This window comes from Schaalia hyovaginalis (assembly GCF_014208035.1).
Classification (GTDB): domain Bacteria; phylum Actinomycetota; class Actinomycetes; order Actinomycetales; family Actinomycetaceae; genus Pauljensenia; species Pauljensenia hyovaginalis.
The window spans coordinates 230687-284317 of sequence record NZ_JACHMK010000001.1 but is presented as its reverse complement, the minus strand read 5'-3'; the positions used below and the strand labels follow the sequence as shown (position 1 = coordinate 284317).

66 protein-coding genes and 1 tRNA gene (1 of these 67 running past the window's edge) are annotated in these 53631 nt (G+C 67.2%); 46 read left to right on the top strand and 21 right to left on the bottom strand.

From position 1 onward, the window contains the following. Window positions 1-125: 125 nt before the first annotated feature. The 8 genes from nrdF (at window position 126) to pknB (ending at window position 10119) form a co-directional block, all read left to right on the top strand. Window positions 126-1088, top strand: coding sequence for a class 1b ribonucleoside-diphosphate reductase subunit beta (gene nrdF, locus HD592_RS01295; protein ID WP_184451385.1), 963 nt, complete (start codon window positions 126-128; stop codon window positions 1086-1088). Window positions 1089-1327: 239 nt separating this feature from the next. Next, window positions 1328-2032, top strand: coding sequence for an FHA domain-containing protein (locus HD592_RS01290; RefSeq protein WP_184451384.1), 705 nt, complete (start codon window positions 1328-1330; stop codon window positions 2030-2032). After that, complete coding sequence (locus HD592_RS01285; RefSeq protein ID WP_184451383.1) at window positions 2029-2514, top strand: FHA domain-containing protein FhaB/FipA; 486 nt, start codon at window positions 2029-2031, stop codon at window positions 2512-2514. Before HD592_RS01290 ends, HD592_RS01285 begins: the two co-directional genes overlap by 4 nt. 1 nt (window position 2515) lies before the next feature. Beyond that, window positions 2516-3805 (top strand): PP2C family protein-serine/threonine phosphatase, encoded by a 1290-nt coding sequence (locus tag HD592_RS01280; protein ID WP_184451382.1) that lies wholly within the window; start codon window positions 2516-2518, stop codon window positions 3803-3805. After that, complete coding sequence (locus tag HD592_RS01275; RefSeq protein ID WP_184451381.1) at window positions 3805-5199, top strand: FtsW/RodA/SpoVE family cell cycle protein; 1395 nt, start codon at window positions 3805-3807, stop codon at window positions 5197-5199. The genes HD592_RS01280 and HD592_RS01275 overlap by 1 nt, the downstream gene beginning before the upstream one ends. Next, a complete protein-coding gene (locus HD592_RS01270; protein WP_184451380.1) occupies window positions 5196-6650 on the top strand; it encodes a peptidoglycan D,D-transpeptidase FtsI family protein in 1455 nt (484 codons plus the stop codon). Before HD592_RS01275 ends, HD592_RS01270 begins: the two co-directional genes overlap by 4 nt. Continuing rightward, window positions 6647-8143 (top strand): serine/threonine-protein kinase, encoded by a 1497-nt coding sequence (locus HD592_RS01265; protein WP_246429958.1) that lies wholly within the window; start codon window positions 6647-6649, stop codon window positions 8141-8143. Before HD592_RS01270 ends, HD592_RS01265 begins: the two co-directional genes overlap by 4 nt. After that, entirely contained in the window at window positions 8119-10119 is a 2001-nt protein-coding gene (pknB, locus tag HD592_RS01260; RefSeq protein WP_184451379.1) for a Stk1 family PASTA domain-containing Ser/Thr kinase, read from the top strand. The genes HD592_RS01265 and pknB overlap by 25 nt, the downstream gene beginning before the upstream one ends. Window positions 10120-10400: 281 nt before the next feature. Here the strand turns inward: pknB and HD592_RS01255 are convergent, their stop codons facing one another. Genes HD592_RS01255 through HD592_RS01245 form a run of 3 tightly spaced genes read right to left on the bottom strand, consistent with a single transcriptional unit; the run spans window position 10401 to window position 12078 of the window. Continuing rightward, entirely contained in the window at window positions 10401-10556 is a 156-nt protein-coding gene (locus HD592_RS01255; RefSeq protein WP_154475534.1) for a hypothetical protein, read from the bottom strand. A gap of 27 nt (window positions 10557-10583) precedes the next feature. After that, window positions 10584-11345 carry a class E sortase gene (locus HD592_RS01250; RefSeq protein ID WP_184451378.1) on the bottom strand — a complete coding sequence of 254 codons (762 nt, stop codon included), beginning with the start codon at window positions 11343-11345 and terminating at the stop codon, window positions 10584-10586. Window position 11346: 1 nt separating this feature from the next. Then, on the bottom strand, window positions 11347-12078 hold the full coding sequence (locus HD592_RS01245) for a DUF881 domain-containing protein (protein ID WP_184451377.1): 732 nt from the start codon (window positions 12076-12078) through the stop codon (window positions 11347-11349). A 115-nt stretch (window positions 12079-12193) separates the two neighbouring features. Here HD592_RS01245 and HD592_RS01240 point away from each other — a divergent pair, with 115 nt between their 5' ends. Then, entirely contained in the window at window positions 12194-12457 is a 264-nt protein-coding gene (locus HD592_RS01240) for a cell division protein CrgA (RefSeq protein WP_184451376.1), read from the top strand. A gap of 324 nt (window positions 12458-12781) precedes the next feature. Here HD592_RS01240 and HD592_RS01235 read toward each other — a convergent pair whose 3' ends face one another. Both HD592_RS01235 and HD592_RS01230 read right to left on the bottom strand, forming a co-directional pair. After that, window positions 12782-13633, bottom strand: coding sequence for a rhomboid family intramembrane serine protease (locus tag HD592_RS01235; RefSeq protein WP_184451375.1), 852 nt, complete (start codon window positions 13631-13633; stop codon window positions 12782-12784). A 73-nt stretch (window positions 13634-13706) separates the two neighbouring features. Beyond that, window positions 13707-14228, bottom strand: coding sequence for a peptidylprolyl isomerase (locus tag HD592_RS01230; RefSeq protein ID WP_154475542.1), 522 nt, complete (start codon window positions 14226-14228; stop codon window positions 13707-13709). A 147-nt stretch (window positions 14229-14375) separates the two neighbouring features. Here HD592_RS01230 and HD592_RS01225 point away from each other — a divergent pair, with 147 nt between their 5' ends. Further along, window positions 14376-14999 (top strand): hypothetical protein, encoded by a 624-nt coding sequence (locus tag HD592_RS01225; protein WP_184451374.1) that lies wholly within the window; start codon window positions 14376-14378, stop codon window positions 14997-14999. 124 nt (window positions 15000-15123) lie between these two features. On the opposite strand, the gene HD592_RS01220 is transcribed toward HD592_RS01225, so the two are convergent. The 4 genes from HD592_RS01220 to HD592_RS01205 form a co-directional block, all read right to left on the bottom strand. Further along, entirely contained in the window at window positions 15124-15990 is an 867-nt protein-coding gene (locus HD592_RS01220; protein WP_184451373.1) for an HAD hydrolase family protein, read from the bottom strand. Between the two features lie 295 nt (window positions 15991-16285). After that, window positions 16286-17629 (bottom strand): FtsX-like permease family protein, encoded by a 1344-nt coding sequence (locus HD592_RS01215; protein ID WP_184451372.1) that lies wholly within the window; start codon window positions 17627-17629, stop codon window positions 16286-16288. Next, on the bottom strand, window positions 17626-18378 hold the full coding sequence (locus tag HD592_RS01210) for an ABC transporter ATP-binding protein (RefSeq protein ID WP_184454314.1): 753 nt from the start codon (window positions 18376-18378) through the stop codon (window positions 17626-17628). The genes HD592_RS01215 and HD592_RS01210 overlap by 4 nt, the downstream gene beginning before the upstream one ends. Window positions 18379-18592: 214 nt before the next feature. Further along, complete coding sequence (locus HD592_RS01205; protein WP_184451371.1) at window positions 18593-19018, bottom strand: hypothetical protein; 426 nt, start codon at window positions 19016-19018, stop codon at window positions 18593-18595. A gap of 177 nt (window positions 19019-19195) precedes the next feature. Here HD592_RS01205 and HD592_RS01200 point away from each other — a divergent pair, with 177 nt between their 5' ends. Both HD592_RS01200 and HD592_RS01195 read left to right on the top strand, forming a co-directional pair. Next, window positions 19196-19948, top strand: a complete 753-nt coding sequence (locus tag HD592_RS01200) for a nitroreductase family protein (RefSeq protein ID WP_184454312.1) — start codon at window positions 19196-19198, stop codon at window positions 19946-19948. A 96-nt stretch (window positions 19949-20044) separates the two neighbouring features. After that, window positions 20045-20686 (top strand): hypothetical protein, encoded by a 642-nt coding sequence (locus HD592_RS01195; protein ID WP_184451370.1) that lies wholly within the window; start codon window positions 20045-20047, stop codon window positions 20684-20686. A gap of 40 nt (window positions 20687-20726) precedes the next feature. Here HD592_RS01195 and HD592_RS01190 read toward each other — a convergent pair whose 3' ends face one another. From HD592_RS01190 to HD592_RS01180, 3 genes are read right to left on the bottom strand one after another with little or no spacing between them, the layout of a single operon-like run. After that, on the bottom strand, window positions 20727-21197 hold the full coding sequence (locus tag HD592_RS01190) for a response regulator (protein ID WP_184451369.1): 471 nt from the start codon (window positions 21195-21197) through the stop codon (window positions 20727-20729). Next, window positions 21194-23257: a sensor histidine kinase gene (locus HD592_RS01185; RefSeq protein WP_184451368.1), complete on the bottom strand. Its 2064-nt coding sequence runs from the start codon at window positions 23255-23257 to the stop codon at window positions 21194-21196. Before HD592_RS01185 ends, HD592_RS01190 begins: the two co-directional genes overlap by 4 nt. A 1-nt stretch (window position 23258) precedes the next feature. Continuing rightward, entirely contained in the window at window positions 23259-24662 is a 1404-nt protein-coding gene (locus HD592_RS01180) for an SLC13 family permease (RefSeq protein ID WP_184454310.1), read from the bottom strand. A gap of 256 nt (window positions 24663-24918) precedes the next feature. Here HD592_RS01180 and HD592_RS01175 point away from each other — a divergent pair, with 256 nt between their 5' ends. The 4 genes from HD592_RS01175 to HD592_RS01160 all read left to right on the top strand — a co-directional run bounded on the left by HD592_RS01175 (window position 24919) and on the right by HD592_RS01160 (window position 29475). Further along, a complete protein-coding gene (locus tag HD592_RS01175) occupies window positions 24919-27075 on the top strand; it encodes an ABC transporter ATP-binding protein (protein WP_184451367.1) in 2157 nt (718 codons plus the stop codon). Further along, window positions 27072-27857: a CbiQ family ECF transporter T component gene (locus tag HD592_RS01170; protein ID WP_184451366.1), complete on the top strand. Its 786-nt coding sequence runs from the start codon at window positions 27072-27074 to the stop codon at window positions 27855-27857. The genes HD592_RS01175 and HD592_RS01170 overlap by 4 nt, the downstream gene beginning before the upstream one ends. Window positions 27858-28053: 196 nt before the next feature. Next, a tRNA-Leu gene (locus HD592_RS01165) sits at window positions 28054-28140 on the top strand. A 138-nt stretch (window positions 28141-28278) separates the two neighbouring features. Next, window positions 28279-29475, top strand: a complete 1197-nt coding sequence (locus HD592_RS01160) for a tyrosine-type recombinase/integrase (RefSeq protein WP_184451365.1) — start codon at window positions 28279-28281, stop codon at window positions 29473-29475. Between the two features lie 17 nt (window positions 29476-29492). On the opposite strand, the gene HD592_RS01155 is transcribed toward HD592_RS01160, so the two are convergent. The 5 genes from HD592_RS01155 to HD592_RS01135 all read right to left on the bottom strand — a co-directional run bounded on the left by HD592_RS01155 (window position 29493) and on the right by HD592_RS01135 (window position 33883). Then, entirely contained in the window at window positions 29493-29909 is a 417-nt protein-coding gene (locus HD592_RS01155; protein ID WP_184451364.1) for an ImmA/IrrE family metallo-endopeptidase, read from the bottom strand. Between the two features lie 48 nt (window positions 29910-29957). Further along, window positions 29958-31154 (bottom strand): XRE family transcriptional regulator, encoded by a 1197-nt coding sequence (locus HD592_RS01150; protein WP_184451363.1) that lies wholly within the window; start codon window positions 31152-31154, stop codon window positions 29958-29960. Next, entirely contained in the window at window positions 31144-31752 is a 609-nt protein-coding gene (locus tag HD592_RS01145; protein ID WP_184451362.1) for a hypothetical protein, read from the bottom strand. The genes HD592_RS01150 and HD592_RS01145 overlap by 11 nt, the downstream gene beginning before the upstream one ends. 94 nt (window positions 31753-31846) lie before the next feature. Continuing rightward, window positions 31847-33289, bottom strand: coding sequence for an HIRAN domain-containing protein (locus HD592_RS01140; protein WP_184451361.1), 1443 nt, complete (start codon window positions 33287-33289; stop codon window positions 31847-31849). A 24-nt stretch (window positions 33290-33313) separates the two neighbouring features. Continuing rightward, window positions 33314-33883 (bottom strand): hypothetical protein, encoded by a 570-nt coding sequence (locus tag HD592_RS01135; protein WP_184451360.1) that lies wholly within the window; start codon window positions 33881-33883, stop codon window positions 33314-33316. 180 nt (window positions 33884-34063) lie between these two features. Here HD592_RS01135 and HD592_RS01130 point away from each other — a divergent pair, with 180 nt between their 5' ends. From HD592_RS01130 to HD592_RS01120, 3 genes are read left to right on the top strand one after another with little or no spacing between them, the layout of a single operon-like run. Then, window positions 34064-34468 carry a helix-turn-helix domain-containing protein gene (locus HD592_RS01130; RefSeq protein WP_184451359.1) on the top strand — a complete coding sequence of 135 codons (405 nt, stop codon included), beginning with the start codon at window positions 34064-34066 and terminating at the stop codon, window positions 34466-34468. After that, on the top strand, window positions 34468-34605 hold the full coding sequence (locus HD592_RS01125) for a hypothetical protein (RefSeq protein ID WP_184451358.1): 138 nt from the start codon (window positions 34468-34470) through the stop codon (window positions 34603-34605). Before HD592_RS01130 ends, HD592_RS01125 begins: the two co-directional genes overlap by 1 nt. An 8-nt stretch (window positions 34606-34613) precedes the next feature. Beyond that, a complete protein-coding gene (locus HD592_RS01120) occupies window positions 34614-35078 on the top strand; it encodes a hypothetical protein (RefSeq protein ID WP_184451357.1) in 465 nt (154 codons plus the stop codon). A gap of 10 nt (window positions 35079-35088) precedes the next feature. Here the strand turns inward: HD592_RS01120 and HD592_RS01115 are convergent, their stop codons facing one another. Next, window positions 35089-35673, bottom strand: coding sequence for a hypothetical protein (locus HD592_RS01115; RefSeq protein WP_184451356.1), 585 nt, complete (start codon window positions 35671-35673; stop codon window positions 35089-35091). Window positions 35674-35700: 27 nt separating this feature from the next. Between HD592_RS01115 and HD592_RS12550 the strand changes: the two genes are divergently transcribed. The 8 genes from HD592_RS12550 (at window position 35701) to HD592_RS01075 (ending at window position 39101) form a co-directional block, all read left to right on the top strand. Then, the gene (locus HD592_RS12550) at window positions 35701-36051 is read left to right on the top strand and encodes a helix-turn-helix domain-containing protein (RefSeq protein ID WP_184451355.1); all 351 of its coding nucleotides are present in this window, start codon (window positions 35701-35703) and stop codon (window positions 36049-36051) included. Window positions 36052-36191: 140 nt separating this feature from the next. Continuing rightward, window positions 36192-36506 (top strand): hypothetical protein, encoded by a 315-nt coding sequence (locus HD592_RS01105; RefSeq protein ID WP_184451354.1) that lies wholly within the window; start codon window positions 36192-36194, stop codon window positions 36504-36506. A 100-nt stretch (window positions 36507-36606) separates the two neighbouring features. Continuing rightward, window positions 36607-37089: a WhiB family transcriptional regulator gene (locus tag HD592_RS12545; protein WP_184451353.1), complete on the top strand. Its 483-nt coding sequence runs from the start codon at window positions 36607-36609 to the stop codon at window positions 37087-37089. After that, entirely contained in the window at window positions 37090-37332 is a 243-nt protein-coding gene (locus HD592_RS01095) for a hypothetical protein (protein WP_184451352.1), read from the top strand. It begins immediately after the preceding gene. Further along, window positions 37329-37685 carry a hypothetical protein gene (locus tag HD592_RS01090; RefSeq protein WP_184451351.1) on the top strand — a complete coding sequence of 119 codons (357 nt, stop codon included), beginning with the start codon at window positions 37329-37331 and terminating at the stop codon, window positions 37683-37685. Before HD592_RS01095 ends, HD592_RS01090 begins: the two co-directional genes overlap by 4 nt. Next, window positions 37682-38098 carry a hypothetical protein gene (locus HD592_RS01085; RefSeq protein ID WP_184451350.1) on the top strand — a complete coding sequence of 139 codons (417 nt, stop codon included), beginning with the start codon at window positions 37682-37684 and terminating at the stop codon, window positions 38096-38098. The genes HD592_RS01090 and HD592_RS01085 overlap by 4 nt, the downstream gene beginning before the upstream one ends. A gap of 71 nt (window positions 38099-38169) precedes the next feature. Beyond that, on the top strand, window positions 38170-38742 hold the full coding sequence (locus HD592_RS01080) for a hypothetical protein (RefSeq protein WP_184451349.1): 573 nt from the start codon (window positions 38170-38172) through the stop codon (window positions 38740-38742). Continuing rightward, window positions 38739-39101, top strand: coding sequence for a hypothetical protein (locus HD592_RS01075; protein WP_184451348.1), 363 nt, complete (start codon window positions 38739-38741; stop codon window positions 39099-39101). Before HD592_RS01080 ends, HD592_RS01075 begins: the two co-directional genes overlap by 4 nt. A 60-nt stretch (window positions 39102-39161) precedes the next feature. Here HD592_RS01075 and HD592_RS01070 read toward each other — a convergent pair whose 3' ends face one another. From HD592_RS01070 to HD592_RS01060, 3 genes are read right to left on the bottom strand one after another with little or no spacing between them, the layout of a single operon-like run. Next, window positions 39162-39854 (bottom strand): hypothetical protein, encoded by a 693-nt coding sequence (locus HD592_RS01070; RefSeq protein WP_184451347.1) that lies wholly within the window; start codon window positions 39852-39854, stop codon window positions 39162-39164. Window positions 39855-39872: 18 nt separating this feature from the next. Then, complete coding sequence (locus tag HD592_RS01065) at window positions 39873-40262, bottom strand: hypothetical protein (protein ID WP_184451346.1); 390 nt, start codon at window positions 40260-40262, stop codon at window positions 39873-39875. Next, window positions 40259-40447, bottom strand: a complete 189-nt coding sequence (locus tag HD592_RS01060; protein ID WP_184451345.1) for a hypothetical protein — start codon at window positions 40445-40447, stop codon at window positions 40259-40261. The genes HD592_RS01065 and HD592_RS01060 overlap by 4 nt, the downstream gene beginning before the upstream one ends. A gap of 323 nt (window positions 40448-40770) precedes the next feature. Between HD592_RS01060 and HD592_RS01055 the strand changes: the two genes are divergently transcribed. The 19 genes from HD592_RS01055 to HD592_RS00965 form a co-directional block, all read left to right on the top strand. After that, window positions 40771-41823, top strand: a complete 1053-nt coding sequence (locus HD592_RS01055) for a BRO-N domain-containing protein (protein ID WP_221437790.1) — start codon at window positions 40771-40773, stop codon at window positions 41821-41823. After that, on the top strand, window positions 41820-42170 hold the full coding sequence (locus tag HD592_RS01050) for a hypothetical protein (protein ID WP_184451344.1): 351 nt from the start codon (window positions 41820-41822) through the stop codon (window positions 42168-42170). Before HD592_RS01055 ends, HD592_RS01050 begins: the two co-directional genes overlap by 4 nt. Before the next feature lie 53 nt (window positions 42171-42223). Beyond that, on the top strand, window positions 42224-42451 hold the full coding sequence (locus HD592_RS01045; RefSeq protein WP_221437789.1) for a helix-turn-helix domain-containing protein: 228 nt from the start codon (window positions 42224-42226) through the stop codon (window positions 42449-42451). A 396-nt stretch (window positions 42452-42847) separates the two neighbouring features. Further along, the gene (locus tag HD592_RS01040; protein ID WP_184451343.1) at window positions 42848-44029 is read left to right on the top strand and encodes an HNH endonuclease; all 1182 of its coding nucleotides are present in this window, start codon (window positions 42848-42850) and stop codon (window positions 44027-44029) included. Next, the gene (locus tag HD592_RS01035) at window positions 44026-44787 is read left to right on the top strand and encodes a MerR family transcriptional regulator (RefSeq protein ID WP_184451342.1); all 762 of its coding nucleotides are present in this window, start codon (window positions 44026-44028) and stop codon (window positions 44785-44787) included. The genes HD592_RS01040 and HD592_RS01035 overlap by 4 nt, the downstream gene beginning before the upstream one ends. Before the next feature lie 129 nt (window positions 44788-44916). Continuing rightward, on the top strand, window positions 44917-45243 hold the full coding sequence (locus tag HD592_RS12540) for an HNH endonuclease signature motif containing protein (RefSeq protein ID WP_184451341.1): 327 nt from the start codon (window positions 44917-44919) through the stop codon (window positions 45241-45243). A gap of 274 nt (window positions 45244-45517) precedes the next feature. After that, window positions 45518-45745 carry a hypothetical protein gene (locus HD592_RS01025; protein ID WP_184451340.1) on the top strand — a complete coding sequence of 76 codons (228 nt, stop codon included), beginning with the start codon at window positions 45518-45520 and terminating at the stop codon, window positions 45743-45745. Then, window positions 45699-47189, top strand: coding sequence for a terminase (locus HD592_RS01020; RefSeq protein WP_320658360.1), 1491 nt, complete (start codon window positions 45699-45701; stop codon window positions 47187-47189). The genes HD592_RS01025 and HD592_RS01020 overlap by 47 nt, the downstream gene beginning before the upstream one ends. Further along, entirely contained in the window at window positions 47186-48622 is a 1437-nt protein-coding gene (locus HD592_RS01015) for a phage portal protein (RefSeq protein ID WP_184451339.1), read from the top strand. Before HD592_RS01020 ends, HD592_RS01015 begins: the two co-directional genes overlap by 4 nt. A 157-nt stretch (window positions 48623-48779) precedes the next feature. Then, a complete protein-coding gene (locus tag HD592_RS01010) occupies window positions 48780-50042 on the top strand; it encodes a VG15 protein (protein ID WP_184451338.1) in 1263 nt (420 codons plus the stop codon). Beyond that, window positions 50039-50236, top strand: coding sequence for a hypothetical protein (locus HD592_RS01005; protein WP_184451337.1), 198 nt, complete (start codon window positions 50039-50041; stop codon window positions 50234-50236). The genes HD592_RS01010 and HD592_RS01005 overlap by 4 nt, the downstream gene beginning before the upstream one ends. Before the next feature lie 143 nt (window positions 50237-50379). Next, entirely contained in the window at window positions 50380-50859 is a 480-nt protein-coding gene (locus HD592_RS01000; RefSeq protein WP_184451336.1) for a hypothetical protein, read from the top strand. A 42-nt stretch (window positions 50860-50901) separates the two neighbouring features. Continuing rightward, on the top strand, window positions 50902-51807 hold the full coding sequence (locus tag HD592_RS00995; RefSeq protein WP_184451335.1) for a phage major capsid protein: 906 nt from the start codon (window positions 50902-50904) through the stop codon (window positions 51805-51807). Beyond that, the gene (locus HD592_RS00990; RefSeq protein ID WP_184451334.1) at window positions 51807-52067 is read left to right on the top strand and encodes a hypothetical protein; all 261 of its coding nucleotides are present in this window, start codon (window positions 51807-51809) and stop codon (window positions 52065-52067) included. The genes HD592_RS00995 and HD592_RS00990 overlap by 1 nt, the downstream gene beginning before the upstream one ends. 44 nt (window positions 52068-52111) lie before the next feature. Then, the gene (locus HD592_RS00985) at window positions 52112-52549 is read left to right on the top strand and encodes a Gp19/Gp15/Gp42 family protein (RefSeq protein ID WP_184451333.1); all 438 of its coding nucleotides are present in this window, start codon (window positions 52112-52114) and stop codon (window positions 52547-52549) included. Next, the gene (locus HD592_RS00980; RefSeq protein WP_184451332.1) at window positions 52546-52875 is read left to right on the top strand and encodes a hypothetical protein; all 330 of its coding nucleotides are present in this window, start codon (window positions 52546-52548) and stop codon (window positions 52873-52875) included. Before HD592_RS00985 ends, HD592_RS00980 begins: the two co-directional genes overlap by 4 nt. Beyond that, the gene (locus HD592_RS00975; protein WP_184451331.1) at window positions 52872-53111 is read left to right on the top strand and encodes a hypothetical protein; all 240 of its coding nucleotides are present in this window, start codon (window positions 52872-52874) and stop codon (window positions 53109-53111) included. Before HD592_RS00980 ends, HD592_RS00975 begins: the two co-directional genes overlap by 4 nt. A gap of 3 nt (window positions 53112-53114) precedes the next feature. Further along, a complete protein-coding gene (locus tag HD592_RS00970) occupies window positions 53115-53492 on the top strand; it encodes a hypothetical protein (protein ID WP_184451330.1) in 378 nt (125 codons plus the stop codon). Window positions 53493-53506: 14 nt separating this feature from the next. Next, window positions 53507-53631, top strand: the start of a protein-coding gene (locus tag HD592_RS00965) for a hypothetical protein (RefSeq protein WP_184451329.1). Its footprint extends 442 nt past the window's final position; 125 of the gene's 567 nt are visible here — the first part of the coding sequence; the start codon lies at window positions 53507-53509; the stop codon falls past the right edge of the window.

Genomic DNA, 53631 nt, shown 5'->3' with positions numbered 1-53631 from the left:
GTCGGAGCCGCGTGGGTCGAGCTTCACGCCCGGCGCCCTCGAAGCCCGGGCGAAGCGCCGCTAGGCTGGACGCATGGCCGCCGGGGCGGCGGCCGCAGGAGCGGGACCAGCCGCAAGGAGGACGCGTGAGCACAGAGCCGATCTTCGAAGCCATCAACTGGAATCGGATCGAGGACGAGAAGGACCTCGAGGTCTGGGATCGCCTCACCGGCAACTTTTGGCTGCCCGAGAAGATCCCGCTCTCCAACGACATCCAGTCGTGGACGACACTGCGCCCGCACGAGCAGCTCATGACGAACCGCGTGTTCACGGGCCTGACGCTGCTCGACACCCTTCAGGGCACGATCGGCGCGGTGTCGCTCATCCCCGACGCGCGCACCCCGCATGAGGAGGCGGTGCTCACGAACATCGCCTTCATGGAGTCGGTGCACGCGAAGTCGTACTCCTCGATCTTCTCGACGCTCCTGTCGACCGAGGAGATCAACGAGTCCTTCCGCTGGAGCGAGGAGAACGAGGCCCTTCAGCGCAAGGCGGAGATCGTGAAGTCCTATTACGAGGGCGATGATCCGGCCAAGCGGAAGGTCGCCTCGACGATGCTCGAGTCCTTCCTCTTCTACTCCGGCTTCTACGCGCCGATGTACTGGTCCTCGCACGCCAAGCTGACGAATACGGCCGACCTCATCCGCCTCATCATCCGCGACGAGGCCGTTCATGGCTACTACATCGGCTACAAGTACCAGCTGGCCGTCGCCGAGTCGACGCCGGAGCGCCGCCAGGAGCTCAAGGACTACACCTACGACCTGCTCTACGAGCTCTACGAGAACGAGGAGCAGTACACCGAGGACCTCTACGATCCGCTCGGGCTGACCGAGGACGTCAAGAAGTTCCTCCGTTACAACGCGAACAAGGCGCTGATGAACCTCGGCTACGAGGCCCTGTTCCCGCATGATGAGACGAACGTGAATCCTGCGATCCTCGCGGCCCTGTCCCCGAACGCGGACGAGAACCACGACTTCTTCTCGGGCTCGGGTTCGTCCTACGTCATCGGCGAGATCGTCGACACCGAGGACGAGGACTGGGACTTCTGATCCGGCCGATCGGCCGCGCTCGGGTCGCGAGGGCGGGGCTCTCGTCCTGAGCGGGGCGGTCCTGGGGGCGCGCCGCCCGGCGCCTCCCCCGCGATGACCAATGGACGCATTCACGCAGGAAACACGGGGAATGGGACATTCGGAAGGGCCTCAAGCTCGGCTTGACGGTTAGACTGACCCACGTCGAGTGCTGTGCGCTCGCAGCACCAAGGCTCCCACAAGGGACGAGGAGAACAGGTATGAGCATCTTCGACCGCTTCGAAAACGCAGTCGAGCGCGGCGTCAACGGCGCCTTCTCGCGCGTGTTCCGGTCGGGGATCAAGGCCGTCGACGTCAACACCGCGATCCGTCGCGCCATGGACGACTCGGCCCAGGCCCTCTCCTCGGAGCGCACCATCGCGGCGAACCATTTCACCGTTCACGCGGCCCGGACGGACCTCGATTCCCTCGAAGCCGATCTCGAGGTCCTGGCCGACGAATTCGCCCAGCAGGCGACCGAGCACGCCACCGCCAGCGGATTCGCCCTGCTCGGGCCGGTCACGGTCGAATTCGAAGAGGACTCCGCGGAGCAGACGGGGCGCCTGCGGGTGGAGGCGGCGAACCGCCGCGGCGCCGCCGCGCCCGCGACCGCGTCCTCCCCCTCGCCCGAGCACCCCATCATCGATGTCGACGGCGAGAAGTGGCTCCTCACCGAGCCCGTCACCGTCATCGGGCGCGGCTCCGAGTCCGACATCGTCGTCAACGACACCGGGGTCTCGCGGCGCCACCTCGAACTGAGGATCACCCCGACCGGCGTCATCGCCACGGACTTGGGCTCGACCAACGGGACCTTCGTCGAGGGGCACCGGATCGACGCCGCCACCCTCCTCGACGGCAACCGGATCGTCATCGGACGCACCAAGATCGACTTCTGGACCCACCCCGAAAGCGACGGCGACCAATGACCTCGGATCTCGCTTTCACAGTCCTGCGCCTCGGCTTCCTCGTCCTGCTCTGGCTGCTCGTCCTCGGCGCCGTCAACACCCTCAAGAGGGACGTCTTCGGCACGGTCGTCACGCCGCGCGGCAAGGGCCGCAAGGAGGCCGACCAGCGCAAGCGCGAATCCAAGCGCCGCAGGGACGACGCGCTCACCGACGCGCCGAAGTCGATCCTCCTCACCGGCGGGCCGCTCGTCGGCACGATCCTGCCGCTCGGCGCCGCCCCCATCATCATCGGGCGCTCGCCCGCCTCCACGCTCGTCCTCGAAGACGAGTACGCCTCGGGCCGTCACGCGCGCCTTCAGCCCTCGGAGCAGGGCTGGTGGCTCGAAGACCTCGGCTCGCGCAACGGGACCTTCGTCGATGACGAACGCCTGAACGAGCCGCGCCTCCTGCGCGTCGGGGACATCGTGCGCATCGGGCAGACGACACTCGAACTGGTGAGGTGAGATGGCGCTTCCCCTCGAGTTCCACTACGCCGCCCGCTCCGATGTCGGGCTCGTGAGAAGCAACAACCAGGACTCCGGCTACGCCGGGGCCAATCTCCTCGTGCTCGCGGACGGGATGGGCGGCCCGGCCGGGGGCGATATCGCCTCCTCCGTCGCCCTGGCCCACCTCGTCCCCCTGGACACGGACTCCCACACCGCCGACACGATGCTGCCGCTCCTGCGCGACGCCCTCATGGACGCCCATGAAGAGCTCTCCGATCGCTCGCACAGGGACAAGGACCTCGAGGGCCTGGGCACGACGTGCATCGCCCTCATGCGCTCGGGCAACAAGCTCGCAATGGTCCACATCGGCGATTCACGGGCCTACCTCCTGCGCGGCGAGGCCCTCACCCAGGTGACCACGGATCATTCCTTCGTCCAGTACCTCATCGAATCCGGGCAGATCACCCCCGAGGAGGCCGAGCACCACCCGAACCGGAACGTCGTCCTGCGCATCCTCGGCGACTCCCAGGCCGATGTCACCCCCGACGAGACGATCCGCGAGGCCGTGCTCGGGGACCGGTGGCTCCTGTGCTCGGACGGCCTCTCGGGCGTCGTCTCCCCCGAGACGATCGGCATGATCCTCACCACCGTCGAGGACCCGGGGGAATGCGCCGAGGAGCTCATCCGCCTCGCACTGCGGGCGGGCGGGCCCGACAACATCACCTGCGTCGTCGCCGACGTCGTCGCAGCGGGCGCCTTCCCCCCCGAAGCCCCCCAGATCGTCGGCGCCGCGGCGATCGACCGCCATGCCGCGTCGCGGGGCGGTTCGGGCGCTGCCGCCCGCGCCGCCGCCCTCCGCCGCCACCGCAGCCTCGACCTGGACGACGACGCCGACGAGGAGCCCGCCGCGCCGAAGCACCGCTTCGCCCCCCTCCTCGCGCTCCTCGCCACCGCCCTCGTCATCGGCGGGGCTTGGCTCGGCTGGGCGTGGACCCAGATGCAGTACTACGCGATCGGCCAGGAGGGGTACGTCGTCATCCACCAGGGCATCCCTCAGTCCCTCGGCCCCTGGGAATTCTCGCACGCGGTGGAGGTCACCGATATCGCCCTCGCCGACCTCAAGGACGTGGACCGCCAGCGCCTCGAGGATCCCGTCATCCGTTCCTCGCGCGCCGAGATCGACGCCTACATCGACCAGCTCCGCCTCTCGAAGTCCTGGGTCTCCTCGAATGACGAACCCGAATCGGGGGCGCAGTCCGCTTCACGACCGGGCACCGGCGCGCAGTCGGGCGAAACGAAGGCGCAGTGATGGCGACCGTCACGATCGCGCCCGCCCGCCCGAGGCGCGGCCTCGAAATCCTGCTCCTCCTCCTGGCCCTTTCGGTCGGGATCGGCGGATACGTCCTCGCCACGCTCAATCGCACCGGACAGCTCCCCTCGAACCTGCTCGCCCACGTCGGCATCCTCCTCGTGCTCGCGATCATCGCCGAGGTCGGCGTCCACCTCCTCGCCCCCTACGCGGACCCCGTGATCCTCCCGATCGCCGTGGCCCTCACGGGCCTGGGGCTCGCGATGATCTACCGCCTCGACATGTCCTACGCCGCCCTCGACGCCCCGACCGTCGGCATGCGCCAGCTCCTCTTCGCCGGAATCGCCATCGCCCTGGCGGCCGCCGTCCTCATCCTCTTGAAGGATCACCGGATCCTACGCCGCTACACCTACACCTTCGGGGTGTTCTCACTGATCCTCCTGCTCCTCCCCCTCGTCCCGGGGCTCGGCGTGGAGACCTACGGCGCGAAGGTGTGGATCAGGATCGCGGGCATGTCCTTCCAGCCGGGCGAACTCGTCAAGATCACGCTCGCGCTCTTCTTCGCGGGCTACCTGGTGACGAACCGCGACAATCTGGCGATCGGCGGACGCAAGCTCCTCGGAATGCGGCTCCCGAGGGCGCGCGATCTCGGCCCGATCCTCGTCGTCTGGCTCGTCGGCATCGCGATCCTCGTCCTCCAGCGGGACCTGGGCACCTCCCTCCTGTTCTTCACGCTCTTCGTCGCGATGCTCTACGTGGCGACCAACCGCGTCTCCTGGCTCGTCATCGGCTTCGCCATGTTCACCCCGGCCGTCTTCGTCGCCATTCGCGCCTTCCCGCACGTCGCGAACCGCTTCTCCGTGTGGCTCCACGCCCTCGACACCGAGGTGTACGCGAAGAACGGCGGCTCTTATCAGCTCGTCCAGTCCCTTTTCGGACAGGCATCGGGCGGCCTCATGGGAACCGGGTGGGGGCGCGGCTACCCTCAGCTCGTCCCCTTGGCGAACTCCGACTTCATCCTGTCGTCCCTCGCGGAAGAGCTCGGACTCACCGGGCTCCTCGCGATCCTCGTCCTCTACCTCGTCCTCATCGAACGGGGGCTGCGCGCGGCGATCAGCGTGCGCGACGGCTTCGGGAAGCTCCTCGCGACCGGTTTGAGCTTCTCCCTCGCGATCCAGCTCTTCGTCGTCCTCGGCGGCATCACGCGCCTCATCCCCCTGACGGGCCTGACGGCCCCCTTCCTCGCCGCAGGAGGGTCCTCCATGGTCTCCTCATGGATCACCGTCGCCCTGCTCATCCGCGTGTCGGACGCCGCCCGCCGCCCCAACGCCCAACCCGCCCCGTGGAATTCCGGCATCCACCCCCGTCTCGAGCAAGCGACGGTCACAGCATGAATCAGCAGATCCGCCGTCTCTTCATCGTCATCCTCGCGATGTTCGCCCTCCTCGGCGCGGCCGCCACCAACAATCAGGTGTTCCAGGCGCCCTCGCTCAACGCCGATGCGCGCAACGAGCGCACCATCTTGCACGCCGCCGAGACCGATCGCGGCCCCATCATCGTCGCCGGCACGGCGATCGCCTCGTCCACCAAGGTCGAAGGCTCCAAGCGCTTCCAGCGCACCTACTCCCAGGGGCCCCTCTACGCGCCGATCACAGGATTCTTCTCCTCCGCCTTCTCCCAGGCCTCGGGCCTGGAGGCCGCGAGCGAGCAGATCCTCGACGGCCAGGACCAGGCCCTCCTCGCCCAGCGGATCCACAACCTCTTCACGGGGGCGAACCGCCAGGGCGGCGGCGTCGCCCTCACCGTGGACCCGGCGCTCCAGCAGGTCGCCGCCGAGCAGCTCGGCGACCGGAAGGGCGCGGTCGTCGCCCTCGACGCCAAGACCGGGGCGATCCTCGCCCTGTACTCCTCCCCCACTTACGATCCGAACACCCTGGCCGCCTTCGATTCCGCGGCCGTCGACTCCACCTACAGGGCGCTCGTGGACGATCCGGGCGACCCGCTCTCGAACCGCGCGATCGCGGGCTCCCTGTACGCCCCCGGCTCGACCTTCAAGCTCCTGACGACGATCGCCCTCCTCGAGAACGGCATCGCGTCCCCGACGACGCACATGGAGTCCCCTGTCTCCGCCGTCCTCCCGGGCACCTCCACCTCGGTCCCCAACATCCTGTCCAGCGAATGCGGCGACGGCAACCCGACGCTCACCGAAGCCTTCGCGCGCTCGTGCAATACGACCTTCATCCTCGCGAGTCAGAAGCTCACCGAGTCGCAGCTCGCCGGCGTCGCGGACCGTTTCGGCTTCGGCAAGCCCCTGTCGATCCCGCTCACCGTCACCCCCTCCCGCTTCCCCAAAGGGATGGACGCGGCCCAGCTCGCCATGTCGTCGATCGGCCAGTTCGACGTGAAGGTCACCCCCCTCCAGATGGCCATGGTCGCGCAGGCCATCGCCAACGACGGAACGATGATGGAGCCGTACCTCATTTCGCAGATCGTCGACGCCGACCTCACGGTCCAGAGCGAAACCCGCCCCTCGGTCGCGGGCACCCCCATCAGCGCCGACGTCGCCGATCAGCTGACTGAGATGATGAAGAGCGCGGTCAACGAGCCCTACGGGACCGGCCAGTACATCCGCCCGAACGGCATTCAGGCCGCGGCGAAGACCGGCACCGCCGAAACGGGCGTCGACGGGCGCGCGAACGCCTGGGCCGTCGGATTCGCACCCGCGGACGATCCCCAGATCGCCTTCGCCGTCATCGTCGAGGGCGATGACGCGAACCCCACCCCCTTCGGCTCCATGGTCGCCGGGCCGATCGCGCAGGCCCTCCTCGAAGCGAGGATCCGATGAACTCACGATTGAACACGCGCACGGGCACTGTCCTCGGAGGCAGGTACAAGCTCCTCACGCCGATCGCGCAGGGGGGAATGGGGGAGGTCTGGAAGGCCAGGGACGCCGAAACCGGCCGTCTCGTCGCCGCGAAGGTCTTGAAGACCGAGCTCTTCGGCGAGGAGCTCCCGCTCTCGCGCCTTCGGATCGAGGCGAAGAATTCCATGAGCATCCAGCACCCCAATATCGCGAATGTTCAGGATTCCGGGGAGGAGGACGGTCGCGGCTGGATCGTCATGGAACTCGTCGAGGGCCGCCCCCTCACGCACTACCTCAAGGGCGGCACCCGCATCGCGAGCGAGGATCTCGTCCCGCTTCTCACGCAGGTCGCAATGGCCCTCGGGGCCGCGGCGGACGCGGGCATCGTCCACCGCGACATCAAACCCGCGAACATCCTCGTGCGCCCCGATGGGATCGTGAAGCTCACCGATTTCGGGATCTCCCGCTCCACCGGTCAGATCGACCTCACGGCCGCCGGCATGGTCATGGGCACCGCCCAGTACCTCCCGCCCGAGCAGGCGATGGGGGAGACCGCGACCGCCCTCGGCGATCTCTACGCCCTCGGCGTCATCGCCTACGAGGCGATCGCCGGGCGCCGCCCCTTCACCGGCTCGACGCAGGTGGACATCGCATTCGCCCATGTGAACGACCCGGTCCCGCCGCTCCCCGCGGACGTGCCCGCGCCGATGGCCGAGGTGATCCTGCACCTCCTCGAGAAGACGCCCTCGAAGCGGCCCGAATCCGGACTCGCCCTCGTCCGCGAGCTGGCGGCCGCGGCGAAGACGATGGGGGTGAGCGTCGAAGCGCATCCGCTCCCCGAGCCCCCGAACGCCGAGGGCGCGACTCCCCCCGAAGGGCCGTCGACGGCTCAGGCCCCGGTGCGCCACGTGCGCCGCAGGACCCTGCCCGATGCGATGCTCGCAACCCCCGAGGCGCTCACGCGCCCCGGAACCGTGCCCCCGCCCGCAACGCTCGCGCCCGAACCGGCACCCGTCGGCGTCGAGGGCACCGGAGCGGGCGCCCGGCCCGGAGCAACGGGGGATCCCGTCGTCTCACCGGCATCGGTCGATGACGAGCGCGCGCAGCGCCGCGCAGCCCTGTCCCGGCGTCTGAAGAAGCGCGCCGAAGAACGTGCCGAACAGGCCCTCGCGCCCTCGGCCAAGACGGGCAAGCCCCGGCGGGCGCCCTGGTTGAGCATCAGCCCGGCGAACGCGGCCATCGGGGCGGCGGCCGTGCCCGCCGCCACGAAGTACAACCGCTCGCGCGTCGCGCCGCCGCTCACCACGGCTCAGCGCGCGGCGCGGGCGATCGTCTTCCTTGTCATCCTCATCTCCATCATCGCGATCATCGCCTTCGCGATTCACAACATGCTCGGGTCCCTCACGTCGATCCTCGGCGAGGGACGCCCCGTCCTCGAGGAGGTTCACACATGGCCGAGTCCATGGGCCGTCTAGCCGGCCGCTACGAAGTCCGCTCGCTCATCGGCCGGGGCGGAATGGCCGAGGTCCACCTCGGCTTCGACACGCGACTGTCCCGGATCGTCGCGATCAAGATGCTGCGATCCGACCTCGCGCGGGACTCCGTCTTCCAGGCGCGCTTCCGCAGGGAGGCGCAGTCGGCGGCCTCCCTCAATCACCCGAACATCGTCGCCGTCTACGACACCGGCGAGGAGATGGTGCTCGGACCGGACGGACGCGGCATCTCCGTGCCGTACATCGTCATGGAGTACGTCGAGGGGCACACGGTCAAGGATCTTCTCTCCGACGGCACGCCGGTCCCCATCAACGAGGCCGTCTCGATCGTGTCCGGGGTGCTGTCCGCCCTGGAGTACTCCCATTCGCAGCACCTCGTCCACCGCGACATCAAGCCGGGCAACATCATGCTCACCGCCGACGGCAAGGTGAAGGTGATGGACTTCGGGATCGCCCGCGCTCTCAGTGATTCGCAGGCGACGATGACGCAGACGAACGCGGTGGTCGGCACGGCCCAGTACCTGTCCCCCGAGCAGGCCCGCGGCGAACAGGTCGACGCGCGCTCGGACCTGTATTCGACCGGCGTCGTCCTCTTCGAGCTCCTCACGGGCCGCCCGCCCTTCACGGGCGATTCCGCCGTGGCGGTCGCCTACCAGCATGTTCAGCAGCTCGCCCCCACGCCCTCGGCGATCACGCCGGACGTTCCCGAGCCCCTCGACCGCGTCGTCCTCAAGGCGCTCGCGAAGAACCGTGAGGATCGGTACTCCTCAGCGGGTTCGATGCTCGCCGATCTCATGCGCGCCACCCGGGGCGGCCGCGTCAACGCCCCGGAAACGGCCGTATGGGCCGACACCCGGGCGATGCCCGCACCCGCCGAACAGACTGCGACGCTCCCGGCCGCACCCGCCTTCGCGCCCGTCCAGAGCCCGACTTCGGCGGTCCCGTCTCTGAAGGCCGATGAAGTCGAGGAGCCCGTGAAGGGCCGGAAGAAGATGTGGATCGTCCTCGGGCTGATCCTCGCGGCGCTGCTCATCGTCGGCGGCGTCTGGTACGCCCTCGCCCGCTCGCAGCCGACCGCTGAGATGGTCGCCGTTCCCGACAACCTGGTCGGCATGAGCGAGGCCGACGCCAAGGCGGCGGTCGAGTCGGTGGGCCTCGTCTTCGCGGTCTCCGACAAGACGGTCGCCTCCGAGGAGCTCGCCGAGGGCGTGGTCGCCGAGGTCGATCCGCCTTCCGGTGAGCGCGTCGAGGTCGGCACGACCGTCACCGCCAAGCTCTCCAGCGGATCGGATTCCGTTGTCATCCCCGAGGTCACCAACATGACCCCCGAGGCCGCCCAGGATGCCGTGGAGGCGCTCGGGCTCGTCTGGGAGCTCGATGCGAACAAGGTCGATTCGGATTCCGTTGAAGAGGGCAAGATCGCGAAGGTCAATCCCTCGGTCGGCAAGAAGGTGAAGAAGGGATCGACCGTCAAGGGCACGGTGTCCTCGGGCAAGAAGACCGTCACGGTCCCCGACCTCACGGGAATGACCCAGGATCAGGCGCGCGAGTACCTCACGCAGGTCGGATTGCAGGTAGGCAACGTCCAGACCTCCGACGACCCCTCGCAGTCCGCGGGCAAGATCCTGAGTTCGAGCCCGGCGGCTGGCGAGACCCTGAACAAGGGCGAGTCCGTGTCGATCACCGTCGCCTCGGGCAAGGTCGCCCTCCCCGACACGATCGTCGGCTACGAGCAGGCCTCCGTGGTAGCGGCCCTTCAGGCGCTCACTCTGGACGTGTCGATCGTCGAGGAGTACTCCGATACTCTCGCCGCCGGCGGCGTCCTCTCCTCGAGCCCCTCGTCGGGATCGATCGTCCCTCAAGGCTCGACCGTCCATCTCACGGTCTCCAAGGGGCCGAAGCCCACGGGCCCGTCGAGCAACTCGGGCAATTCCGGAAGCGGGAACGGGAACGGCTGAGCCGGATCGTCGCCGCGGGCTCCCAGGGCCTGCACGGCGCCCCTGCCCTCCCTTCTTGAGCGCGCCTGCCCTCCCCGGGCGCCTCTTGCCCCCTCCTGAGCGCGCCTCGCGCCCTCCCGGGGGAACTCCGCTGAAGAGACGGAAGAGACGGAAGCGGCCCCTCGCCGGAAGGCGAGGGGCCGCACGCCCGTCGTGGAGGCCTTCGCGGCACCCCCTCTCGAAGAGGGCGCACTCGTCGCCTCATCAAGCCTGAGAGGCCGCGCTCAAAGCCCTGGCGGGGCTCACACCGCGGCGGCGCCCCCCAGGCCGAAGAACTCCTGAGCCCAGGGATAGCCCCAGGTGAACAGGGCGTAGACGACGGCTCCGATGAGGATGAGCGACTCGATGGCCTTCAACCACGTCGGGCCGGGAAGATGCCTGAAGATCCACGCGTACACGCGACCAGTCCTTTCCTTCTTCGAGTCTCACTCAGTCGGTTCGCCGACGAGTTCCGGCGGAACGCCCGTGCTCTTCGGCGTCCACGACGCGAACTTCAGATGAACCGCGTACCGCTGCCAATCGCCGTACTCGGGATGGCAGGTCGTCATCGTCATCCAGCGCTCAGTCGGCGCTTGCGTCCAGGTCACATCCCCGATCACCGGGGCGATCACCCGGATGTTCGTCGGATCGTCGGCCTCCACGATCTCGGAGGAATCCACGGTGTACACGAGATAGCGATCATCGAGTTCAACCACCACCGGATCACCGGGCTGCAGACGATCGATCCAGCGGAAGCTGTTCCCGTAGGAGCGCCTGTGGGCGGCGATCGAGAAATTCCCGATCCCTCCCGCTTGCGCGGTCGACTCGTAGTGGCCGATCCATCCCGAATCGAGAACCGGGACCGTCGTCGTCTCGGCGAGCGGCATCCTCATCCAGTCCCACGAGGGGACGTGGAGGAGCCCGTAGACCTCGCCCGGGGCGAGTTCCTTCGTGAATTCCGGCGGATCGTCCGTCCGGACCTCGCCCGTGCCGTCGCTCTCGGGGGCGTGCTCTGTCGCGAAGGAGGCGACCACCTGCGCCCTCGGTCCCTCGACCTGGTACGAGGTCCAATACAGCTGCCAGAAAGCGAAGCCGGCGAGGAGCAGAGCGGCCGTGATGAGCAGCTCGCCGATGACGCCGAGAATCCTCGACAGCATCGACGGCCTCCGCCTGTCGATGTGAGCGGCCCTCCTGCGGGGCTCGGCCATGTCAATCCACCACCTGTGCGTAGGAGTTCACGGTATTCGTACTCGCCTCGGGGAGCAGGATCTCATTCTCGACGCTCATGTCCCAACCGAGGCCGTAGAGCGCGACGTACGCCTTGTAGTTCACGATGCGGCGGTCCTGGTCGACCTTCGTGCGCAGCTCATCCGGATCGCCGATCGCGGAAATCCTATAGGGGGGCGAGAAGGACTGCCCGTCGACGAGGATCACATTGCCGATGCATCGGATCACGGTCCGCCCCGTCACGCGGACGCCCTGGACGCTCATCGCCTCCGCCCCGCTCGCCCACAGGGCGTTCATCACGTCTTCGATATCCTGCTGGTGGATCACGAGATCGTTCACGGACACGCCCTCGGGGATGACCTGCGTCGGAGCGTCCGTCAGGGTGATCGTCACGCCCGGTCCCCGCACGGCCCGGCCCGACAGCGCCGGGGAGGCCGTTCGCTCCGGGGCCTGCGCGGCGGCGTCGGGCTTCGCGTAGGAATCGACTTCGCTCTTGAGGGAGGCGACCTGGGCGCCGAGGGCGTCCACGTCCTTCTGGGCATCGCGCACCAGGCTGACGAGCCCCGGTTCCGCAGCCGGGGTGGACGAGTCCCTGTTCGCCAGTGAGGAGATCGTGAAGAGCGCGCCCGATGCGCAGGTCACGACCAGAACCGAGACCGCAGCCCGAGCGGAGGAGGGGAGGATGCGGGCCGGCCCTCCGACAGGCGTCCTCATCTTCCTCATCCTCGCCTCCCCGTGTCGCGGTTTCGCGTGCCGTTAGCGGCAGACTACGCTACGAGCAGGGTGTCGTCCTTTCGACACCTGGTCGACTGATTGACGAAGGAGAGCCGTGGCCGAGTCGAAGAAACGCAAGAAGGGCGGCAAGGAGGCATCGGACGATACCGAGATCCACTCGTGGACCGAGGGTATTCCGGTGAGCCCGCGCTGGTGGGCGCCTGCGTTCGTGACGCTGCTGCTCCTGGGCCTCGTGTGGCTCATGGTCTACTACATCTCCGGGGGGCTCTACCCGATCCCGAGCATCTCCTGGTGGAACATGGTGATCGGCCTCGCCATCATGATGGTGGGCTTCCTCATGACTCTGAGGTGGCGATAGTCGCACGCGCGCACGGCCGATCCGGTCCTCGAGCGAGGGCGCGGATCCTTGGGTGAACGCTGGTCCCGGGCCCCGAAGGCATCGCCTTCGGGGCCCGGCCCTGTATCGCGCTCGTGGATCCCGGGGCCGGGGGATGCCGGCCCCGGTTCGAGGCGATGCGGTATGCGCGACGGGCGGGTCCCTCCGGGGCTCCGAGGTCCCGAAACGGGGCGCACAGGTGGATATCCACAGGAGAATCCACACCTGGGGATGAATGACACGAGTGTGATTCCCCGCCTCGCTCATGAGGCGCAAAGGCGGGGGTTTCCTAATATTCCGCGGGAATCAGCCGTAAACCTCGAAGAGCACCCGGTACGAGAGTGCAATCGCGGCCGCTTCGGCGAGGAACAATCCACACGTTATCCACAGAGCCTTGAGCTCTTGTGAACGCGCCGTCACGCCGGGCTTCGGCCTGGCCTGGCGCACGAGGATCCAGGCGACGCAGACACCCGCCGCCAGCCCTCCGAGGTGCGCCTGCCAGGAGATCCCCGGAGCGATGAAGCCGTACACGAGGTTGATCGCCAGAAGGGCCACGACCGAGCGCGTATCGAGCCCCGCCTCCTTCTGAAGGACGAAGACCGCGCCGAAGAGGCCGAAGACCGCGCCGGAAGCGCCGACCGTCGCGACGTGCAGAGTCATCGGCTGAACGAGCACCCATGCGAGAACCGCGAGGGAGCCGCCGATCGCGGAGAGCAGGTAGACCGACGCGAACCTCCACCGGCCCAGCAGCGGTTCGAGGGCGGAACCCACCCAGAAGAGGGCGAGCATGTTGAAGGCGATGTGGAAGAGGCCCGAATGGAGGAAGGCGGTCGTCAGGAATCGCCACGGCTGGACGTAGCCGACCGCAGGGGTGAAGGCCAGCGCCTGCTGAAGTGCGGGGGACGCGAAGCTCGCCAGGTAGGCGAGCACGCAGGCCCCGATGAAGGCGTAGGTGACCACGGGGGCCCCGGAGGCGGCCCGCGGACGTCGGCCCGCGCAATCGACGCAGATCGAACGCACTTCAGTGCGGATCAGGCAGTCGATGCACATCGGCCGATTGCACCGCTTGCAGTAGTCGACCGACCGCGCCCCCGGATGCCGCGGGCATTCGGGGGCGGCGCTCGCGTCCGAACGCATGCCGTACTCGGGAATCGGCATCAACAGCTCCTCGGGCTTGGACGGCTTCGGGGCGGGGCCTCGCCCCGCCCCGAAGTTCTGACGATGGGGGCTTTCAGTCGACGATCGTCACGGATTCGATGACGACATCCTCGACGGGGCGGTCGTTGCGCCCGGTCGCCGCGGTTGCGATCGCATCGACGACGTCCTTCGAGGCCTGATCGACGACCTTGCCGAAGATCGTGTGGTTGCCCAGGAGCCACGGGGTGGGGGCGACGGTGATGAAGAACTGCGAGCCGTTCGTCCCCTTGCCCATGCGCTTGCCGGCGTTCGCCATGGCGAGGAGGTAGGGCTCGTTGAAGTTGAGCTCGGGGTGGATCTCGTCGTTGAAGGTGTAGCCCGGGCCGCCGGTGCCCGTGCCGAGCGGGTCGCCGCCCTGGATCATGAATCCGGAGATGACGCGATGGAAGATCGTGCCGTCGTAGAGCGGGCGAGCGGTCTTCTGCCCGGTCTGCGGATCGAGCCATTCGCGCTCGCCGCGGGCGAGGGTCACGAAGTTGTTGACCGTATTCGGCGCATGGTCGGGGAAGAGTTCGAGAACGATGTCACCCTTGTTGGTGTGCAGTGTTGCTTCCATGCCCCCATGCTCGCAGATTCCGCGCCCGGCGGCACGGACTCGGTGGCTTTCGGGTCGCCCGGTGGGCTGCAGATCACACCGCTTCGTTGCACAATAGAGGGAAGCGGCGCTTTCGCGTCGACCTCTTGACACGGATTCGGAGACATCATGGGCAATACGCCGAACTTCGACACGGACAAGCTGCTCGCCGAGGCCGCCCAGCTTCGCGATGCGCTGGCCGTCCAGGCCGGGCGCGTAGCCGTCAAGGCCGCCGACTTGGCCGAACAGGGAGTCGATTGGGCCGCTCCGCGCGCTCAGGCCGCCCTGGCGAGCGCCATTGAGAGGGCAACCCCCGTTGTGGAGGATGCCGCCGACCGCGCTCAGGCCGCAGTCGATCGCGCCCGTCCCGCGATCGAGCACGCGCGCGCGGACCTGGTCGAGGATTACCTGCCTCGCCTCAACCGCGCCATCACCGAGGGCGGCGCCGCCCTCGCATCCGAGGGGCCCCTCGTCGACCGCGCCCGTAAGGCCGGCGCGGCGTCGCAGCTCGCCCTCGTCACCCCGACGCGGAAGGTGCGCAAGAAGCGCCGTTTCCTGCGCGCGATCGGGTGGACCGCCCTGGCGGGAACCGTCGTCGGCGCCGGCTACGTCCTGTGGAAGCGCAGCCAGCCGATCGAGGACCCCTGGGCCGAGGAGTACTGGGCGGATCTCGAAGCCGAGTCCCCGGTGCCGGGCGCCCCGGCGGAGAAGGTCGAGGACGTCGAGCAGGCGCCCCTCGAAGGCGAGGCCTGAGCGGCCCTCCGCTGACTCGCGCGGGATCATCGGAACCCGCGGTGCCCCCGGACCGAGGTCCGGGGGTACCGTCTTTCATCAGGGGCTCCGTCTCTCGCGAAGCGCCCCGATGCTCAGTCGATGCTCAGCCGATGCCGAGGATCCCCCTGAGGACGGAGCCGACGCCGTCGTCGTTGTTCGAGGGCGCGATGTAGGCGGCCTCCTCGACGACCTCGGCATGGGCGTTCGCCATGGCGAAGGACCAGCGGGCCTCCTTCAGCATGGAGATGTCGTTGTGGAAGTCGCCGAAGGCCGCCGTCTGATCGCGGCCCGCCCCGATCTCGGCCTGGAGGGCGCGCACGGCCCTGCCCTTGTCGACCCCGCGGATCTGGAGGTCCGCCCAGTTGCGGCCCGATACGGCGTACTGGTGGGTGTCGGCGAAGCGCGCGAGGGTGCGCTCCGCCAGGGGGAGCACATCGTCGAAGCACATGACCGCGAGCTTGACGATGTCGTCGTTGAGCTCGCCGGATTCGATGCGGTCGAGGACCCCGAGCTGATCCTCGACCTTCTCGGTCCGGTGGTAGTAGGGCAGGACGCCCTCGACGAAGCGATCATCGGTCCGCTCGACGTACGCGGACTTCTTCCCGCACATGACGAGCCCGCCGTCCAGGCCCTCGGCCACCGCCTCGCGCACGAGCGCGACCGCCCGACGGATCGTGCCGTGATCGACCGGGCTCGAGGACACTTCCCGCCCGTCCTTCATGACGATCGCGCCGTTCTCGCCGATGACCGTCATTCCCGGCCGTCCGGGGAACATGTCGAGCAGCGTCCACACCTGCCGCCCGGACGAGGGGGCGAAGACGATCCCCCGATCGTCGAGGGCATCGAGCAGGGCGTCGAGGGCCGGAGGGAAATTCTTGCCGTCGTCGAGCAGGGTCCCGTCCATGTCGACCGCGACCAGGCGCAGATCGATGTTTCCGGGAAGCGTCGAGAGGTCCGTGGGCGTGTTCATGAGGCGATTCTCCCCGATTCGCCCGCCTCGCGCGACGAGGGCCCGCGCAGGGGCGACGAGGACGGACGGCGCCGAGCCGTCCGGGGGCCGGCGTGACGGGACGTCTCAGGGGGCTGAAGGTCGGCTCCGCCCTCGTTCGCGAGATCAAGGACCGGGGCTCGACGATCCGGCGGAATCCGCTACGCGTGAGTTGCTGTGGCGGATCCTGCGCTGACGCGGACCTGAATGAGGGGATGCGGCCCGGACCGATGCTCTGGGCCGCATCCCCTCGATGAAGGAAAGTGATGACCTCGGCTCAGGAGGGGTCGATGACCCTCTCCTTCAGGAGCCGGGCGCGCAACGGCCGCGTCGACTCCGAGGCGAGGAGGATCGCGAGAACGGCGCTCAGCAGGAATCCCGTCAGGGTCGCGGCCATTGCGATCGTCGCTTGCGCGCCGACCCCGACCGGACTGAGGAAGGACAGGCCGATCCCCATGGCGCCGCCGATGATCAGCAACGCGGGCAGGAGGATCTCCCTGCGGCGCGCGCGGTCCAGGACCGACAGCGGAGCGCCCGCCCGAGCGAGGGAGCGGACCTCCTGGATCGTGTCGAGGAGCCGCGAGGCCTGATTGACGGCCGTGGACACCGCGGCGAGCGCGACGCTCATCCCGAGCGTGAGGAGCAGCCCCGTGCGGATGTCCTGGAGGAGGAGGGATGTCGAAGAGTCGCCCGTCTGGACGATGAGGGCGGCGACCGGGTAGACGCAGCCGACGATGAATCCGACCAGGGCGACGGAGGAGAAGGACCGCCAGACGGACTTCGGATCCTCGGCGAGCCTGCGCCCCGCGATGAGGCTTGCGGGAGTCCTCGCGGTCCTCGCCATCAGGCGGCCGAGCAGACCGACCGACCATGCGCCGAAGGCATTCACGCCCGCGAAGATGAGGCCGAGGATGATGAGCATGACCGCGAAGGCGAAGCTCTGCGGAAGCGACTTGAGCAAGGCCCCGCCCACGACGAGCCACGCGAGGACCAGGCCGGCGAAGATGAGGACCGCGATCTTCGAAGCTCCGTTCGCCTGCTGCTTCCGGGCGACGCCGAGCGGGGAGATCGAAGCGCGGCGCACCGCGATCCACGAGCTCGCGGCGGCCAGGACGGCCATGAGGAGGATGCCCGCGAGGAGGAGGTGCACGGGGAGCAGCATCTCGGAGACCCGCATCGCAAGCCCCTGGAAGCGCAGGAGGCTCCACGCGGGCAGGGTCAGGAGGTAGACGAGGGTGCCGATGAACGTCCCGACGAGGGCGTGGACGAGGGTGTCGAGGACGCAGGCGAGACGGGCGGCGCTCGGGCTGAGGCCGATGAGCCGCAGGATCGCGAGGTTCTCGGCGCGGCGGGTCATTCCCAAACGCGCGGCCGCCGCGCCCATCGTGAGGATCGGGACGATGAGGAGGACCGCGGCGAAGCCCGCGAAGACGATGTACAGCTGCGCAAGATCGGGGTCCGCCCCGACGCCGGCGGCCTCGCGTTCCCGGAACGCCGCGACGCCGCCCGCGACCGCGAGGAGCATCGCGTGGGGGAGCGCGAAGGAGAGGACCGTGAGGATCGAGGTCGAGGCGTCCCTGGAGCGCAGCAGCGCTCCGGCCGCGACGCGGCACGCCTTCATCGGACGCCCGCCTCTTGCTGCGGGACGCCCGCGGCGGGCGCGTCCGAATCGAAGTCGATGAGGCCGTCGCGCATCCCGAGGGTGCGGCGGAGCCCTCGCGCGACACCGGGATCGTGAGTGACGAGGACGAGGGTCGCACCGCTTTCGGCGCAGGCTCCCTTCAGGACGCTCATCACCTCCGCCCCTGTCTTCTGATCGAGAGCGCCCGTGGGCTCATCGGCGAAGACGATCTCCGGAGAGGTCACGAGCGCCCGGGCGATGGCGACGCGCTGGGCCTGTCCGCCGGAGAGCTGACCTGGGCGGAAGGCGCCGAGGCCTTCGCAGCCGAGGCGCGCGAGGAGGGTGCGAGCGTGTGCGATCGCCTCTGCGCGACGGCGTCCGAGGAGCATGAGCGGCAGGGCGACGTTCTCCTCGCAGGGGAGTTCGGGGAGGAGCTGACCGTCTTGGAAGACGAAGCCGTAGGAGCGCAGACGGCGATCGGAATTGGCGCGTTCGGACAGGGAGGCGACCTCGACGCCGGAGACCGTGATGCTTCCCGAGGTGGGCCGCAAGATGCTCGCGAGGCAGTGGAGGAGGGTGGACTTGCCCGAACCGGAGGGGCCCATGAGGGCGACCTGGTCGCCGGCCGCGATGTCGAGATCGACTCCCCTGAGGGCGGGGACTGCGACGCCCTCGCGCTGGTAGGTCTTGACGAGGGCGCGAACGGCGATGCTCCCCCGGGGGGCGCCTTCCGGCGCGCCCTGCGACATGGATCGGGCGTGTTCTGCGGTGATGTTCATGCTTCTACTGTCCGTCCGGACGGCGGATCCGCACCATTGGGGACAGCCCTCTGCGCTCCCCCATTCATCCCTGAGCGCATCCGGGGGATCGCCCGCAGCTCTCATGCGCGGCAGATTCGCAGGCGCAGGGGAGGGCCGCATCTTCGATGCGGCCCTCCCCTGCGCCTTGCGCACGAAGTCCGGTTCAGCGGGCTCCGGGGGTGACGATGAGCGCGAAGGAGATCGTCGTCCCGTCGGGTCCGGTGAGGTCGACCGTGGTCTCGCCCTCGGCGAGCGGGTGGATGGTCGGCGGGGTCGCGGCGTCGCCCGCGATGAACTCCGCGATCGAGGGATCGGCGATGGACGCCGTCCACTTCTCCGCATCCGCCTTGACCGTGAAGAGCAGGTTGCGCTTGATCGGGAGCATCACCTGGCCGCCGTCGATCGACTCGGGGGTCTTGGTGATGGTGAGCTGCTCGGACTGCGCGGCGTTCGCGGCCGCGACAGCCGATTCGGCGGCCGCGGCGGCCGACTGCTCGGCGTCGTTCGCCGTCTTCGAGGAGCACCCGGCGAGGGCGAGGGCGGCGATGGCCGCGACGGACAGGACAGAGGTGAAGGATCGCTTAATCACAGCCCTCATTCTAGACACCGATTCTGCACGACGGAAAAGCCGGAGCACCGCCCGCCGGAGCACTCGGCCCCGCGCGCCCGGAATCTCGGAAAACGCGCGACAATGAAGACGAACATGAGGAAAGGACGATCGATGACCACCCCCTCGGATGCTCTTCGTGAACGGGCGCACGCGCCCATCGAGAACACCACGATCACCGTCCAACTCGGGCACCGCACATTCCGGGCCTTCGAGCCCGGAGGGCTCGACGACGAGGAGCTCACCACCCTCTTCGAAGTCGCGCGCCACACCGCTTCATCCTCCTTCCTCCAGCAGACGACGATCATCCGCGTCACCGACCCTGAGGTCCGCGAGCGCCTCCACCGCGCGTCGGGGCAGCCCTACGTCGGAGGGGACCGGGGAGAGCTCCTCGTCTTCATCGCCGACCAGTACCGCAACTCGCGGATCCGGGCGGAAGGCGGAGTCCCGGAGGCGCCCCTCCATCGGGCGAACCTGTTCATCACGGCCCTTCACGATTCCCTGCTCGCCGCGCAGAACCTCGTCGTCGCCGCCGAATCAATGGGCCTGGGCACCTGCTACCTCGGGTCGATCCTCGCCGATCCGAGGGCCGTGATCGACGCGCTCGCCCTGCCCCCGCTCACCTTCCCGATCGTCGGCCTCCTCGTGGGCAGGCCCGCGCAGGACCCCCAGTTCAAGCCACGCCTGCCCCTCGACCTCATCGTCTCCGAGAACTCCTATCCCCGGATCGCCTCCTACTGCGAGGCGCTCGCGGACTACGACGAAGAGGTCCGGGACTACTACGACCTGCGCGACGCATCGACGCGCGTCGAGTCCTTCACGACGCTCGTCCGGACGAAGATCGGAGTCGGCGGCGCCCACGTGTCGCCGATGCTGGAGGTCCTCCACGAACAGGGCTTCGCCCTGGAGTGACCCCGGCCCTCGGCCGGCCTCAGCGGAGCCCGGCCGAGGAGAGGGGAAGCGCGCCCCGGGACCGGTGATGCCGGTGCCCCGCCCTACGATGGGGGCATGTCCTCGCCGCCCGGCTTCTCCGCATACGTCTTCATCGAACGCCACAGCGCGAACGCAGCCCTGCTCCACCCCTTCCCGGAGCACGAGATCGCTTCGGTGCGCGACGCCCTGGCCGACGCCGGTTTCGAGATCGCGATCCTCGGTTCGGGCGAGCCCCTGCGCGGCGAGGGGATCTACTTCGCCGATGAACCCTTCGGCGATGAGCGACTCGGGGAACTGGCCGACGCCCTCACCCTTCGCGGCATCGGGGCCTACGCCTACGCCCTGCTCGAAGACTCCCTCGGCCCCGACTCGGGCAAGATCTCGCTCTTCGCCCGGGTCGGCGCGGTCTTCCCCCGGGCGGGTCGGCGCGTCATCCTCACGCACATGTGGATCGGCGAGGTCGAAGGGGTCCGAACCGCCTCGACCTGGTTCTTCGGATCCCCCGACGACCTCGAGGAGGCCGATATCCTCCTCGCCTCGCGCTTCACCACCGAACCCGTGCGCGACCTCAACGGCATGGCGGCCATCGAGATCCGGCACGAGGAGGTCGCGGACGGGCTCGCAGATCCGATGGAGCTCATGGACCGGATCTTCACCGTCCTCGGGTCCTCGGGATTCGAGGGCCCGGCCTTCGCCACGGACTCGAAGGCGCAGTGAAGCGGCAGGACGCGCGCCCCGCCGGTCCGGACTCGCCTCCTCAGCGGATGGCCTCCATGACGCGGACGCCATCCAGCAGCGGCAGGTAGGGCAGCGGATCGATGCCCTCCTCGAGGACGAACTCCGTCAACTGATCGCGCACGACCCGCCTCAGGCGCTCGGGATCCCAGGGCTTGGCGATGTAGTGGTCCAGGCCCGCCTCATTCAGAGCCCGGATCGTGTCGTCCTGATCCGCCTGGCCGGTGACGAGGACCGTCCGCGTTGAGGTGAAACGCGGATCCTTCACGAGCTCGACGAGGAAGTCGACGCCCGAACGACCGGGAAGCCTGTGGTCGGACAGGACGAGGGCGAGCTCGTCCCCGTCCGCCGCGACCTCCTCGACCGCCGCCCACGCATCATCGGCGTCCTCGGCGATCTCCAGGCGGATCCTGCCCCAGAAGTCCTCGAGGTCCCTTTCAAGGGCCTCTCGGACGTCGGCTTCGTCTTCGAGAGAGAGAATGGCGAGTGTCATGGTGTGTCCTCTGGTCGGTTCGATGATTCCGGGAGTGCGGGAAGCGAGACGGACATGACGGTCCGCCCCGGTTCGGATTCGATCCGCATGGTGCCGTGATGGTCGGCGACGATCGAGCGGACGATCGACATCCCCATGCCGAGGCCGAAACGGACGCGGCCCGCTTTCGTCGTGAAATGCGGTTCGAAGATCTTCTCGACGATCTCGGGCGGGACCCCCGGCCCGTTGTCCGAGATCGCGACGCGGACGGAACCGTCCTCCTCTCGCACTGCGACCGTGATCGTCGCAGGCGCCCCGCCGCGCGCGGGCGCGCAATCCTCGCCGGCCCTCCGCCGCGCGTCGACGTCCTCGCGCTCGTCCTCGAGGGCTTCTGCGGCATTGACGAGGAGATTCGTCCACACCTGCTGGAGTTTCGAGGCGTGACCGAGGACCCTCGGCGATTCGGCGATGTCCCGGATCACCTCGATGCCGCGCATCCGGTAGGCGGTGAGGCGGAGGACGTCGTCGATCCCCTCGGCGACGTCGACGGGCTGAAGGTCGGCGGCCTCCGGCCTCGCGTACCCCTTGAGCGAGCGCGTGAGGTCCACGACCCGCTCGGCGGCCGCGAGGATGGAGCGCAGGGAGGAGCCGATCCTCGCCCCCGATTCGACGACTTCAAGATCGCCGGTCGAAGCCTCTTTCAGGGCCCTCGCCCGGTGCGGGTCGCTAACGCCCGCGAGGACGAGCCTCCTGGCCAGGCGCCGATCGCCATCGACGAGGGGGAGGAACTCCTTCACCAATTCGCGCTCCTGCGCGGTCGAGCGCGGCGGGGCTTCGAGGGCGGCCCGCATGGACGCCCGGGCCGCTTCGAGAGTCTTCGACGATGCGAGCACCCGTTCGACGTCCTCGCCGAGGTGCTCGGCCGAACGCGCGAGTGCGGTCACCGGATTGTTGAGTTCATGGGCGATGCCCGCCGACAGCTCGCCGAGCATCGCGAAGCGCGCCTTCTCCACGAGCTCCGCGCGGGTGCGCCGCAGGTCCTCGAGGGCGATCTCCAGCGCTTCGCGCTGAGCCTCGAGGTCGGCCGCGAGCATCGCGTTCTCCAGGTGGAGGTCCTCGGCGCGCATGAGCCGACGGGTCAGGGACTGGATCGCCAGTGCGGCGAGGGGCGTCGCGAGCGAGGGCTCCTCGAGCAGCGCGATCTCGAGCTGCTCATGAGTGAGGCGCACGACGCGGGTCGGCGCAGTCGTCACCGCCGTGAAGAACGCGTTCTCCCCCCTCGCCAGGGAGACGAGCCCGATCAGGGGGCCGGAGGTCGCGTGATGGGCGAGGACTTCGCCGCGCATCGAGTCCCTGTGGAGCGAAACCCTCCCGTCGAGGACGAGGTGGACCGCGCCGACGGGCTGCCCCTGAACGGCCAGATCCGTGCCCACCGGCACGATGAGGCGCGGTCGGCGCCCCAGCACCTTCTCGACGCCCTCGAGCAGTCGGCGGACCACTTCGCCCTCGGGAAGATCCAATCCCTTGAGCAGAGGGCCGCGGACGGCGATGTCGGGGGCCTCCCCGAGGATCTCGACGATCTGCTCACGGGTCCGCCCATCGGCCAGCATGTGCCGGACCATCGCCGAATAGGCCTGGCCCGCGAGCAGCGGGACCCTCCAGGGGACCGTAAGGACCGAGGACAAGCGGCCCGAAGTCGTCGACTTCCACAGGTCCGAATGGGTCGTCTCGTCGGTGACGACGAGCCAACGCGTGGGCTCGAGGATCGGGAACCCCTCCATGAGCTCCAGGGCCGCGTCGATGTCGGCGACCTCCGAGGTGATCACCCCGAGGACGACATGGTCGTCCGGCGCCAGTGTGGCGTCGTAGTGACGCAGGTCCTCCGCCCCGTCGACCCGGTCGAGGCACACATTGGGGAAGGATTCGGCCAGGTCCGAGGCGAGGGAGCGGGCGAAGCCCCTCGAATCATCACCGATGACGAGGATGTGGATCCGACGGCCCGGACGATGCCCGCCCTCGCGCACGTTCGCGCGCTCCCAGGCGGACTCCCCCGCCCTCGGCGGCTCGTCGTGCTCACCCATGTCAGATCACTCCGAGCGGGCCCCAGGTGAGCGGCGCGACGAAGGCGAGCAGGAGGACGCCGACGACGCCGACGACGACGCCGACGACCACCATCTCTCGGGTCGGAGTGGTCCCCGTCGAATAGGCAATGGCGTTCGGCGGGGTCGAGATCGGCAGGCACATGCCGAGCGAGCAGCCGAGCGCGAGGACGATCGCGATCTGAGCGGCGGGCGTCGAGATCGTCATCGCCAGGCCCATGCCCATCGGCACGAGGAGGTTCGCCGAGGCCGAGTGCGAGATGACGTTCGAGGTCACCCAGCCGACGAGGGCGAGGGTGAGGATGAGGAGGACAGTCGGGATCGTCTCCCAACGGATCGAGCCGAGGAGCCAGGCGTCCAGTCCCGTCGAACCGACGCCCGAGCCGAGGGCGATGCCGCCGGCGACGAGCCACAGCACCGGCCAGTCGAGGGCGCGCAGGTCGTCGCCGCCCATCACCTTCGTCACCATGAGGGCGACGACGGGGAGGAAGCCGACGATGTTGGAGGAGATCCCGTGCAGGGATTCGGTCATCCACAGGAGGATCGTGAGGATCGCGACGACGTAGAAGATCTTCGCGTTGCGCGAGGTGTCGAACTTCGCCGAGGTGTCGATCTCGAACTTCGCGTCCCGGGGCACGTAGCGCCAGGAGATGAAGAGCCACGACACGGCGAGGACGATGAGCATAAGCGGGACCGCCGCGAGCATCCACTCGAGGAAGGTCACCGAGATCCCGGCGGCCTGGAGGGCGCCGAGGGCGATCGCATTGGGCGGCGTGCCGACCGGCGTCCCCATGCCGCCGACGTTCGCGGCGACCGGGATCGACAGGGCGATGCCCGTCCTCGCCCCGCCCTCGGGAAGGGCCATGATGACCGGCATCATGACGGCGAACATCGTCGCGGTCGTCGCCGTGTTCGACATGAACATGGACATGAGCGCGGTGATGAGCATGACGCCCATGACGGTGAGGCGGGGCTTGCCGAGGAAGGGCTTGAGGAGGACCGCGGAGAGGGCGCGGTCGACCTTGTACTTCGCGGCGCCGTCGGCCAGCATGAAGCCGCCGAGGAAGAGGATGATCACGGGATTGGCGAGCGCCCCGAAGAAGCTCGTGTAGGCGGGGGCCTCCTCGCCGACCGGCAGGAGCGCCTTGTTGGAGACGAAGAGGACCTCGAGGAAGATCACGAGGGCGGCGGTCGCGGACAGCGGGATCGCCTCGGTCACCCACAGGAGGATCGCCGCGAGGAAGATGCCGAACATCCGCGAGCCCTCGACGCCGAGGCCGGGCAGTTGGACGAAGAGGAAGACGATGATCGCGATGAAGGCGCCGAGCTGCCCGAAGAGCTTCACCGGGCTCAACCCGCCCTTCTCCTTCTTCTGGCGGGTCGTCATGTTCGTCGCGGAGCGCGGATTGACCTTGAAGTGGGTCCGATGGGAGCGTGTCATTGATCGAGACCTCGTTGTCTGAAGCGACCTTGCTCCGCCAAGAGTATGCCGTGAATCACTCGCACGTCGCGGGAACAGGATCCGGGATCCCGCCCCGAACGCCCCCATCGCGGGGCTTCTGGGACCACTGGCCCAGATCCGCGCCTCCGACGGGGACCTCGGCCGATGTGCCCGGCGGTCCCGACCGGTGCACACTAAGGGCATGACTGGCCGACGGACCCCGCTCGCGCCCGTGGAGATCGCGACCGCAGGGATCCTCGCCGGATTGACCGCGGCCCTCGGGCTCGGCTCATCCGCGCTGCCCGTCTTCGCGCTCTTCTTCCGCATCGGCGCGGCCATTCCGATCGCGATGGTCGCATCGCGCATGCGCCCGCGGACGGCCTTCGCCACCGCACTCGTCGCCCTCCTCCTGGCCGGAGCCGTCGGCGGGATCTCGACCGCATGGACGACCGCTCAAGTCGGCGCGATCGCCTTGGTCGTCGGCGCACTGCGCCGCAAGGGCGTCGCGGCCCTCGGAGTCGCCCTCACGGCCCTCCTCGTGGCGCTCATCGGCGCCCTCGGCGCGCTCGCCCTCCTCACCCTCCTCGAATCCGCCCGCGAACTCGCCCTCGAATCCGCGCGCACCTCGATGAACGGCTATCTCGAACTCGTCGGGAGGATCCCGGGCCTGGGTGGATCCGCGCAGCTCGCGCAGAGCCGGGTCGACGCCTTCATCGCCCACTGGTGGATCTGGGCGCCCGCATTGAGCGGGCTCCGCCTGGCGATCCTCCTCCTCGCGGCCCACTGGCTGCTCTCGCGCGTCCTCGAGCGCCTCGACCTCGCCGACGGATCCGATCCCCTCGAAGAGGCCATGAAGGCGCCGGGGCGCCCGGGTCCGCTCCCCCTCCGCCTCAGAGGGGTCGGCTACGCGTATCCGGGCTCCGACGCCCCCGCCCTGTCGGACATCGATCTCGACATCGATTCGGGCTTCACGGTCATCGTGGGGCCCAACGGCTCCGGGAAATCAACCCTCGCCCTCATCCTCGCCGGAGCCGCGCCGACCCGGGGGAGCGCGACCCGGCCGGGCGGCGCGGGACTGGGCCGAGTCGGGGGCACCGCGATCCTCGCCCAGCGCGCCGAAACACAATTCCTCGGGGAAACCGTCGCCGAGGACGTCGTTTGGGGGATGGGCGAGGAGGAGCGCGCGGGCGTCGACCTCGACGCCCTGCTCGACCTCGTGGGCCTGCGCGGCCAGGCGCAGGTCGCGCCGCGTCACCTCTCAGGCGGAATGCTCCAGCGCCTCGCCCTCGCCGGTGCACTCGCACGCCGCCCCGCCCTGCTCATCTCCGACGAGTCCACGGCGATGATCGACCCGAGGGGCCGCGCCGAACTCCTCGAGATCCTGAGCGCCCTGCCCGCCTCCGGGACCGCCGTTGTCCACATCACCCACGACCCCGCCGAGGCGGCGAACGCGAGCCGCATCATCAGGCTCGAGGGCGGGCGGATCCTCCACGACGGGACGAGGAGCGGCGCACCGCGGTCGACCGGGAGCGCGGCCGCGGTCGCGGCCGCGGCTGCGCAAGGGGCCGATCACGGGCGCGACAAGGGCCGGGCCCCGAGCGGAACGCGAGGAAGGGGCACGGCAAGCGCCCCTTCGCCCGCATCGGCGCCCGCGCCCGCACTGACCGGCACGATCGAGCACCTGTGGGCCGACCGCGTCACCCACTCCTACAACCCGGGCACCCCGTGGGACCGCCTCGTCCTCTCCGATGCGAGCTGCATCGTCTCCCCCGGATCCGCCCTGCTCATCACCGGCGAGAACGGCTCCGGGAAGTCCACCCTCGCGCGCATCCTCGTCGGCCTGGAGTCGCCGACTTCGGGCCGCTGCACCCTCGGAGGCGTCCCCGTCACGAGGCGCATCGGCGAGGTCGGGCTCGCCAGGCAATTCGCCCGCCTCCAACTCCAACGCCCCACGGTCGGCCTCGACATCCTCTCCGCCGCGGGCTACGGCCCTTCCGTGGGCACCGGACGAGGGCGCAAGGGCCGCGCCCTCGACTCCGCGAGGGCGCGGGAGCTCATCGCCTCGGCCCTCGCCGAGGTCGGACTGCCCGAGGAACTCTCCCGCCGCAATGTCGACGCCCTCTCGGGCGGTCAGATGCGACGCGTCGTCCTCGCAGGCCTCCTCGCATCCGACCCGGTCGCCCTCGTCCTCGATGAGCCCTTCGCCGGACTCGACGCGGAATCGCGCGCGATCCTCATCGACGTCCTGGAGCGGCGCAGACGGGCCGGGCTCGGCCTCGTCATCATCTCCCACGACGACTCGGGCCTGACCGGCCTGTGCGATGAGCAGCTCACCCTGGCCCGGGGAGTCCTCGCATGAACACCCAGCCGCCCCAGGCCGGGCCCCGCGGGAGGAGACGGGCGGGCTTCTTCCTCCCGCGCGCCCTCCCGGGCCCCGCGCCCCTGAAGAAGGTCCGGGCCGAAGTCCTCATCCTCGCCTGGACGATCCTCACGACCCTGCTCCTCGTATGGCCGACATGGCCGTCGATCGGGATCGTCGCCGCCCTCCTGACGGTCGGGACGCTCCTCGTCAGGGCGCCCGCGAGCGCGATCCCGATCCCGCCCTCCTGGTTCTGGAGCGGGCTGATCGGGGGCCTCATCGGCGCGGCTCTGGGCGGGGGCCTCTGGTACTTCATCCGACTCACGGCACTGGGCCTCGTCATCGTCTGGGGGACCTCACTGCTGCTCTGGACCTCATCCACGATGAGGATCGCGCAAGGGCTGCGCACCCTCATCCGCCCCCTCGGGCGCATCGGGGCGCCGGTCGACGAGTGGTCGCGAGTCATGAACCTCGCCCTGCGGGCCCTGCCCGTCGTCTCCGACCAGGCCCAGGCGGTCATCGACACGGCGAAGCTGCGCATGGGATCCGAGTGGACCCGGGCGACCCCCGGGGCGCTCGTGCGCCTCGGCGTGGACATCACGACCGCGTGCCTCTCCGCGGCATCGCGATCCGCGCGGGACACGGGACGCGCCATGTCGATGCGCGGCGGCTTCGAGCCCCTCGACGATCGGCGGGAGCGTTTCACCCCGGCCGACCTTGGCGCCGCTCTCGCGGGGATCTGCGCGATCGTCGGCATCGTCGCCGTGCGCGTCTTCTGGTGAATCGTCGCCGCGCACGTCTTCTGGGGGGAGGTTCCTGCGGTCCGGGCGCTGGCGAATCGACCGCGCCGACTGGCGGGCCGGGGCTCCGTGCGGGCCTTGGCGCCCCTGTGATCTTCAGCCTGAAAACGGATCCGGGCCTTGCGCCATTTGACGGGTCCGCCCTCGAGTCCGTAGCCTTCTCAATGTCTTTCGACACGCGCGAGTGGCGGAATAGGCAGACGCGCACGGTTCAGGTCCGTGTCCCAGTGATGGGGTAGGGGTTCAACTCCCCTCTCGCGCACCAGGGTTTCCTGCGGGATTCTGCGGGAAAGTCGGGGTGCCACTAGCACCTTAACTACATCGTCAACTACGTCGGGCCAGTGCAAGGGGCCGCGATGCAGGGGTGGTGCATGTTGAGGACGGCCCGAAGGGGCGATCCGTCATGCCAAATCCGTCACCTTTCACCAACAAGTCGGGGACAGTCGTCTACCGCGTCCAGTACCGCCCCTACCCGGGCAAAGGCCCGACGACAGACACCTTCGAGACCTACAGGCAGGCCGCAGACTTCTGCGCCCTCATCAAACGCGTCGGACCATCCCAAGCGCGCCTGCTCCGCGAGGCCGTCACGCGGGCCGAGCTCGAGGAGGCGATCACCTGCCGCGACGCCTTCACCCGATTCTGCGAGCACGCCTCCTCCTACGCCGAAGAGGGCACAGTAGCCAAGTACAAGCTCATGTGGGACAGCCGCATCGGCCCGACCTTCGACCCCTGGCCCATCGGCCAGGTCACACGCCAGCACGTCGAGGCATGGGTCGCCAAACTGCGGAGGACGGAGACGACGACCTCGCACAGGGCCCGCACGAAGGACCCCTCCTTGGACCCGCAGTTCATGTCGCCCAAGACGATCGCGAACCTCCAGGGACTCCTCTCCTCCGTCTTCCGCCTCCAGGTCGACGAGGGCCACCTCGAGAAGAACCCCGCCCACAGGATCCGCCTCCCCGCAAAGCACACGACAAGGCCGCCGATCTTCCTCTCAACCAGCCAACGCACGAGCCTGCTCGCCCGCACACCCGCCGAATGGCAGACCCTCATCGCGCTACTCCTCGCGACAGGGCTCCGCTGGGGCGAGGCGACGGCGCTCGCGGCGTCGGATCTTGATCTGGAGGCGACGCCGGCGACTGTCCGGGTGGAGCGGGCGTGGAAGCGGGGGGCTCAGGGTTTCCACCTGGGGCCGCCGAAGTCGAGGAAGTCCCGCAGGACGATCACACTCCCGGCCCAGTTGGTGCCAGAGCTTCAGGAGCTCGCAGATCGTCGCGGGACTGGGATGCTCTTCGTCGGGCCCGATGGGGGGCGTCTGCGGTCGGAGTGGTTCACGGCGCGCGTGTGGAGGCCGACGGTCGAGGCGGCGGGGATTGATCCGGCGCCGAGGATCCACGATCTGCGGCACACGCATGCGTCGATGCTCCTGGGGGCTGGGGTGCCGATCCACATCGTCCAGTACCGCATGGGGCACGAGTCGATCCAGACGACGGTGAACGTCTATGGGCACCTGGTGCCCGACGCTGGGAGGATTGCGGCCGAGGCAACCGAACTCGCGATGGCGACGGCGTTGCCTCAGCTCATCGAGTCAGCGTCATAGGCACGCCTCTGAGGCGCTTACACGTCGTGGGTGTCTCGTTGTGCCAGGGCGGCGTTGATCGCGTCTCGTTCGGCCTGGGTGAGACCGCTAAGGCGGTCATCGAGGGTGGCCTGGTCCACCCAGAGTTCATCGGCGAGCTCTTCGGGTCCGCGCGCCCATAGACAGGCGTCGATGAGACGGTCCAGAGGGATGAGGCGCCGTGCCGCCGCATCTCGGACCTGTCTCTCGATCGCCTCGGGCTGGCAGCCGCGGTGTCCGTGCTCGACATGGATGAGCTCGTGCGTGAGGGTACAGCGGCGTTCGGCTTGGAGCTGGCGCGGCGTCATCCAGATACGCCGGCCATCGGTTGCGCCCAGGACGTTCGCAGGGAGCGCCTCAGTCCAGATGAGGACGAGGTCCAGGCGCTCGCGGAGGGCTGTCCAGGGGTGCCACATGCGCGCGAGGATACGCGCGGGTATGTGCATCTCGGTTTCGTGTCCTCGTCAGGCGTCGGCGCTTGGCGAGAATGGCCGCCTCCTGCGCGCTCGCGCGTGTCGAAACGAAATGATCCGGGCGTCCTCATTCGTTTCCTGCTGGGAGTTGCCGGACATCCACGCACGGATGTAGGAGTGCTTCGTGCCTGTGGAGGCGGCGGCGCAGTCGATCGTGTCGTTCGGCCACGCTCGCCGAGTGGCTTGGGTGATGAGGAGGGGCTTCTCGTCGGGGACATTGACCGGTTCGGCGTCCCTCCATCCGCGCGAAGCGATCTGGATATGGAGGCTGCGTGCGCGCTCAGCGGAAATGAGACAGAGGTGCTGAGCGCGCATGACGATGGCGCCGACGGATGCACCGTACTTGGCTTTCATGCGTAGGTAGGCCGCGAGGGACGATGTCTCGTTGATGTGCTCTCGCATGGCAGGCGCGGGGAGGAGGAGCGCGCCGGCGAATTCGAAAGCGCGCTTCTCCTCGAGGTCGCGGCTTCGCGGTGGCGCGACGAGGTTGAGGTCGTAGAGGATGTGGCCGAGCTCGTGTGCGATGGTCATGCGTTGGACGGCTCCGGGTTGAGGCGCGATCGTCACGATTAGTGGACGTTCAGTGCGCGCGCTCGGGCAGGTGGCACCGGAGTAGTCGGAGTGACCTGATTCGGATTGGCTGAAGCCGCCCTCGGGGCTACTCGCGACGTTAGGGTCAAGCCCGATGATGACGCCGACGCCGAGCCGTTCGGCGAGTCGGACCATGTTCGGGATCGGCTTATCGGAAAGGTTCACAGTCTCGCGGACGAGGTCAGCCGCGTATTCGACGTCGCCGTGATCGCCGATCGACCGGAGTCGAGTGACTTCGGGGGTAGGGAGTGCGCAGGCGGTAGCAGTGGACGTCCAGAAGCGGGACGCCTCCTTGAAGAGGCGCGTAATCCTCTTGTCGGAGCGCGCTCCGCTCGAGGCCTTCTTCCTGTAGGTCAGGGGTGCGTTCTCTTCGGGTATGGGGAGCGCGGAGAAGAAGGTTGTTGGAAGATCGAACCTGAGTGCGGCGAGCTCGAGAACGCGCGCGGGAGGTGGAGTTGAACCGTTGACGATCTTCGACAGGTGGCCCTGGGTGATGCCGAGTTGCGCGGCAAGGGAAGTGAGCGTAAGGCCCTCCATCTCCGCAAGGTCACGGAGGCGTTCGCCGCGGACGGGGCCGTCAACGAACTCAGAGCGCATGGGGATTCTCAAGGCTCATGTCGATGTCGGCGAAGAAGTCGATTTCGTCGTCGTCGCCAGTGAACTCGAGCATCGATTCGAGGCCGTCGGCAGGCATAAGGTCGACGGAGGCGTCGATCGGAGTGCGCATGCCGAATCGGCCCGCTCCCGTCGGGTGCACGAGCCTGAGCCCGAAACCGTAGACGGACTCGTCAGAGGGGATCTCGCTCCACAACAGTAGGTAGTTCTTCGGGACGCGAATTCCGAGGATCTTGTCGTCGAATGCCTCTTGCCAGTAGGCGCGCCGACGGGAATTCCTGCCAGCTCCGGGAACACCACCGGGGTGGATTCGGCGGTTTTCTTTGAGATAGCGGACAGTGCAATCAGGCCCATGCAACTCAACCTTGCACATGTGCGCTGTATCAACATCGACACTCCATCCATCGGGGAGGTTGACGTGACGCATCTCGTTCGCGAAGCCCGCGCGCATCAGGTGTGTGCGAATGTACGTGTCGATCCCATCGCTGTAGCCGAGAGCCTTGGTTGCCGCCTGGATGGCGGCAACAGACTGGGCGTTCCAGAGGGTGGAGCCGAGCTCACGGCTGCACTGCAGGAGCACTTCGAGTGTTTCATGTTCATGGGTAAATTATGCCTCCGATCGCATTGAGGCATAATTTATCGCAAGATGTCACATTGCAACAGTGGAGGGCGCGCTACTCCTGCGGCTCTTCACTGACGCCGACGCGATCATGTTCATGCACACCGTTCTCGCATCTCTCGCGCTCGCGGCGCACCCGCAGGACAGCCTCGTCGGGGGTTTCGGGGTCGTCGTCCCAGTCCCAGTCTGGTCCGGGGAGGACCTCTGTCGGGGTGGGGATTTCAGGGCCGAGGGATTCGAGCCATTCGTGAGAGACCTCGGAGGCATCGGCGGTCATGACGATGACGTCAGCCTTGAGGGCGGTCCCGATGACGTCGGCTCGGGCGACGGGGAGTTTGCCGCGGGCTTCGATGTACTTGACGAGCGGCAGGAGGTTCTTTGATTGCAGGTCGGTGAGCCGGCCGACTCGTTTGCCGCCGAGTTCGACTTGGACGAGTTCTGCCGTGGATCGTGGGCGTACCTCGGTGACGGAGCGGAGGACGACGGAGACGTGATTCACCCCTCCGGGGATGATGAATGGGGCGAGGGCGTCCATATGGTTTTCTTCGCCACTGACTTGGCGCTTCTTCCCTGCTGGGATGATGACGTGCGGGGCGGCGGGCAGTCCGTTGGAGGGGCGGAGCGCGTCGGCTGCTGGGAGGTGGACGGTGACGGCGGCGTGTTCGCCGTACCCGTTCATCTTGGCCCAGGTGCGGGCCTTGACTTTCAGGTCGAAGCCTTCGGCGGCGAGGTCGCGCAGGACGACGCCCCACACTCGGGCAAGGTCTTCGGGGATGTAGCCGACGTGTGCGCCGCGCACGTAGACGGCGATTGCGAGGTGCGACTTGGAGTAGGGGTTGCTTCCGTCGAAGACGAGGATCGCGGGATCGTTGATGACTGCGCCTGATTCGGAGCGGAAGCCGGGTTCTCGACCCATGATCTTGGCGAAGACTCCCTTGCGGTAGTTCTCCCCGACGACATCGATCGCGTCCTCGCACCGGCCCCACGGGTCCAGGGCGTTGGGGCCGGGAAGCGGGGGAACCCAGTTGCGCCCCTCCATGTGCCCACGACGTCCAGCCGGAGCGGCGGGAGCGAACGTCCACTGTGGCGACGGCACCGGCGTGGGCGTGGGTACTGGTACCGGATCAGGTGCGGGAATGACGAGCGGCCCGGAGGGGACGGCAGTTCCAGCGGCGTCAGGAGCATAGGGACGAGGAGCGGGCGCTACAGGTGACTGCGGCTCTGGCGTTGGTGTCGCCGGGCCGAAGAGTCCTTGCTTCATCCTCTTCCGCTCCTCTGCCATCTGGCGGTTCTTCTCGCGTTCCTCCTTCGTGAACGTGGCACCGATACCGAAGAAGAGCGCGAGCCCGACGAACACGAGGAAGAGCAACGCAGGAACCTGCTCGCCGCGGGTTTGGCCAGCGGGGGGCGCGGCCACCATCATGAGCCCGCCGAAGACCATGAGGAGATCTCCGAGGAGGGCGATTGTCAGGAGGACTCTGAGGATCTTGCGGAGCATTCGAGCGGGCTTTCGATGAGGTGATCAGTCCTGGGGTTCTTCGCCGGCGTCGGTGCCGGCCTGGGAGGCGTCCCAGCCGGGGCGGCGGGAGACGGTGCGGGCGGCGAGCTGGGCGAAGTCGGGGATCTCCTCCTCGGCCTCGCCAGCGGGCTCGAAGGGACGGGATGCAGGGCGGGAGGCGAGGATCTCGCGCTTCCTCTTGAGGGCTGCGGCCCGGGCGACGGACTCGACCTCGGCGAGCTCATCCTCGGCGAGCTCGTCGGCCGATTCCCCGATGAGCAGCTCGGCAAGAGAACCAGCGGCCGCCTCATCGGCGAGGGCGGGGCCGGGCGTCGGCGCGGCCGGGGCGAGAGGGGTCGGTTCTCCGCCGTCGAGGATCGCCTGCGCCGAACCGGGAGCCCACTCGAGGGCCTTGTCCAGCGCAATCAGTGTCTTCGCCGCGTACGACGGACGACCGCCATTCTCGACTTGATCAAGAGTGCGAACAGACAAGTCGGCAGCACTCGCGAGCGCCCCGCGACTCGAGAACCCGAGCTCGAGACGCCGCGCCAAGACCGAGTCGCCGAGACGCTGGGCCGGTTCCACGTAACTCATGACACAAGCGTGACCGAATCACAATGAATCATCAAGCAAGCGACAGCTTGAAACAATCTGCACCTCTCCCGAAACACAACGACGTAGTTACGGCTATGAACTTGGGATTTGACCTGCATGAATACGTAGTTCATGCGCATGATTCAGCATCAATGCTTGACGCGATTCTGAACGTGTCATATGGTTCTGCACATGGAAGCGCAACATGCAGATTCGCCGAACGAAGAGTGGCGCAGAGTCGGGGCGACGATCAGAACGATGCGTGAGATACGCGGACTCAATCCGGACGAACTTGCGCGAGAGATTCATATTTCGACACCGCACCTGCGGAACATCGAGAACGGCCACAGGGCCCTGACCGAAGTGCTGCTGACAAAGATCGCCAAAGCGCTCGTCGTCCCCCAGATCGCACTCCTCCGCGACGGCTACTTCGATTCCGAGTGGACCGAAGCGCAGATCGAAGCGAAGAACCTCGAGCGCCGCGTCGAGAAGCTTCAGGACAACGCGACCGCGCTCGCGGACGAAGTCGAAGGACTGCGCGCCGCGCTCGCGGACCTTCTAGCTCGAGCGAAGGCGGTGGCGTGATGCCGTTCTTCAAGAAAGATCTCGACCTGTCGAACGGCCAGGTGCGCAGCGTCTACGCCTACACAGAGGCCGACCGGCCCCTCATGGACCGCGTGTGGCGTGAGCGCTACGCGCTCAGGGCGGTTGAGACAGCATGAGTCTCGATATGCGCGCCCTCGGAGACATCCGTGACGGACTCGTCGCAGAGCTGATGCGAATCGAGAGCCACCTCCCCAGCAGCGTCGTCGATCCGGTCATCAGTGCACTGCTGCCCCATTTCACCGGGGCGGAGATCACCGCGCTCGTCGAGGCGGCCGCGAAGCGCCAGATGTGCGTCGCGATCCTAGATGCCGCTCGGTCGGTTCTTTCGGTCCTCGAGGAGGGCGAGGGCGACCTGTTGGGCACCGTAGCCGATGAAGTGGACAGCCTTGGCGAGCTCGCGCACTTCGGGGTTGCTGGCGGTTCGCTTCAGCTCCGCGGCTCGGCTCGTACCGCTTGCCATGTTGCTGATCGCTTCCTTCAGGCGGTCGTCGAACGTCTGCATGAGTCGTCCTCCTCGGTAGGTGATGGTCGCGGCCGTGGGCCGCGAATGGTTGGCACCTCCGACCCTACCGAGGGGGATGCCCGATGAGCGGTGTCAGTCAGGCAAATGGATCCGGAGGGATCGGAACGACGAGCGGCGAGTCCTCTCCGACGATGTCCAGGACGAGTTCATCTGGGATGGGCTGTCCCCAGGCCCCTAGTGCCAGGCATCGGATGGACCGTCCGGGGTCGAGCGTGAAGCGGTCGTCGAGGTCGAGGCGGACGAACTCGTCGCGGTTGCGGACGTGGTCGACGGAGAGGGGCGTGAGCTGCCGGTTCCGGATCGTGAGGGCGTTCTTCGAAGACCAGGTGATTTCGACGCGCGGGCGTTCTGTCTTCACGTGGGTGTATGCGGCGTCGCTCTTCATTCCGCTGGGCTCGTCGCTGAAGCTCGTCTGGGAGTGGCTTCCGGTTGTTGCGTCTGTCGTGTGCTTCGCGGTGGTCGTGTCGCTCTTGGTGCTTCTGGATCGGTGGGATCGCCGGAGCGCGAAAAGGCCTGAGATCAACGCGATGGCGACGGTGACGAGCACTCCGGCCCATTCTGCGAGCGATCCGGGTTCGAGCTCTGCGATTGCCGCATTCACTTCCATGTCTTCCTCCTCGGTGGGTGTCGGCGGTGCTTCCAGCGCGCCGGTGTTCTCCAATCCCGACCCTACCGAGGGGGATACCCGATGAGCGGTGCGAGGGAGCTCGCTGGGCTGGTTGAGCGGGTGTTGACGACTCGTGAGGTCGCTGAGCTTGAGCGGGTGAGCGCGCAGTCGGTGTCGCAGTTGTGTGCTGCTGGGGAGTTCCCAGGAGCGTATCGGTCGCCGGGGAAGCGCGGCCGGTGGCGGATCCCCGAGTCTGCGGTTCTTGAGCGGCGTAAGCGTTTGGCGGCGGCCGAAGAAGAAAGGGCTGCGCGTCTTCAGGCGGCGAGTCTGCGTCTGGAGGAGTACGCGGATTTCTCTGGGGCGATCGCGCCGCTCATGCCGCGGTCGCGTCGTCGTCGCCAGCTCGGGGTGAAGGGCGCCAGGGGCGCGTGAATGTCAATGTCGTCGGCCCGTGTACAGGAATGGCACCCCTGGGTCGTCGGATGGGAAAGGAAATGCCTCTCGGCGCCTTGCACGTGCCGAGAGGCGGGAGTCGGGAAAGGAAATTCAGGACTCATGAATGAGCTTAGCAAGTGGACGTTGAGGAGGGCGCGCCCTGGTGGGTTGTTGCGGCCGTCGGCTCCGGGGCGTCCGGGGTCGCGTGCGCGGCGCCTGTGGGTGTGGCTGCGGGGGCTGCGTCGGAGCGCGTGGGGGGACTGGCGATGAACGCGAGGGTGAAGACGATGTTCATCTTGATGTCGGTGGCCCTGTTTTTGGGGTTCTCGATGGAGGGGCCGGACAACCCCCAGGGGTGGCCTGCGTGGGTGGGGCTGGTCGGCCTTGCGCTTGCTGCGCAGGCGGCGCGGATGGCTGTCGTGGAGCTGCGTGATCCGTGGCAGGGGTGGTGACGCGTGGATCTGATGGTGGTTGTGATGTCGTCCCTGTCGGTCGTTGTGGGCCCGTGTGTGGTGGCGTTGGCGATTCTCGCGTGGGATCGGTGGGATCGCGATGGGCGGTGAGCAGGATTCTGTGTTCTGGAGGGATCTGGCGGCGTGTGCGCGGCCCGGCATGGATCCTCGGTGGTGGTTTCTCGAGGGCCGTGAGAGCACGCAAGAGACGCTGGCGGTATGTCGATCCTGCCCGGTGGTTGCCGAGTGTCGCAGGTGGGTGATCGCTGATGATGCCGTGCGAAGGGCGTCGGATATCTGGGGGGTCGCCGGCGGTTTGACTCAGGACCAGCGTCGCCGGCGTCGCATCGAGTTGTCGGAGGCGGGCTCCTTGGAGGGCGTGGATGTCGCGGCTCTGCGCGAGTGTGCGGGCGGGTGCGGTCGTCTGCTGGTGGGGCCTGGTCAGGAGCGTGGTGGTGTTCATGTCGCGCCGCAGAAGGCCAGGGGCATGTGCACCAGGTGCTACGACCGTTTCCTCAGGGCTCATCGCGAGGAGTTCCGGGCGATTGTTCCTGCCGGCGAAAAACGGGCGGAGGTGGCGTGAATGTCGTTGACCCCCTATCCGTCTGGCTCGTCTCGTTGTGGGGCTGAAAAGACCGTGCTGATCGTCCCGTGGGTCGAGGGTGTACGTCGTCCGGAGGCGGCGTATCGCCAGACCGTGTATTGCGACAAGCCGAGCTATCACGTCGTCAAGCAGACAGAGCCTGCGCGTCGGCATTACGACCAGACGACCTTGGCGTCGTGGGATGACGAGGCCGACGAGGGGCGTGAGGAGCAGGCGTCGTGACTGAGGAGGATCGAATGAATGGTGCTGGGGAGGAGTTTCACGAGGTGCGTCGGCAGGTGGTGGACCGGCTGATGCAGATCCGCTTCATGGAGTCTGGTCATGTCGGAGCGTCTGAGGCGGATCGCGAACGAGTGTGGGCCGAGTTCTACGATGCGGCGCCTGAGGACTTGCAGTACCTGTTTGACACGGTCGATGTGCTGGTGGATTGGATCGTGGCCGCGGCTTCGGTGGCGGTCCAGATCCGCGACACGCGGGGCGTCGCGTCCATGCTGGAGCGGGAGGCGGCGATCGATGAGCTCGCCGACTTCCTCGAGGACAAGGCCGAGCAGCTGAAGCCGGGGGTGGAGTCGTGAGTGAATCGTGTGAATCTCAGCTGGTGCAGTCGCTCATCGTCGATGTGCCGTCGAATGAGTGGCTTTCGGCGAATGATCGTCTGATGCCGTATGCGCGGGCCCGCAGGGTTGCGGCGGTGCGCTTGCGCGCTGCGATGCTCGCCCGCTCGGCCAGGCTGCGCCGCATGGAGGGCTTGGTGCGTGTGGATGCGGTGATTCATGGGCGCGTCCAGCGGACCTTTGATCCGAACAATGCGGCGGACACGACGAAGCCGATTGTGGACGGTCTGCGTGATGCCGGGGTGTTCGAGGATGACGACTACCGGCATGTCCTCGGTCCGAATCACGTCTTCGGTGAGCCGATCTCGACTCTTCCAGTGGGGGCGCATCGTGTCGCCCTCACGCTGACACCGATTGGAGGCGCACAAGAATGACGCGCAATGAATGCCGATGCCATTCGTTCGAGTACGGGAGGTCGGATCGCCGGTCGACCGTGGAGGCTCGGATGTTCGACGTCGAGGATCGGATTCTCGAGCTTGAGGAGCGCCTGGATGCGGCCCTGAACCTGCATCATCTCCTCGACGATAGGGTGAAGGCTATCGCCGCCGAGGTGTCGCTGATCCCGACCTCCGAGGACGATTACGACGATGACAATGCCGTCGTCGAATACCTTGAGGATCCGGACATCGAAGACGCCGGCGCAAATGTGGATGACCTCGGCGTGGAGTCGGGAGTCGGGGATGAATCCCTCGAGGCCGATTGGCCTGCCGCTCCGGGTCTCTACTACATCGAGTCCCATCAAGGCGACGGTGGCGGCCGTTACAACGGGCCGGCACGTTACTTCGGGCCCTACTTCATCCCCATGAGCTACGTCGATGGTGGTAGATGGACGATTTCGCAGTCCGTCGGGTGGCGGCTGACGACATGTGACGAGATGGTGGCGCTTCCTCGCTTCGCCGTTGAGGATCTCGTCCGTGCCGCGAGATCGGTCTCGCTTCTGCGAACTCGGGACAATCAGCGTCTCATGACGGCTGTCGAGTCAATCCTTGACATTGCTGACGGTCAGGAACTGCGATGAGCGGGGACACGAGCTTCGTTGAGGTCCTCGGTCTGCTCGGCGACGGGCACACCGTGGATGAGCTCTCTGATGAGCTCCGCCAGGTCGTCCAGCGCGTTCAGCAGACCGGCAGGGCGGGCCAGCTCTCGTTGACCTTGAAGGTCATTCTCGCGTCGGACAACACGGTCGAGATCATCGACAAGATCGCCGTCCGTCTTCCCGAGTTCAAGCGCGATCCGCACGAGTTCCGAATCGGCGAGGAAGGCAACCTCGAAGACGCCGGGCACCAGACGACGATCGGGTTCCGCGTCGTCGGCGGGCGGACCGTCCTGACCGAGGACGGCGAAGTCGATCCGGCGACCGGCGTCATCGCCGACTGAAACTGACGAGCTCGAGGAAAGGAGGGCGTGATGGACGGAAAGGACAACCTGTGGTCGGGGCTATCCTCCGATGAGTTTTGTCGCCGTATTCGCGGCCAGTTCAGCCGCTGCGGAGGTGGTGAAGTCGGTGAACCAGGCGCCGACCACGCGCCGGAGCGCGTTCGTGAATTTTTCGCGGCGTTCCTGCGCAAGGTGCGGGGTTGTTGGGATCCCCAGACCGTGCAGTTCGAGCGTGATCGAGCGAAGGGCAACGAAGTCGATGGCCTCACCCGCGAGGATATCGAGGCATCGGTTGATGAGGTAGCGAAGGTAGCCGCAGATATTGCCTGGGAGCTCCGTGGCAGCGCTGATGACCTCGCGTATTTCCTCAAGGGCTTCCTTCAGGGCGTCGAGTTCCTCAGCGCCGAGGACAGGAGGAAGTAGCTCATGTATATCTCCTGCGTCGGCGACGTTGCGCAGCGCGGTCAACGCGAAAGGGTTGACTGTCGGCACGCTGTGACTGTCCCAGGCGGCGTTCGGGGCGATGAGAGCGTTTCGGATCTCCGCGAGGACGTTCGCGTTCGCGTCCAGGCGACCGGATGCAATGAGCAGTTCGCGCGTCTGCAAGTACGCCGCCACGCCTCTCGCGTGAGCGTCCCACAGGTCTTCACTGTCGAGGGCGACTTCGGTCAGGGCGGCGTTGACATTCCCTCCAGTGGACGTGAGGGCTTCGATGAAGTCGGCAAGTTCGTGGATGGGGTTGTATTCACTCATCGGGATTCCTCGGTGCGTTCAGGCGTGGGCGAGCTGGGAGATCCTGCCTTTCGTCACGCCGAGGACGGTGGCGATGTCCTGCATCGTCAGGCCTTCCTCGCGGAGCGCGGCGACGGCGCGGATCTGTTCGGCACGGGCGTGTTCGCGGGCGGTCTCGAGTTCGGCTGCGGCGATCTTGACCGCGTCGGCGGTCTGCTTGACGGCGCCGTCGACGGCGAGGACGACTTCAGCGGCGCGCAGGGCATCGTCGTCGAGTTCGTCGGCCCACAAGGCGACGAGGTCCGTGGCCATGGCGTGCGCTTCGGCGAGGGTCTTGCCCTGGGTGTATTCGATGCTTCCGTTGATGGGGACCTCGACGGCCCACCAGTCGCCGTCCCTGTAGACGCGGGCGATGATTTCCATCGTCATTCCTCCTCCATCTTCTTGATGATTCCTCGAGCGGTTCCCTCTGAGATCTCGCGGTGCCGGGGAACCATCGTGATCGCCTGGCCGATCCGGACCTTCGTGTGGCTCCCGCCTTCGACGACGATGAGTTCCTCGCCGCGCTGTTTGGCGATGGTTGCCAGGCGTTTCATGAGGTCCACTCGCTTCATGCATCAAAGTATAGCGACGCTAAACATCAGGAGTCAAGGGGGGCTAAACATTCGACACGAAGGAGAATCGCACGCATGCGCCTCGGTGGCTGGTATCGTCTGCGGTGGATCTAGAAAATCCATCAGTAGCGGATGCCGCCTCGTGAGAGCGGCTTCTTTGTCGGCGCTTTGCGCGTCGGGAGTCCGAGGGAATACAAGACCCCGCCCAGCGGGGGAATACCCGGGGCCGGCTACTGACGGCTTTCTAGCTCCCGACCTGCGCGCCGCTAGAAACGGCGCTCTGGTCGCACCTATTGGTTCAGTAGACCGAAGGAGCGTCTCTCATGACATCTCCGTGCTTTCGTGCACCCTCATGCCGCTACTTCGCCTCGGTCGAGGAGAAGGAGCGCGTCCTTCTCGATCTCGATGTGCGGATCGCGGCCGAGCTCGCCCGCGCCGAGGGGCTGCGCCGTCTGCGCGAGGAGCGCAATGCGCGCCTGCGCGCCGCCCAGGCCTCTCGGCCCGCACCGTCTCCCACAGTCAGAAAGGAGGCTCCCATGCGTGACCTCACGCGCTTCTACGGCGAGGCGCCAGTCCGCGTTCACCTCGACGACGAGGGCGAGCCCTGGTTCGTCGCGTCGGACGTCGCCAAGATCCTCGGATACTCCGAGGCCTCTGCGATGACCAGACACCTCGACCCCGATGAGAGGGGTCTGTCAAATTGGCAGACCCCCTCTGGAGAACAGCAGATGATCATGATCTCAGAGTCAGGCCTCTACTCCGCGATCCTCCGATCCCGCGTCGAGGGGGCTCGTCCGTTCAAGCGGTGGGTCACGCACGAGGTGCTGCCCTCGATCCGGCGGACGGGCTCGTACTCGGCACCGCAGGCGCCGGCCACGCCCTCGGCGATGAACCGCGAGCAGCTGCTCGCGACCGCCCTTATCGAAGCGAACTCCATCATCACCGAAGCCCATTCCCGCGCGATCGCCGCCGAGGAGCGCGCCGCGGCCGCCGCGCAGACGGTGCGCGCGATCGAAGCGACCGAGGGATTGACATTGACGGAGTTCCACAAGCACTACTTCTCCGATGTCGGGGCCCGCGAGTTCTTCGAGTTCTGCTACCGCAAGGGCCTCCTCATCGATCAGCGGGGTGCGCGCGGCAGGGACGCGAAGGGCCGTGTGAAGAACGGGCCCCAGCACATGCACCCGACCGCGAAAGGCAAGGAGTTCATCTACCTGCACGCCTCTCTCGACGCGGAGGGGCTGCGCAGGGAGCGCCCCCGGGTCCGTCCCGGCGCGCCCGAGGTGGCGCTCGCCCGCTGGCTGCATCATCGGGGCCTGCGCCTCAACGAGGAGCTCGTCGCGGCCGTGGAGGGCGGGGAGCTGGTGCGGGCATGAGCGCCATTCGAGTCAAGGACATCATCTGGGGCGCCGACGGGAACGCGTTGTGCCCGTGCCAGTACGGCCAGTGCGGACATTGCGAAGAGGGTCGGCATGACATGTGCCCGTACGAGCGTCCGGATACGCCACCGGCATGGAAGGAGAAGTTGAAGGACATGCCTCTCGGGTGGGTCGGAAGGTCCAGAGGCACCGCGTTCGGGCAGGCGCCGTTCTTCGACGCGAGGGTCAGTCATGACGGGCGGTGCGCGTGCTTCCGGGAGGGGCATCGTGGTGCCGAGTTGGCGCCGGTCCAGTTGGAGTTGTGGGACGTGTTCGGCGACGAGTGGAAGCTGGTGGAGATGTGAATCGCGAGGCATTCGCAGATGCACAGAGGGGAATCACTGAGGAGGTGAGGCAATTGACGGAATGGAATGCGGAAGCAATCGGAGTCGGCATTCGTGACGGGCGTGCATGGCTGACGACAGAGGAAGCAGCCGAACACCTCGCCGTTTCGAAGCGAACGCTCGCGCGATTGCGACGGTCCGGTGACGGCCCGAAGTTCGCCAGGCGTGGGCAGATCATTCGCTATCGCGCTGCAGATCTCGACGAATGGATGGGGACCCGTGATGGAAACGTGGCCGAATAAGGCGAAGCAGGGTGGCCTCGCGACTACGATGGGTCACAAGGCCACCCTGCAACGAGATCCGAAGATCAAGGTATCAAGCTGGTTACTCGGATTCCTTGACCGTCGTGTCGGGGTGGCTCTTTCCATACTTCGTTGTTACGAAGCGACCGGTGATGGCCGAGCGATAGTGCCCGGAATTCTTCTTCGCCATGTTGTTCACCTCCTCTCATTGACTGAATCTGGCACTCGCTTCTGTCGAGTGCCAAAGAAAGACTACCCAGGACAGTCACTACATGCAGGGGCTCGAAGCCGCGACACGCGGCATATCTTGTGGTCCATTCGTTTCAGAGGGTGGCCTATAGGCCAAACGTCCTATGGCTCAGGGGTGGCGACGCAGGAGGTGAGTGGATGCCGTGGATGAAGGTCGGGGACGAGTCGGATACCTTCCCGATGCTGATGGATCTGGCGGCGTGCGAGGGATTCGATCATCGGACGATGAATGAGGTTCAGGGCTTCGTCTTCAGGTGCGCCGCCTACTCGGCCAAGCACCTCACCGACTCGATCGTGGATCTGGGTGTGATCGCGATGTATGCGGGCAGCGAGTCCGAGCGTCTCATTCGCCTGTGCACAGAGGTCGGTCTCATGAGCTGGGTTGAGGTCGACGGGCGGAGGAAGCTTAAGCTCGTCGAGAACCCTGATTACATCAACATTCGAACGAAGGAGGAGATAGAGCACGAGCGTCAGCAGAACCGGGACAATCGCGATCCGGCGATCAAGGGGCCCGTGCTGCTGCGCGATGGCGATACGTGCAGGTGGTGCGAGACGCCGGTGTATTGGACGGGCAAGCCGTCCGCTCGCAAGGGCACTCTCGACCACCTCAAGCCCGGCCAGGCCGCGACCGTTGACACGATGGTCGTGGCCTGCTGGAGGTGCAATTCCGCCCGGAAGAAGGACGAGTCGGGCACGTGGGCGAAAGAGCATCCGCTCGTGCCCGCTCCGGCTCGCCCTCGCTACGGGAAGGCGACGACGAAGTATCTGGAGGGGCTCGGGCTCCTCATTCCTCCTGTGTCCACCAGCGATGCCTCCGCTGATGCTGCGAGCGCCTCGACCTCAGACACGCCCTCGGCGGGCGCGCTCCCGGGTCTTGACGGCGCCGGCGACAGCGTTGAAGGCTCCGCGGGCTCCGGTCGATCTCCGGCTGATGTTGATCTCCGAACGGCTGATCACCGCTCGTTCGACGAACCGTCAGCTGATGCTGATCCTGGGCCCGCGTCCGGTGAGCACGCGGGAGGAGTGAGTGAGTCCGAGTCCGGATTGAATTCGGATTCAATTCGAATTGACTCCGATATGTCCACTCCTGCGAATTCGGAATCGCCGGGTCGGGTAGGGACGGGACTGGTCGAGTCAGGTCAAGTAGGACCGGGCCTGGAATGGCCGGGACGGCCCGGGACGGGCTCTGGTGGGGCCGGGAGGGGTCGGGACAGTCCTGGGTCTGGGAGGGCCCGGGAAGGGGCTGGTCTGGCCGGTGGGGCCCCGTGTGGTGGGGGGAGTGTGTCCGGTCGCAAGAGGCGGAGGAAGCGGAGGAAGGATCGCGGGTGAGTGAGGCGAGGGTGTGTCCGGTGACGGGGGAGCTGCTGGGCGAGGGGGAGTTCGTGTCGCGGGCGGCGGTGAATCGGTTGGTGACGGCGGTGTCTGATCTGCCGGAGCTGGTTGATGATCTGGCGTATGCGGCTCGCGGTCTTCGTCGCGGCATGCAGCCTGCGGGGGGCGTTGCGTCGTCGCGGGAGCCTGTGAATCTGGGGTTGATGCTCGAGGTCGACGAGATGACTGATGCGCTTTGGACGTGGGCGCAGTCGTTGACGACGTTCGTCATGGGGCCGAGGTACTGCGTTCCGCGTGGGGACTGGGCTGCGGTGCGCAGGGTGTTCACTGCGTATCGGGATCGGATCGGTGGGTGGGTGGAGGCGCCGCTGCTCGTTGACGAGCTCTGCTATGCGGTGGGGCGTCTCGAGCGGCTCGCGTCGCCGGCGGATCGGGTGCTGTCGTTTGTCGGCCGGTGTCCGTCCTGTGGGGTCGAGTTGATGGCCGCCGAGGGCTCCGTCGAGGCGTCGTGCGCGTGTGGGGTGCAGGTCGAGGTGGAGGAGGCCCGGGAAGTGATGCGTCGACGGGCGGGTGAGCGTCCTGTGCCTCGACCCCGTGCCCGTGAGATCGCGGAGATTCTGTCGCACCGTCCGATCCCGGAGTCCACGGTGCGGTCATGGTGTAAGCGCGCGCGGTTGCAGCCGGTTGCCATAGTGTCGGGGCGGCGCTTGTACCGGCCGGCCGACCTGGTCGCTCTGGTGGAGGCGTCGAGGTGACAAGGGGGCGATCGGTGGCGAACCAGGGGTGCAACGGTGTAGTCTGCTATCAGTGGCCACTGGTGCAGAACCGGGGGCCGCTTCGCATATCCGGGGGCGCCGACCAGGCCTAGTCAGGATGACCGGGGGGTGGGTGTGGCTTCGAGCAGGACAGGGACGAAGAAGTGGCTCGACCTCGCCGCACGGGCGAAGCGACGGGCCGTCCTCGCGGGGCTCACGGATTGCCCGATCTGCGGCGTGCACCTTGACTTCTCGAAGGGCCGGAGCGCGAACAGCGCGGAGGTCGATCACATCATTCCGTGGTCGCGGGGCGGCGAGGACACGATCGAGAACGTTCGAGTCGTGTGTCGCTCCTGTAATCAGCGGCGTGGAAATGGAATGCGAAGAAAGAGAATCGGCGGACGGAATGATCGAGGTGTTTACATTTCCTCGACGAATTCAAGCGAGACGTGGTGATGTTTCGTAATTCCATCGAATTACGAAACATCAAGGCTGGTCGGAGGGGCCTTTACCCCTCCCCCGCCCCGCCTCGCAGGGCCCCGAGGCATAGCGATATCTCTCCCCTTCATTTTTTCCCGAGGCGGCATTTACGAAACATGTCCCGAATTACGAAAAACTGAATTGAATTGCAAAAAGTCAAACGGGGTTCGCCTGGGGGTGATTCTTGGTGGAGAGAGCAGTATTGGAAGTCATTAATTCGGATGATCCTAGGAGGGTTCCTTCCAGGTCGGTGATCGCCGCGGTTGTGGAGGGGTCGGCGAAGGATCTGCTCGTCGCGATGCGGGCTCGCCTGGCGGTGACCTTCGATGATGAGGAAACTCCAGCGCGTGACTTGGCGGCGATCAGCCGAAGGATGCTCGAGCTCGATGATCGGATCCGCGCGATCGAACTGGCGGAGAAGGAGGCCGAGCGTGAGCAGGACGCCGAGGTCGCCGACGAGGAATGGACGGGCGTCTGATCCTCGGCTCTCGTCGATCGCCAAGCATCTGATCCTGCCCGAGGGGATCGTGTCGACCTCGTTCCCGAAGATCCGGGCGCGCGCCGCCAGGTGGGGCCTGGGCTTCGACCAGTGGCAGACCGACCTGGGGGCGGCGGTGTTCGCTAAGCGTGACACGGGGCTGTACGCGGCCGGAATCGACGGTGTCGAGATCTCCCTACCCCGCCAGGTCGGCAAGACCTACACGATCGGGTCGGCGCTCATGGCCTTGGCGTCGTTGGAATCGGGCTTGTTCATCTTGTGGACGGCCCACAGGACTCGCACAGCCGACGAGACCTTCGCCTACATGCGTGGGCTCGCCAACAAGGCGAAGATCGCCTCCTACATCGAAACCGTTCGAGCATCGAACGGCCAGCAGGCGATCGTCTTCCACAACGGGTCGCGGATCCTCTTCGGCGCCCGCGAGGGCGGGTTCGGGCGAGGCTTCGCCGGGGTCGACATCATCGTCTTCGACGAAGCGCAGATCCTCGGTCAGCGGGCCCTTGACGACATGATCCCCGCCGCCAACACGAGTTCGAATCCGCTGATCATCCGCATGGGCACTCCGCCCAAGCCCTCCGATCCGTCCGAAGCGTTCACCATCTTCCGAAAGAGCGCGCTCGCGGGCGATATGAGCGACGGCCTCTATGTGGAGGTCGGGGCGGACGATGACGCGAATCCGGACGACCGCAAGCAGTGGCGCAAGGCGAATCCGTCCTTCCCTCATCGGACGCCGGAGTCGGCGATCTTGCGCATGAAGCGCCAGCTCGGCCCGGAGTCCTTCCGTCGCGAGGGCCTGGGGATTTGGGATCCGGAGGTCACGAATCAGGCGATCGGCGCTCGCGTGTGGAACGAACTCATCGGTATGCCGGTTTCTGGGTCGAAGTGGGCGGCGTGCGCGCGGTTCTCAATCGACGGGTCGACGGTCGCATTGGCGAGAGCAGGACGCCAGGGCAAGGCGGGCGCCACGCATGTCGAGCTGTGCACTGCCCAGGGGGTGCGGCGCATGGGTGAGGGTGTCGGCTGGATCGTCGACTACCTGCTGGCGAACCTGGAGCATTTCGCCGTGATCGTCATCGAGGGCAAGGCGGGCGCCGGAGACCTCGCCGAGCGTCTGCGCGTCGCAGGAGTGCCGCCGAAGATGATCCTCACTCCCAACGTCGCAGAGGTGATCACAGCGCATGCCATGTTCGATGCTGCGATCCGAGACAAGACCCTCACCCACCTCGACGACCGCGAACTCGAAACCGAAGCCGAGTACGTGTCTCGGCGGCGGATCGGATCAGGCGGCGGGTTCGGCTGGCAGGCCCCGGAAGGGGCGACCTGCTCCGGCCTGGACGCAGTGACGCTGGCCCATTGGGCCGTCAGGACAACGAAGAGGCGCGCGAGGGGTGCGAGATCGAAGAGGAAAGCGGTGATCCTATGACCACGACAACGCCTGTGACGACGATGCCGATTGTCCTTCCCGATCTGACGGACGCGGAGCAGGACATGATGCGCCGCTTGCACGCGACGTGGGCGGCTAAGCATGCGAAGAATCAGCTCCTTGACGTGTACTACGACGGACACCGGGCGTTCCAGGATCTGGGGATCTCGATCCCTCCGCAGATGGCCAAGACGCGAGCGGCTCTGAAGTGGCCAGCGAAGGCCGTCAAAGGCCTGGCACGCAAGCACCTGTTCGAGGGGTTCGCCCTCGATGGGGCAACCGATGCCTACGAGCTCGGCGAGATCCTCGCTCGCAACAGGTTCACGCTCGAACTCACCCAGGCGATCAACTCCGCGTACAAGCACGCGTGCGCCTTCCTCACCGTCACGCAAGGCGCGCCAGGAGAACCACCGGTGGTGATCCAGGCGCGGGACGCGAACTGGACGACTGCGCTGTGGGACCGGCGCACTCGCTCGCTCGCCGCCGCGCTCGCGGTCACGGATCTCGACGATCTTGGCCAGCCGAGCGCTGTGACCCTGTACACGCGCGACGCGATCGTTGAAGGACTCCGTGATGGTGGGGCGTGGAAGACGACTCGGGTGGAGAATCGGACCGGCCGGGTCCTTGTGGAACCCCTCGTGTACGACCCTCAGCTGAATCGTCCCTTCGGGCATTCCCGGATCAGCCGCGAGGTCCGCTATCTGACCGATGCGGCCGTGCGCACGATGGTGCGCGCGGAAACCTCGGCGGAGTTCTTCTCGAGCCCTCAACGCTATGTGCTCGGCGCGGATGAGAGTGCATTCGCCGAGGACTCGAGGTGGACCGCGATCATGGGGCGCCTCCTGGCTCTCGACGTGAACGAGAACGGTGATCTTCCCTCTGTAGGGCAGTTCCCGCAGCTGAGCATGGGGCCTCACCTGGAGATGTACCGCCAGCTCGCTCAGAACTTCTGCGCGGAGACGAACCTCCCGCAGTCTTCGGTCGGCCTCTTCGCAGAGAATCCGACCTCGGCGGAAGCGATGCTCGCCGCGGAGGCCCACTTGGCGGCCGAGGCGGACTACCAGTGGCAGGTCTTCATCCCGGCTCTGAGGCGGATCGCTGAGGACGCGGTTATGCTCCGCGACGGGTTGAGCGAGCCGCCGGCGGACTCCTGGCGTCTGGCGGTCAAGTACACGCCGACCACGCAGGCGTCTCCGTCGGCGCAGTCGGATTACATCGTCAAGCTCGTCCAGGCTCTCCCGCAGGTGGCCGACACGACTGTGGCTTTGCGCAAGGCGGGCCTGTCCACCGAGGAGATCGACGAGATCCGATCCGAGCAGGCGTCTGCGGGGGCGGCCTCCGTCCTCGAACGCCTCACCTCTGGAACCGACGCGCCCGACTCCCCCACCCCCCGCGTCGTGACATCGGACGGGGAGAGTCGGCAGCTGACCTGAGAAACAGCTTCGAGGCCATCGGGATCGCCGTCCGTGCAGGGGTCGACCCCGCAGACGCCGCCCGACGCCTCGGCTTGACCGGCATCAAGATGACGGGCGCCGTCCCCGTCTCCCTGCGCCTGCCCGTTGAGGAGGCCAACGACCTGGAGGAGGCCTGATGCCTGATCGCCGCGACCTCGACCGCCTCAACACCGCCCAGGACAAGGCCGTCGAGCTCGCCATCGCCGACCTCAAGAAGATCATGGCCCGCCTCTCCGGAGCCACGCCCGAGCAGACCCGAGACGCGCTCCTCCAGGCCATGCCCGCCCTCGTCTCCAAGTGGGGCGACGTCGCCGCCACCGCAGCAGCCGCCTGGTACGACCAGCTAAGGGCCGAACACCCTGAGCTGCCGCCCTACAAGGCGCATCACGCAACGGGAATCGACGCCGACGCTGTGCGCACCACCACCCGCCGCCTCGCCGGCGGCCTGTGGGACAGCGATCGTGACCAGGTCACCGCGGCGCTCGCGGGCAATGTCGGTATGTGGCTCAAGAACCGGGGTCGGGAGACGGTCGCGAAGGCCGTCGATGAGGATCCGGCTCACCCGGGGTGGGCGAGGGTCCCGCGCGGTGGGACGACCTGCGCGTGGTGCACAATGCTCGCCTCCCGCGGATTCGCATACAAGGAGAAGGCGACGGCCGCGGCGAGTAGCCACCGGGCGTGTGACTGCCAAATCGTTCCGAACTTCGGGAAGGACGCGGCCAAGATCGACGGCTACGACCCCGAGGCGCTCTACAAGCAATACTCGAAGGCTCGCGCGAACGTGGTTGCCCGCAACGGCGACGGGCACACGCCAACCGACCGCGAGATCACAGATGAGCTGCGCAGGATGAGCGCGGCGCAGAGGGATTCTCGGAACCGCGAGTACATCGAGGACGAGAACGCTCGAGAGTTCTTCGACGCTCTCGACGATTTAGACCGCACTGCGCCGCGTCGTGCTCTTGCAGCGAGAGACGCTTACACGGGATCGGCATACGGAACGATGAACCGTCTCCTCCGGGACAACGTCGGCAGCGAGTACGACCGTGAGAACGTCAGGAACCTCCGATCGCTATTCACCACGAACCCATCGCGCCTGGACCGCAACCGGATCCTCTTCCGGGGCCTCAGCCTCCAGGACGTGCCCGAAGTCGACAGCATCTTCAACGACGAGGGCTTCGTCAGCACCTCCCTGTCCGCCAAGGTCGCCGAGGACTTCGTCGCCAACTCCGAGGGCCGCCACCAGGTGATCATGCGCATCCGGGCGAGGACCGGTACCGTATTCGTACCGGGACTGGACTCGGAGCGAGAGCTCATCCTGACTCCCGGAACCAGGTTCCGAGTCAGGTCACGCACCGAGCGCCCCGACGGAATCATCGAGATGGAGGTCGAGGCACTGTGAGCAGCAGATTCGTCGCCGAAGAAATCAGGATCCTCGACGACCCGAACGACGGCTACCGGCACATGGCCGAGACGCACTACCGCCCCGGCGAGGACCTCTACTGGCTCTTCGACCACATCGACGTGTACGAGGTCTTCACAGCCGAGGAACGCGCCAAATACTTCCCGAACCTCCCCGCGGAGCGGCCCAAGTAGCCTCACCGCATCATCCGCTTCACCCCCACCAGGCCACGGTCTGGTCGGGGGTCTTTTCATGCCCGCCTGGTGCGATGCCACGGCGGGCCTGTTGTACCCGCAGGCCCCGCGATGGGGCCACCCCATGAATAGAGGAGACCCGCATGAACGTACAGACCGACTCGCACAGCGAGCCCGCGGAAGCGACTCTTCAGGCGCAGGAGAAGCCGGGCGCGACGCCCGCGCAGACCCCGCCTCCCGAGGACGCCGCCACCGAGCTCGGAGAGGCGGGCATGAAAGCCCTCGACGCCGAGCGCAGAGCCCGGCGCGCAGCCGAACGTGAGCTCACCTCGATGCGCAAGCAGTCCGAGGCGCTCGCGGCCGATGTTGCCGAGGCGAAGGCGAAGCTCGCGGATCTTGAGCATTCGGCGCAGGTATCGGCGTGGAAGCGGCAGGTGTCGGCTGACACCGGCGTTCCGGAAGACGCGCTGCGGGGTGAGAGCCTCGAGGATCTGAAGTCTCATGCTGAGGTGCTCGCTCCTCTCCTGTCTCGCCCGATGGTCGTTCCCACTGCGGGGCGCCAGCCGGACACGGCCACCGCCGATAGCGGCCGCCTCGCGGTGCGCCAGCTCTTCGGCTCCTGACTCATCGTTTCGTTTCAACAATTCTTGAAGGAGTGATTCGCTATGGCGATCTTCTCTACCACCAATGCGAAGGTCCTCATGCCGCGCGAGATCGCGGACGGCATGATCGTCAAGGCGCGCACCACGTCCACAGTCGCCGCCCTGTCGGGCCGTGAGCCGATGCGGTTCGGGGACACCGACTACATCGTGTTCAACGACTTCCCGAAGGCTGAGTTCGTCGAGGAGGGGGCGCAGAAGGGGCACACGACCGGAGCGTTCACCTCTGTGACGGCCAAGCCGCACAAGGCGCAGGTGACGATGCGCTTCAACCAGGAGGTCATGTGGGCCGACGAGGACTACCAGCTCGGTGTCCTCAAAGCTCTCGCCGATTCGGGACAGATCGCCCTTTCGAGGGCGCTCGATCTGGGCCTGTACCACCGGATCAACCCCCTGACGGGCGAGCAGACCTCGTGGGAGAACTACCTGGGTGCGACCACGAAGACGGTCGTTCATTCCTCGGCGGACGCTGACGATGACTTCCGCGCTGCGGTTGGTCTGCTCGTCGCGGCCGGTGAATCCGTCAACGGCGCGGCCTTCGACCCGAAGTTCTCGTGGGCGCTGTCCTCCCTCAAGGTCAAGGACGGCTCAGGGGCGACCTCGCAGCAGCGGTACCCGCAGCTCGGATTCGGTACGAACGTCACCGACTTCATGGGGCTGCCCGTCTCCCAGGGAAACACGGTCTCGGGCGTCCCGGAGGCCGCGGACACGAATGTGCGAGCGATCGTCGGTGACTTCCAGAACGGCATCCGCTGGGGCGTCCAGCGCGAGCTCCCGCTCGAGCTCATCCAGTTCGGCGACCCGGACGGGCAGGGAGACCTCAAGCGCCAGAACCAAATCGCGTTGCGCCTCGAGATCGTCTACGGCTGGTACGTCTTCACCGAGCGTTTCGCCCTCGTCAAGGAGGCGTGATGCAGCACATGATCCGACTCGTGCAGCAGGGAACGGGATGCGTCGCTCTCGTCGATGAGACGACCGCTTGCCTCCTCGGCAACGACTGGGTGCGTGACGACACCCAGGCGCCCGAGGAGCCCGAGGCACCTGAGATGCCCGAAGGGGCTGCGGTGGAGGCCCCGCGGGCCCCCTCCGAGGAGGCGCCCGAGGAGGCGCCCAAGCCGAAGCGCACTCGCAGGAATGCCACGCCCAAGCCCCAGTCGGAGGAGACCTGGTGACAAGCCACCAGGTAGTCACCGTCACTCGACGATAGGAGGTCGCCATGGCAGACATGGAATCGTTCTCGCTGGCCACGGCCGCCGACTACTCCGAGCGCTACGGCGATCCCGACGATGCCCTCGCCGCTCTCCTGGAGGGGCAGCTGGCGAGGGCATCGCGGATCGTCCGCGACGAGCTCGCCGCCGACGGCTATGACATCGAGGAGATGATCGCCTCTGGGCATATCCGCGCCGACACCGCGGCGGACATCGTGTGCGACATGGTCCACTACGCGGCCTCTTCGGCGGCGTCGGCTCTGGGCTTCGCTCCCCCGTTGGGGGCATCCCAAGCGTCGGTGACGACCGGTCCATTCAGCCAGTCGGCATCGTTCGCGGCGCCCGTCGGGTCGATGAGCCTGACGAAGGTCCACCGGCGTCGTCTCGGATTGCCCGCCCAGCGGGCCTTCGAGGTCGATCTCCTCGCAGGAAGGGGCCGCCGATGATGGACGACTGGCGTGTGCCCGTGACCCGCATCCGTACCGCGGATGCTGGCGTGGACCAGTACGGCGAGCCCATCCCCGGCGCCGAGGCCCAGGAGACGCTCCCCGCGGGCATGTTCGCCCCGGGGGCCTCCTCGGAGCCTGTGACGCCGGGGGCGGCGCCGGTCATCACCTCGCCGACCGTCTACTGGCCCGGCCAATGGCCCGACGTCATAGCCTCCGATGTCCTCCTCATCGCCGGCGTCCGCTATCAGGTCGAGGGTGATCCAGCCCGGTGGCCGATGGGCCTGGTCGCCACCCTCCGAGCAGTCACGGAGGCAAGCCAATGAGTCGCGTGGCGTTCAAGCTCAACAAGCAGGCGGTGGCGGACATGCTCCGCTCGGCAGAGGCGCAGGCCCTCGTCGGACGCGCCGCCTCCACCATCGCCAGCCGCGCCGGCGACGGGTTCGCAGTCGAACATCGCACGAGGAGCCGAGCCCGTGCCTACGTCAAGCCCACGACGGCGGCCGCCCGCAAGGCCGCCGCCGACCATGCCCTCGAAATCGCTGCAATCAACGGAGTGTGACCAATGCTCAAGACGCCCGACGTCAAGAAGATCATCATCGACCGCCTCAAGTCGGCGTTCCCGGACACCCCCGTGGTGTCCAAGCGCCCCGACAAGAACCCTCCTCCGGAGGAGTTCATCCGCGTCATCGCCGCCGGAGGCCCCGGACGCACCTCCAGGGTCCTGTCCCGCGTCTCCCTCATCATCGACACCTACGCCGCATCCACGGGCACAGCGGCCGCGCTCGCGGCCCGGGTGCACGAGCAGCTGCTCTTGCTCCCCTCGTCGGAGGTTCCGGTGAGCGTCGTCGAGGCGGGGGAGCCGGCGGAGGTCCCGGATCCGGATAGGACCGATCGGTCGAGGTATTCGGCCGCCTACACATTCACGATTCGTCTCATCTGAAAGGGGACTCTCTCATGGCTCATCTCAACGCGGCGAACGCGCTCATGTTCGGATCGGAGGACGATTCGTTCTTCCTGGGTGACGGGAAGATCGATCTGACTTCCGTCGTCGCACTGGACACCCAGCTTCCTGCTGGTCT

What these genes read in the sequence shown, in the direction of transcription:
- HD592_RS00990 (WP_184451334.1), top strand. Translation starts at nt 51,807, where the DNA reads ATGCAGCACATGATCCGACTCGTGCAGCAGGGAACGGGATGCGTCGCT.
- HD592_RS01070 (WP_184451347.1), bottom strand. Translation starts at nt 39,854, where the DNA reads ATGAGTGAATACAACCCCATCCACGAACTTGCCGACTTCATCGAAGCC.
- HD592_RS01250 (WP_184451378.1), bottom strand. Translation starts at nt 11,345, where the DNA reads ATGGCCGAGCCCCGCAGGAGGGCCGCTCACATCGACAGGCGGAGGCCG.
- HD592_RS01095 (WP_184451352.1), top strand. Translation starts at nt 37,090, where the DNA reads ATGTCGTTGACCCCCTATCCGTCTGGCTCGTCTCGTTGTGGGGCTGAA.
- HD592_RS00995 (WP_184451335.1), top strand. Translation starts at nt 50,902, where the DNA reads ATGGCGATCTTCTCTACCACCAATGCGAAGGTCCTCATGCCGCGCGAG.
- HD592_RS01040 (WP_184451343.1), top strand. Translation starts at nt 42,848, where the DNA reads ATGAAGGTCGGGGACGAGTCGGATACCTTCCCGATGCTGATGGATCTG.
- HD592_RS01220 (WP_184451373.1), bottom strand. Translation starts at nt 15,990, where the DNA reads ATGAACACGCCCACGGACCTCTCGACGCTTCCCGGAAACATCGATCTG.
- HD592_RS01080 (WP_184451349.1), top strand. Translation starts at nt 38,170, where the DNA reads ATGTTCGACGTCGAGGATCGGATTCTCGAGCTTGAGGAGCGCCTGGAT.
- HD592_RS01060 (WP_184451345.1), bottom strand. Translation starts at nt 40,447, where the DNA reads ATGAAGCGAGTGGACCTCATGAAACGCCTGGCAACCATCGCCAAACAG.
- HD592_RS00975 (WP_184451331.1), top strand. Translation starts at nt 52,872, where the DNA reads ATGAGTCGCGTGGCGTTCAAGCTCAACAAGCAGGCGGTGGCGGACATG.
- HD592_RS01235 (WP_184451375.1), bottom strand. Translation starts at nt 13,633, where the DNA reads ATGCCGATTCCCGAGTACGGCATGCGTTCGGACGCGAGCGCCGCCCCC.
- HD592_RS01275 (WP_184451381.1), top strand. Translation starts at nt 3,805, where the DNA reads ATGGCGACCGTCACGATCGCGCCCGCCCGCCCGAGGCGCGGCCTCGAA.
- HD592_RS12550 (WP_184451355.1), top strand. Translation starts at nt 35,701, where the DNA reads ATGAGCGGTGCGAGGGAGCTCGCTGGGCTGGTTGAGCGGGTGTTGACG.
- pknB (WP_184451379.1), top strand. Translation starts at nt 8,119, where the DNA reads ATGGCCGAGTCCATGGGCCGTCTAGCCGGCCGCTACGAAGTCCGCTCG.
- HD592_RS00970 (WP_184451330.1), top strand. Translation starts at nt 53,115, where the DNA reads ATGCTCAAGACGCCCGACGTCAAGAAGATCATCATCGACCGCCTCAAG.
- HD592_RS01120 (WP_184451357.1), top strand. Translation starts at nt 34,614, where the DNA reads ATGCGCGCCCTCGGAGACATCCGTGACGGACTCGTCGCAGAGCTGATG.
- HD592_RS01015 (WP_184451339.1), top strand. Translation starts at nt 47,186, where the DNA reads ATGACCACGACAACGCCTGTGACGACGATGCCGATTGTCCTTCCCGAT.
- HD592_RS01140 (WP_184451361.1), bottom strand. Translation starts at nt 33,289, where the DNA reads ATGCTCCGCAAGATCCTCAGAGTCCTCCTGACAATCGCCCTCCTCGGA.
- HD592_RS01055 (WP_221437790.1), top strand. Translation starts at nt 40,771, where the DNA reads ATGACATCTCCGTGCTTTCGTGCACCCTCATGCCGCTACTTCGCCTCG.
- HD592_RS01125 (WP_184451358.1), top strand. Translation starts at nt 34,468, where the DNA reads ATGCCGTTCTTCAAGAAAGATCTCGACCTGTCGAACGGCCAGGTGCGC.
- HD592_RS00980 (WP_184451332.1), top strand. Translation starts at nt 52,546, where the DNA reads ATGATGGACGACTGGCGTGTGCCCGTGACCCGCATCCGTACCGCGGAT.
- HD592_RS01180 (WP_184454310.1), bottom strand. Translation starts at nt 24,662, where the DNA reads ATGACGACCCGCCAGAAGAAGGAGAAGGGCGGGTTGAGCCCGGTGAAG.
- HD592_RS01175 (WP_184451367.1), top strand. Translation starts at nt 24,919, where the DNA reads ATGACTGGCCGACGGACCCCGCTCGCGCCCGTGGAGATCGCGACCGCA.
- HD592_RS01155 (WP_184451364.1), bottom strand. Translation starts at nt 29,909, where the DNA reads ATGTGGCACCCCTGGACAGCCCTCCGCGAGCGCCTGGACCTCGTCCTC.
- HD592_RS01190 (WP_184451369.1), bottom strand. Translation starts at nt 21,197, where the DNA reads ATGACACTCGCCATTCTCTCTCTCGAAGACGAAGCCGACGTCCGAGAG.
- HD592_RS01265 (WP_246429958.1), top strand. Translation starts at nt 6,647, where the DNA reads ATGAACTCACGATTGAACACGCGCACGGGCACTGTCCTCGGAGGCAGG.
- HD592_RS01230 (WP_154475542.1), bottom strand. Translation starts at nt 14,228, where the DNA reads ATGGAAGCAACACTGCACACCAACAAGGGTGACATCGTTCTCGAACTC.
- HD592_RS01150 (WP_184451363.1), bottom strand. Translation starts at nt 31,154, where the DNA reads ATGCGCTCTGAGTTCGTTGACGGCCCCGTCCGCGGCGAACGCCTCCGT.
- HD592_RS01290 (WP_184451384.1), top strand. Translation starts at nt 1,328, where the DNA reads ATGAGCATCTTCGACCGCTTCGAAAACGCAGTCGAGCGCGGCGTCAAC.
- HD592_RS01010 (WP_184451338.1), top strand. Translation starts at nt 48,780, where the DNA reads ATGCCTGATCGCCGCGACCTCGACCGCCTCAACACCGCCCAGGACAAG.
- HD592_RS01195 (WP_184451370.1), top strand. Translation starts at nt 20,045, where the DNA reads ATGTCCTCGCCGCCCGGCTTCTCCGCATACGTCTTCATCGAACGCCAC.
- HD592_RS01245 (WP_184451377.1), bottom strand. Translation starts at nt 12,078, where the DNA reads ATGAGGACGCCTGTCGGAGGGCCGGCCCGCATCCTCCCCTCCTCCGCT.
- HD592_RS01285 (WP_184451383.1), top strand. Translation starts at nt 2,029, where the DNA reads ATGACCTCGGATCTCGCTTTCACAGTCCTGCGCCTCGGCTTCCTCGTC.
- HD592_RS01185 (WP_184451368.1), bottom strand. Translation starts at nt 23,257, where the DNA reads ATGGGTGAGCACGACGAGCCGCCGAGGGCGGGGGAGTCCGCCTGGGAG.
- HD592_RS01065 (WP_184451346.1), bottom strand. Translation starts at nt 40,262, where the DNA reads ATGACGATGGAAATCATCGCCCGCGTCTACAGGGACGGCGACTGGTGG.
- HD592_RS01210 (WP_184454314.1), bottom strand. Translation starts at nt 18,378, where the DNA reads ATGTCGCAGGGCGCGCCGGAAGGCGCCCCCCGGGGGAGCATCGCCGTT.
- HD592_RS01135 (WP_184451360.1), bottom strand. Translation starts at nt 33,883, where the DNA reads ATGAGTTACGTGGAACCGGCCCAGCGTCTCGGCGACTCGGTCTTGGCG.
- HD592_RS01050 (WP_184451344.1), top strand. Translation starts at nt 41,820, where the DNA reads ATGAGCGCCATTCGAGTCAAGGACATCATCTGGGGCGCCGACGGGAAC.
- HD592_RS01160 (WP_184451365.1), top strand. Translation starts at nt 28,279, where the DNA reads ATGCCAAATCCGTCACCTTTCACCAACAAGTCGGGGACAGTCGTCTAC.
- HD592_RS01215 (WP_184451372.1), bottom strand. Translation starts at nt 17,629, where the DNA reads ATGAAGGCGTGCCGCGTCGCGGCCGGAGCGCTGCTGCGCTCCAGGGAC.
- HD592_RS01270 (WP_184451380.1), top strand. Translation starts at nt 5,196, where the DNA reads ATGAATCAGCAGATCCGCCGTCTCTTCATCGTCATCCTCGCGATGTTC.
- HD592_RS01075 (WP_184451348.1), top strand. Translation starts at nt 38,739, where the DNA reads ATGAGCGGGGACACGAGCTTCGTTGAGGTCCTCGGTCTGCTCGGCGAC.
- HD592_RS01225 (WP_184451374.1), top strand. Translation starts at nt 14,376, where the DNA reads ATGGGCAATACGCCGAACTTCGACACGGACAAGCTGCTCGCCGAGGCC.
- HD592_RS01000 (WP_184451336.1), top strand. Translation starts at nt 50,380, where the DNA reads ATGAACGTACAGACCGACTCGCACAGCGAGCCCGCGGAAGCGACTCTT.
- HD592_RS12545 (WP_184451353.1), top strand. Translation starts at nt 36,607, where the DNA reads ATGGGCGGTGAGCAGGATTCTGTGTTCTGGAGGGATCTGGCGGCGTGT.
- HD592_RS01130 (WP_184451359.1), top strand. Translation starts at nt 34,064, where the DNA reads ATGGTTCTGCACATGGAAGCGCAACATGCAGATTCGCCGAACGAAGAG.
- HD592_RS01170 (WP_184451366.1), top strand. Translation starts at nt 27,072, where the DNA reads ATGAACACCCAGCCGCCCCAGGCCGGGCCCCGCGGGAGGAGACGGGCG.
- HD592_RS00985 (WP_184451333.1), top strand. Translation starts at nt 52,112, where the DNA reads ATGGCAGACATGGAATCGTTCTCGCTGGCCACGGCCGCCGACTACTCC.
- HD592_RS01280 (WP_184451382.1), top strand. Translation starts at nt 2,516, where the DNA reads ATGGCGCTTCCCCTCGAGTTCCACTACGCCGCCCGCTCCGATGTCGGG.